This window comes from Shimia sp. R10_1, from assembly GCF_017744095.1.
GTDB lineage: Bacteria > Pseudomonadota > Alphaproteobacteria > Rhodobacterales > Rhodobacteraceae > Shimia.
Genome location: NZ_JAGHQX010000004.1, coordinates 1 through 57,671 on the forward strand (window position 1 = coordinate 1; position 57,671 = coordinate 57,671).

Below are 57,671 nucleotides of genomic sequence, written 5' to 3' on the forward strand. Positions count from 1 at the left end.
CCTGGTGCTCTTTCAAAATGCCAATGATCTGTTCTTCGCTGAAACGGCTTCTTTTCATCGTCTGTCTCCTCAGTTGGAGAACAGGCTAACCAAAATTTCAGGACATTTCAGGGGAGCAGGTCAGTCCCCTCACACACCCCTAAGTCTCGGGGATTACTTAGGCAATCAACGGGTCTCTGAGACTAGGGCGGAGAGAAATATCAGTAAAAACTAAAATCAGCTCGACTTACGAACATCGATGGGGTCTATAACTTACTCGAAAATTCTACCATTTTTGTTTTGGTACAATTTATACGATTTCGACCCAGCTCACAGGCTTCAACCAGACAATTGTAGAAATTTCTGCTGGAAGTCTGCTTTATCCAATTGGTATGAGCTCTTTGGAGTGTAACCGTTTGGTTCCAAAAATCTTGGTCAGTAAGAAGTCTAATCGCCATTTCAGCCCAACCAGATACGTCGCGTTCGTCGAAAATCGTTTGCTGAGGTTGCCGGCCTGAAACATCCGAATGACTAAAAGTCAAAATGGGAATTCCACTTCGCCTCGCAACACTTGCCCCTCCAGATCCGCCAGTAAATCCCGGGAGATGCAAAAACAGTGAGGAGTTGCAAACCAACTCACTAAACTCAATAAACGGTAAAACGGGAAGAACTCGGATTTGACCTGCGCGAACACGCTTTTCTATTAGACGATTTGACCTTACCAGTTCGTCCGGGTCAGCCGCACCTACAAAGTACCACACTGTTCCCGGTACTCTATCTAGAATGCCAAACATCCGCTTCAAATTTGCATCGCTCATTTCAGCCATCTTTACATTGAGCCTTACGCCGCTGATGGCGGATACAATGGTTTGACTTTCGGATACCGACCTATCTAAGTGTTTATCCACTGAGCTATCGTTACCGAGTATGGTTGGATAAGGCTGAACTCGTACCACAGATTTACCGAAATCTCCCGTTATCTTATGTGGTCCTCTCGCGATTATCATATCGATTTCTTTATCAACCTGATTGTTGGATTGAATAAAGAAGAACACAGTTGGGAAAAAATCATACAGGCAATGCCTAATCAGCCGGCTCTCATTAGAGAATAAGCCTCGATGCCCGCCGCCATACAAAATGACATCGGGTTTAATTTCCAGTATTTTATTGCAAGTAGAAACGAGACCTTCCAGATCTCTGCTGATCATATAGTGAATGAAGAACCTCGTATTGTAGAGGTCTTCAAGAATATTTTGAGCTAGCTTTTCAATAGTAGTCCTTTTCTGTGGATGAAAGGACTCAGCGACTACAGGGGTTGTTACAACAAACCTCTCATTCGTAATAAAAACATGAACTTCAATATTTTTATCTACTGACAATAAGTTTCGACCCATTGCAAAAATAACTCTCGAATGTGTGTGTACATCAGAGACTTTTAGAACATCCAAACAAATCGCAATTCTTTTTGGATTAGAAGATCTTGTAGCCAACGTCGAAAAATCACCACCAACCTCTATCGAGGTATGAGCATAGTCTTTTACAAGGTTCAATAACTCTCTATCTTTCTTTAGTATCCTCTGATCAGGAATCATTTCCATGACACGCGCACACTGTTCGCGAAACTCTCGAAATCTTCTCTCCTGCAATAATTCTTTGGCAAACTTTACTCGCGCCACTCTAATTTGTTTTTTGGCAAACAATACTCGTCTCGAGTTTTTGTCGTTCTTTGAATGCAATGAAACAGGTGACCCACTTCTCGTAAGGTCGAAAGAAGCAATTAATTGCCATTGAAAAATCGCTTCACGCCAATCCCTCCGGCGCATTGCAAACATTGCTTTCCGACGGGTATCTAGCATACCCGTGTCTGTTTTGCTGTTTACATAAAAAATAGTTCCTAGCAGCCAGTCCTTGGTTTCCTCAGACAGGTTCCGCTTTATCCATCTTGGCACATAACGCCGGTATATTCTAAGAAGAGCTTGTTCCATCAGTAGAGTATTCTGTGCCTATAGAACGCCGCGAAGATCGTTTAAAGACCTTCAGCAAGCATGGGGCTTTGGGGCGATGATCTCACAGAAGACCTCTTTAAATACCGCTCAGCAGTTTCAAAAATGCAATCATAAAAGCCACTTGTAGCAGTGTCCCGTATCCATTGTGTGTGCGCAAACTGAGCATTAACAGTCTCTTCCCAACAAGCTAGATCACTTAGTAGATTGAAAGATAAATCAACAGCTTTCGATAATTCTTCATCCGAAAAAACGGTTTCAGGAGGTTGGCGTCCCGACACATCTGAGTGCTCAAAGGTAACAACAGGAACCCCGCTTCTTCGCGCGACAGACGCACCGCCTGAGCCTCCAGTTAATCCAGGCATATGGAAAAAAAGAGACGCATTGCTGACCAAGTCTGTAAACTCTTCAAACGGTAAGAGAGGATGTAAGACTATCTGTCCTTTATAAATACGTTGAGAAATTTCAGGATTGGTCTTTGCGATCAAATCTGGCTTAGAAGCGCCTATTATATGCCAGACAGCACCAGGCACTCTATCAAGGATAGAAAACATTTCTTTCATTTCGTCGCGATCCATTTTCTGGATGTGTACATCCATCCTAACTCCTGCAATCGCGGAGACGATTATCTTGTTGTCAAACTTTATGGGGTCTATCAGTACTTCATCAAGTTGGGCGGATTTATCTATTGTGGGATAAGGTTGGACTCGAACAATCGCGTTTCCAATGTTTCCTTCGATCGCGTGCGGTCCACGTGCTATGATCAAATCTGTTTTTTCGTCTACCTGATTGTTAGCCTGAATATAGAAGAACGCCGTTGGAAAGTAATCAAATAGACAATGTCGGATCACTCGGCTTTCGTTCGAAAATAAACCTCGGTGCCCTCCGCCGTAAAGAATAACTTCGGGATTGATTTCAAAGATACTTTTACATGTTGAAACAACACCTTCTAAACCAGAATTACGGAACACATGTTGGAAAAAACGCTTCCCAATAAATTCAGGCATAGCGTTAACTGCCCGATCCATCATTCTTTCTATATTGGCGGGGTTAAATGATGAATTCAATGCAGGTGTTGTGACTGCAAGGCGCTCGTTGGTAATGATAAGATGAATCTCTAGGTTCGGATCCAACTCCAATAAATTTCGACTGACCGCATAGACCACACGTGAGTGCGTATGAATTTCTGAAATTTTAAATACATCTAAACAAATAGCGATGCGTCGCGTTCCAGCACTAGAAGACCGAGATTCAAGAGCGCCGTCTTCGTTCAAAGCATCTTGTACATAAGTGCGTAACAAATTTAACAAGTTTGGGTCATTCTTCATGATCCGATGGTCAGGCAACATTTCCAGAACACGGTTTATAAGTTCATCGGACTCTCGGCGACGTCCATTGTCTCGGAGCTCTTGCGCTAAACCAATCCGTGCATTCCTTAGTTGATTTTTCGCATATTGAGATCGTCGTGCCATTTCTTTTGCATTTTTAGCAACGTGTGTGCGGCTCTTCGTGGTAATTGGGTTCGAAACAGCAGCCGCTAACTGCCAATAATCAACAGCCTCACGCCAGTCTTTTTTGCTAACTGCAAGCTCAGCTTGAGCACGCAGAATTCTCTGATGATCAGGCTGCAATCTCGCAAATCGTTCGATGAGCCAATCAGCTTCTACGTCTCGCCCTACTGCAAGCAACCGGCACGCGCCCGCTCCGCTCTGATCAACTATACGCTGCAGAGAGTTTTCGGAGATTTCGCTTTTAACCAAATCAAAGGCAGTCCACCATTCTTTCAATTCAGCAAGATCACCATCTGGGCTAAGTATAAGCCCATTGAGAAGCAGCTTTTCGTGCAATGATATACTTGAACCAGCATCTGGCCAGAACGATAGTAGTGGCTGAATTGATGCACATGCCTCATCAAGCTTTTCTTGTTCTAAGGCTTTGACTGCGACACTAACATATCCTCGGCGAAGGGCTTCACGGCCGTTATCAGAGCAGAAGGAGAATTGTGAATTCCAAAAATCAAACAAATATTCCTTACGCGTTTGCGATACAGATGCATTAAGTACTTTCTTTGTCTTACCATCCAAGGAGAGTTTCAAACTACATTTCTCTTGCCAAAGCGAATTTGGATTTAACTCACCGGCTTTTATCAAGAGCAACCGCAGTTTTATTTCGCAAATCGCGAGTTTGCGACCAGCCGTAAGCAACAACCTCCGGCTTTCCTTTTTAGAAGCTGCTTCTGTGTATAGCGCAATGAATCTCTGCCAAGCTTTCATCGCCAACATTGGATCGTTTACACGTTCGGACGCCTCAGCTAAGCGCTTGATTTTTGTTAAATTTCTACCGCACGCCTTAATGAGAAAATGCTGCGTCCTTCTTTCCCAGCTGCTACCGAAAACCCTTCTGTTCACTCGAAGAAAAAATCGGAAAGAGCTGAGTTTTAGCGCTCTTATCAAGTGCTTCGCGCTTTTTAACATCTATTGTTACTCACAGTGGTGCGTTTGGTATTGTCTGGAACAGGAATTGAGTGCCGCTTGGCACTCAAACATTTTTGACTAGACGGTCGCTATGGGTGTTAACGGTGATCCTACTGCACCAGTGAGCCGCAATGGGGGCGCAGTCAAAAAGAACCGTGAACGATTGTTGTCCCTTAGAAATTGCGCGAGGTCTGCAAGGAACCACAGCTCTCCCAAAGGCAACCCAAGCTTGAACAAACAGTGTTCATGTAATGGTAGTGTAGAGCCGCAGTAATCATCAGCAAAGGTTTTCCCTACGGCTTCAATAGCCAAATTGTCGGATACAATTGCAGCTATCCCGCTATCGGTAATCCATTTCAATAACTTTGGATCGTGGCCATCCATAACGGCACAAGCGTTCTTTAAACTGGCGTCAGGCTCTCCCTGTGCTTGCATTATCAGCTTATCTAAACCTGTCCAAAGGCAGAGAATATCACCGCTTTGAATTTCAATGTCATCACATTCCAATACGCGCATTAGGTCATCATAGTTAACCTCATGACGTGGGAAATCACCGAAATGGCTATGGAGATCCACCAAAACACCTCGACCTTGAACACCGTGACAGGCCATGTGTTCGATGCCAAGTTTCTTTGCTTGTGTGCTGTGGTTCTTTTTGTTCAGAATTACGTCGGTGTGCGCTCTAAAACCGTTATAATAGACAGGCTCTTGGTTTCCATCACCGTAGACATCAAACATCGAACCCCTGTGGGCAAGACTATCCCATTGGGTTGAGTATTGAGTGTACAACAACACAGCATCATCCGAAGCTATGTCAGGATGGCGAGCATCAAATTCTTGCCAAAGGTAGTTATAGTATGGAGCGTTATTACGAATCACAGGTTGAAACACTGGCGGGTGTCGCACCGCGCTCAGTACATTCCCGCCAGGATAATCCAGCGGGAGAGACAAACAAAAAGACTCGCCGGTTCTGATCTCCGCAGCCCCCTGGCGAATTTGTTCTTTTCCGATAAGATTTATACGACCTAGCTGATCGTTTTCTCCCCAGTCCCCCCAGGTTGATCCTTCTGGGCGTTGGGTCCAACGTTTCTTATTCATACCGGAAAACCTTTTGTCTCTGCCTTTTTTAAAACCAAATCGACCATCTTGCCGGCTGCGCCCGTATAGTTTTTTGGGTCAAGAAGTTCATCCAGATCAGAACTCGAGAGCTTATCTTTCACAATTTGCAACTTTCTGAGTTCCTGGCGCAAAGTAGAACCGTTGTTTATAGACTTTTGGGCAGCATCGGTAACCGCATCATGAGCTCCCATGTTTCCAAGATACGGAGCCAACCCCATCATTACACCTTGGGACATAATAAGTCCGCCGTTTGATTGCAGATTTTTCATCATAGCTTCAGTATCGACATCCAACCCTTCAAGAACTGGCGCAAGGTGCATCAAGGACCCTGACATGAGCAAAAAGGCTTCAGGAATCACTATCCACTCAATGGGCATTCCCGCGACTGCGCGCTCATGCTCTTGGATCATAGCGGACATTTGACTGCTAACCTTTTCTCGCATCATTGCTGCGATCGCAATCACAGGAGGACATGCTATGGGATTCCGCTTTTGAGGCATCGCAGAAGATGCGCCTCTTCCAGCTTGAAAAGGCTCTCGCAATTCACCGATTTCTGAACGCATACATGTAGCGATTTCTGTAGCAATTTTGCCAAGTGAAGCTGACACCATGCCCAGCCATGCGATACACTCAGTCCATCCGTCTCGAGAGTTGTGCCATGACACTTCGGGAACACCTAGGCCCATGATACGTCCCATAGCTTGACGAACGGCCAAAGCGTCTGGTCCCATAGTGGACAACGTACCAACAGCTCCACCGCACTGTACCAAAAGAGCGTTGGCACGCACACTTGGCAACCGCGCCTTGTGCCTCATCAGCTCATCTAGCCAAACCGCAACTTTATACCCAAACGTAATAGGCGCAGCGTGCTGCATAAAACTACGCCCCGCCATAGGAGTTTCCCGATGTTCTTTGGCAAGGTTTATCAGCGCAACAATACACCGATCCAAATCAGCTTCGATAAGCAACAAGCCCGCTCGCATTTGCAAAGACAAGCCTGTGTCCAATATGTCTTGGGTCGTTGACCCCCAGTGGAGGTACTTTTTGGTTTCCGAATCGCAAAGCTTTGAAAGCTGATGAACAAAAGGCATTATGGCAAAGCCGACTTTGTCAAATTCCTCCTTCATCGCTTCTAGATCTATATCTTCGATTTTGGCAAATGATCGCAACTTATCCGCAACCCCGCTGGGGATAAGTCCTATTTCTTCTTGTGCACAGGCCAAACCAACTTCAGCTTCTATCCAAGAGGCGAACCTTGCATCATCGGAAAACACATTGCGCATTTGCGGTGTGGAGTACTGGTCGCGATAGTATTCGCTGTCCAAGAGAGTTGCAGCCATTTTTAGCCCTCTTTGCTAGTTTGATCTATCGTAAAGATCTTTTCGCATGATCTTGCACCCGGTTTCATCATAAACTTCAAGCCGCCTGATCGCACACCTTAGGCGGGATTCAACTGTCTTCATGTCGCCTCCAGTTATCAAGAAAGCACCTACTCGAGAGCGTGTAGACATGTCTGAACCTATCAGCATGCCCTTTGTTTTGTAGTGTAGAAACTTCTCGATCACACCTTCAGCGATCAACTCTTGATATCCAGAAATAGACCCGAAACGGCCGGGCTTTGCGTATACCGTATTTGTCATTGAGTAGAGCGTTGGCTCATGAGCTTGGACAGTTACTGGAACCTGTAAAAAACTGTCTACCGATGCATCTAGTGCGTCAAAACCGGAAATAAGCTTTGTCGTTGCTGATCCTGTACCACCAGACAAGCGCGCCGCAAACTCGATAATGCTAATCCCATTCTCGGAGAGAAGCGCTTGAACAAGCATGGGGCAGTTATCTAACTCGAAAACTTTTGCAAGCTTAGTCAATACCTTCTCAGCCTGTTCCATATGATTTTCCGAAAGGTGATATGGGGCTATAGATCCAGTAGATTGCATAACTTGGTCGACGCCGCAGTCCGGCGGTACTGGGTACTTACGACGCACCAAAACGATTTTTGCGCTACCTTGTTCTATAAAGCAGTCAATCGAAAGCTCAGGACCGCTGATAAACTCCTCTACGATCGCACGACCAACTCGCGACAAATCAAGTGCCATCTCAAGATATATTTTGAGTTCAGCAGCGTTGTTCACTTTCCGCACGCCTGCCGACCCATTTGTATCAGCAGGCTTTACTACAAGCGGATAGTTCAAGCCATCTACTTCAAAATCACTTCCTTTATCAACATAGACGTGTCGTGCAGTAGGCAGGCCATGAGCAACCAACTTGTCCTTCATAAGAGTTTTGTCGGCAATAGTAGTTGCTGTTTCGTAGCTATACGGACGCGGAAGTCCTAGCTGCTGTGAGACACATATAGCAACCGTGTTAGCTTGGTCCACACAGGTAGCAATGACCAAACTTGCTTCTTTCTCACGAGCAATGTTGAGAACTACATCTTTATCAAGGGTGCTCGCAACAATATGTTCATCAGCATATTTTTTTGCTGGCGGATTCTCAAAATAATCTACTAGTACAGTATAGTACCCTCTTGCCTTCAAATTTTCCAAGAGCACTGCGTGTGGAGCTGTGCCACCAAGTACGATAGCAACCAAGTTATTGTTAATCATCGAATGCTCTCTAGGGGAGGAAGTCCAAGCTCTGCCGACACTGTATCCAATTTCTCAACTACCGCAGGAGTCAGTGGCACTGTTTCGTTGCGATCGTCCATATAGCGTCTAGATCTTTCACCTGGCAGTATTACCACGCCTGGACTACCAGAAGACTTCACTGCTTTTGATAGTCGACTAATTCGTTCTTGATAATCCTGCAAAGCCATAAATTTTGAAACGTCAATCGCCAACAAAAAGTGACCACAATCAGATCTATCAGTCTTGTGGTCTAAATTCTTGGCCCCACCGCCAAAAGCTGACCCAGTCAATAGTCCAGCTAGTATATCTACAGAAAGCGCTAATCCGTATCCCTTTGCTCCACCTATAGGAAGCATTGCGCCAGCTAACGCGGCCTCAGCACTTGTTGTCGGAACTCCATTTTCATCGACAGCCCAACCCTCCGGTATTTCCTCGCCATTCGCGGCGGCAAGTCGAATTTTTCCTCTCGCTGCATTGCTTATAGCCATATCGAAAACGATTGGGCTACCATCGTCACCACTTGGAAATCCGAAAGCTAGAGGGTTTGTTCCTAGAATTGGTGTCGTGCTACCTGGAGCAGAAATCGCTGGTGCGGCGTTGCTCATCACAATACCAATTTTATTCGCTTTCACGGCAGCGCTGGCAATAAATGCAGCTGTTCCAAAGTTATTTGAATGCCTGATCCCAACCAATCCAACTCCATATGTTTCAGACATGCTAATTGCGCGTTGCATGCCATGAACGGCAGCTACCTGTCCAAAACCATGATCAGCATCTAAAACTTCCAAAGCTAAAGCGGAAACAACAGGTTTCAGCGGAGTATCTCGACGCATTAACCCAGATTGAATTTTTCGCAAGTATATCGGAAGCCGCCCTAATCCGTGAGTACCTTTGCCAGTGGTATGAGCAAAAACAATGGATTCAGTGACAATTTCAGCATCTTCCAGCGGAACACCACATTTGGTGAGAGCCTCCATCGAGAATCTTTGTAGCTCCCGTATTGGGAAATCAGGCATTGTACTAGCTCTCAGAAACAGGTGCTACAGTTACTGCATCTGGATAGTATTGATCAATGACACGTTTCACCAAATGCACCTGTTTAGCACGCTGCTTAGCATCGGAAACAGTTGTATCCCAGCTGTGTGATTTGGCTACAGACCCACCCGTTTTCAAATAAATGGGAGCTGCAATACGTATCATCTCTGGAACTTCATAGTGTCGAATAAAACCACCAGTTGAAGCTGGGTTTTCAGTATGAATATCAATCGGAATATCGATTGCATGGCGCATAGCTGCGAGCATTTGTAGCTGAATATCGCGCACTGGGTTGATGGAGTCAGCACCTATTTGTTCAAGTAGCTTGGCGGCGCATGGGTTCCCGTGCCCAGCATGCGCAGACATCTTGAAACGACATTTAGCACTAATCTCGCCTGCTTTGCGCATCTGATCAAGCAACCATAAGTTACCCTCATCATAAACCAGAAATGAAAAACATCCTAAATCGCTAGCACGACGAACCTCTTCCACTGCTCGATTGATCTGATCTTGACCACGCAACCGATACCCCATGCGCGCGCCTTCAGTGGTCTGGACTGAAGCTGACGTATCATATGTTGCACGCGGTCCAATCGAAAGCACCAGATCCAAGCTACGCTCTCTCGCCATCGCCGCCATATCCTCGATCTCTCGATCGAGAAGCATCATAATACCCTTTGTTTGAGTTACACGATGAATATCAATACCATTCCTATAGGTCGCCTCAAGTAGAGCCTCCATTGCAGCAGGACCCTGGATCCCAGGCACCTCAAAACGATACTGTGCGCCATCACTGAAACGCTTTTCAGAACTGGGTAAATCATAAAGATCACGAGATGGCAGGCCTAACTTCGATAGAAACGTTTCGTTGTTTTTCATATCGGACTTTCCTGCACTACTTAAGTGAATACCTTATGGTACTTCGCCTGCATAGGAGTCGACCCTCAGGTTGTCAACTTGAGTTGTTGCTATAAAATCACAAAAGGCTAAATCAGCTTGTAGCTAGGGCCTGGACTCATTGAGTTTCGAAGCCAGTAGATTGCGTTCTCGCTAGAACGGTGGCTGACAAGAAGACCTTTGAGCATCTGTCGTATCGGGTCGCCACACAGCCTCAGTCCTCGTGCCTGCCGAACATGATCTCGATGCGACTTAGGCGTTTGTAGCGCCGCTTGTCTTATTTGACGGGCTTCTTTCGTTGTCTTCGACCCGGGATACATGCGCGTATGAGCTACCCCCCGAAAATCGGACACTGACGTAAGCTACGATTTGTTGTCTGCTGATCTTCTACGAAGAGGAGATCAGAGATGTCGAAACGGAAGAACCATTCGCCGGAGTTCAAGGCGAAGGTGGCGCTTGAAGCGCTGAAGGGTGAACAGACGGTCGCGGAGTTGGCGAGCCAGTTTGGCGTTCACCCGACGATGATCCACAGCTGGAAACGTGCGCTTCTGGAGGGCGCGTCCGGCGTGTTCCAGCGTGGCGGAAAGAAGCCCCCAGAGATCGACGAGGAGCAGGTCAAAGAATTGCACGCCAAGATCGGGGAGCTGGCAGTGGCCAACGATTTTTTGTCACGAAAGCTCAAGCCGTGGACCGGCAAGTGAGGCGGAAGATGGTTGAGACCGGTAATCCCGACCTGTCGATAGGCATGCAGTGCAAGCTGGTGTCGATCTCGCGGTCGTCATTTTACTATACGCCCAAGGGCGAGACGGCGCTGAATCTGATGTTGATGCGGCAGATCGACGAGCAGTTTCTGGAAACACCGTTCTTTGGCGTCCGGCAAATGACTTGGCACTGCGAAACGAAGGTCATCTGGTGAACGAGAAGCGCATCCGACGCTTGATGCGGCTGATGGGCTTGATGCCGATCTATCAGAAACCAAACACCAGTAAAGCGGCGAAAGGGCACAAGACCTATCCCTATCTGCTGCGTGGCCTACGGGTGGAGCGCCCCAATCAGGTCTGGTGCGCCGACATCACGTATCTGCCAATGCGCAGGGGCTTTCTGTATCTGGTCGCCATCATGGATTGGCGCACCCGCAAGGTGCTGGCCTGGCGGATATCAAACACGCTGGAAGCTGACTTCTGCGTCGAGGCGTTGAACGAGACCATCGCCAGGTTTGGCCCACCGAAAATAATGAATACGGATCAGGGCAGCCAGTTTACGTCCTTTGCCTGGACGGATCGGCTGCGCCGAACCGGCGTGCGGATCTCTATGGATGGCAAGGGGCGCTTCCTCGATAACATCTTCGTCGAGCGGCTCTGGCGGAGCCTGAAATACGAATGCGTCTACCTGCATGCCTGGGAGACCGGATCGGAAGCCAAAGCGGGTGTCGGCAAATGGATCGACTTCTACAACCGAAAGCGTCCTCATTCCGCCCTTGGCGGCAAACCACCAGCCGTGGTTTATTGGCTCAGAAAAGACGAAACCCAAACCGATCAGCAGGAGCAGCGAGTAGCTTAGTCTTCGCAGAAACCTGTCCAAACATTGGGGAGTAGCTCATGGATCGTCTCGTTCGTCATGCGATCCACCTTAAACAATAGTACAAATTTCGCGACCACCTTTATACTTGGTGTTCATGCCGCCTTTTGTATGTTCAATCAGACATCCATGCCCCCTTTCTCGCGGCCATTCTGGTCGCTGTTCAGTGTGCCTAGAGATACGTGCATCAAGGATCACGGAATTATCTTCGACATGCTCGGCGGCCAGCTCGGCCATCATCCGGAAAAAAGGTACTCTTCGCGCTCCAACGTTTCCATCGGCTCTATAGTATCCTTTGAGGACCGTATTTCATCGGCTCATCGCGCCAACGTAAGCCATTGCGATTGAGAAATAAAACCCCAAAAATACACGCTGTATCTCCGACACGCGGCTTCCCATGGGACTTCGGAAAGTAAGGCTCAAGACGCTCCATTTGCGCGTGAGACAAACAGAAAAAATCAGACATATCACCACTCAATTTTCGAACCATGAATCACGCAGCCTGCCGCAAAAAATGGGACCTGATCCTAGTCAATGACGGCGAAAGCCGTTGTGAAACACCTTGCGTCCGAAGGTGACGAAATCTTCCTTTGAACTAGCCTCCTCAACCGATAGGCTCAATGAATTTTACGTTCCATGTTGCGTACTGGAAACCGGTCGGGTAGACGAAAAGTGAAGTGGATCTCGCATCAAGTGTTGTCCTAATTTAGTGTCCCTGTGCGCCATTCCCCGTTGGAGATTTAGTTGCGCCGATTCGAAAGAAGGTCCAAGTCGTTCACTTTGTGTGCATTGCCTTGAGAGACGATCAGAACATGAAAAAAAAGATCTATGTGACAAAGCCATTTCTGCCACCTCTTGAAGAGTTCATCTCGCGCGTCGAAAAAATCTGGGAAAGCGGCCACCTTACAAATGGTGGACCTCAGCATCAAGCATTGGAAACAGCACTCGCCGAGTATTTAAATGTTCCACATGTTTCTTTGTTCAACAATGGAACTATTGCGCTAATTACTGCACTTCAGGCCCTTGAGATCTCAGGCGAAGTTATAACAACTCCATTTTCTTTTGTTGCAACTTCAAACGCACTTGTGTGGCACAAAAATACACCTGTTTTTGTGGACATTGAGCCTGAGACTCTAAACTTGGATCCAAGCTGCATCGAGGCTGCGATCACACCAAAAACCTCGGCGATTATGCCAGTTCACTGCTATGGAAATCCTTGCGATATGAAAGCAATCGAGACGATTGCTGAAAAACACAAAATCAAGGTGATTTATGACGCTGCACACGCTTTTGCCGTCGAAGACCTGCATGGTAGTGTTCTAACACGCGGCGATATTTCGGCACTGAGTTTTCACGCAACAAAGGTATTTAATACTTTTGAAGGGGGTGCATTAGTCTGCAAAACTCCAGAAATGAAAAGCCGTATAGACAGTTTGAAAAATTTTGGAATAGAAGATGAGCTGACCGTTAGCATCGCGGGCATCAATGGGAAAATGAGCGAGATCAACGCTGCGATGGGCCTTACGCAACTCGGCTACATCGATGGTGCAATTGAAGATCGGGGAAGGGTTGATGCAGCATATAGGACTGCGCTTAACGGTATTCGAGGAGTTAAGGTTCTTGGAAAACCAAACCAAACCGTATCAAACTTCGCATACTTTCCAATACTGATTGACGACAATTATCCTGTGTCACGCGATGAACTCTATCAAAGGCTTCGTGAACAAGACATTATGTCAAGACGCTATTTTTACCCGCTGATTCCTGAATTTCCTATGTTCAAGGACCTTCCTTCAGCCAGAGAAGAGAATCTTCCAGTTGCGACAAAGATGGCAAAGCGCATTCTGTGTTTACCTATTTATCCAGGCCTTGACGACGAAGATTTGAAGCGAATTGTTGATGTGATCAAGTCTCCAGCAGAAAAGGTCGTTAACCAAGCGACTACTGTAGCTGCGGAATAACCAGCGCCTAATCCAAAGTAGAGTGTACAAGCTCGATTGCAGACACAATCGACTTCTGCTTGCCTGTCTTTAACAAATTGAAAGAAAAAAATGCGGCATAATGACTTTGCACAATCTGGCTTGTTCCACATTGAACCCAAACCTTTCAACCGCCACAGTCCAATTGACCAACTGAGGTATTGTTTAGGTGGGACGCTCTATATGCCCTCTACAAGGACAGTAGTTGATCGCATACTAGATGGCTCCTTCCAACATATTTGCTCCTTAGTCATGGACTTCGAAGATGCGCTTCGAAAGGAAGATTTGTCTCGCGGAGAGAACAATGTAATCGGGCAACTTGATAAGTTGTCTAGTGAACTGAGCGCCGGAAACATTTCAGATGATAAGATTCCTCTTATCTTTTTAAGGGCGAGATCGTATGAACAATTCAAATCATTTAGCGGACGGCTAACTCCGGAGTTGACTAACGTATTGACGGGATTTGTATTTCCTAAGTTCTATTCGGACAATGCTCGCGACTATCTTGAACACCTGTCTGAACTAAATACACGATTTGATACAACTTTGTATGGGATGCCCATTCTTGAGGGCAAAACGATTGCATTTAAAGAAACAAGGGTAGAGGAACTGGCCGCTCTTCTAAAAATCTGCAGAAACTACAGACAACTAATACTGAATATTCGGGTAGGCGGCACCGACTTCTCTTCCTTTTTTGGTGTTAGACGAAGCATTTCGTCTTCGATCTACGATATCCTTCCAGTAAGCGACGCACTCACTGACATTCTGAACTTCTTTGGCCGATCGGAAGAAGGGTTTGTCGTTTCGGGCCCTGTCTGGGAATACTTTTTAGCATACAAAAAAGACGACTTGGAACAAGTTATGGCAGATCATCTGCATCAAGCGCTTAGAACAAGACATCCCATATTGAACGATGCTATCGACGGACTTCTTCGCGAGGTCATGTTAGACAAAGCAAACGGTTTTATTGGAAAAACTGTTATTCATCCGTCTCATTTGACTTACGTAAATGCAATGCAAGCAGTGACACGCGAAGAGTATGAAGACGCTCGCCAGATTCTGAATACAACTGGAGGTGTGATAAAGTCTGTGAAGTCTAACAAAATGAATGAAATCAATCCTCATAGAAACTGGGCAAAACGAATTCTACATTTGGCCGATGCCTACGGGGTGGTTGAAGATGAAAAGACTTACGCTCAGATTTTCAGGGCTGGGGTACATCAAACGTGAACCCGACCGAATTATTGCTATCAGGTCTTGAAGAACTATCCAGGAAACCAATTGACCAGAGCTTAGAGCTCTCTCTACGACTTCGCCTCTTGGACACGCTAGGGTGTGTTTTTGCTGGAGCCAAAATCTTAAGGGAGAGAGATGATCGAATTCAAAAGCTTCTGGAATCCTACGGCTCAGATGGGCCAGCATCAGTCATTGGTTTTTCACGAAAGAGCAATGTTCTAGCAGCTGCACTTGTGAACGGTATTTCTTCGCATATGGCGGAAATGGATGATGGCCATAGGAAGGGAATTGTTCACGCAGGTGCCGTGATCGTTCCAGCTCTAATTTCTGTCATACAAGATCCGCGGATGACAGATAGGGGTTTTTTGGTGGGCTTACTAGTTGGTTATGAAGCAGCGATACGTATCGCTTGTACTCTACAACCACACGCGAAAAATATGGGTTGGCATGGCACGGGCGTATTTGGCTGCGTTGGTGCAGCTCTAGGCGTTGCAAGCGCTCTTGGAGCCGACAAAGAGCAAATGCGAGCTGCGCTCTCCGCGGGTGCCACCTCTGCGTCAGGACTACTTCAAGTAATCAGAGGCACGTCTGATTTGAAACCCTTCAACAGTGGGCAAGCTTCACAAGCTGGTGTTTCAGCGGCATTGATTGCATTAGCAGGGTTTAGTGGTGCGGAGGATGTGCTCTCTGGTCATCAAGGTCTTGCAGAACTTTGGTCTGGAAAGTCTGATTATTCTTTTTCGATGCTAGCAGTTACCCCCCCTTACTGCGTAAACACTGTCTATGTTAAGCCTTACGCGTCCTGTCGATATGCTCATGCGCCCGTAGAGGCCATATTAGAGCTGGGTCAAAAACATGATATTTGTATTGAAGAAATTGAAACTATCGAGATTGACACCTTTAAATGGGCGATATTTAGGCATGATCACAGCGAAGTTACCGGAATAAGTGATGCTAAGATGAGCGTTCCTTTTTGCGTCTCGTCGACATTGGTCACTGGGCAAACTGGAATGGAAGCATTTACACTAAACAGGCTAAGCGATTCTAAGATTCAGAAACTCGCAAAAAAAGTCGTTATGCGCGAAGATCCTGAAATGAGCGCGAGAGTTCCAAATGAACGGCCTGCGAAAGTAACCATAAAAATGCGAACGGGTCGGAGTTTCAGTGCACGCGTTGATCTTCCGCGTGGAGAGCCTGAGACTTGCCTTTCTTGCGATGAGCAAGTCGAGAAATTTATCGAGTTGGCGGTTTATTCAGGTTTGTCTATCTCCGCTGCAAAAAGCTTCGCAACAGATTTGCTTGCGCCTTCTGCCCCAATAAAGTCACTGCTACTGCGGCTATGAGTCCTGGCTTTCCAATACCGATCTGGCGTGTTCTGGAAATCGCACGTCGAAGCGCTTACACCGTTTGGAGTTCTCGGGCCAACGCAGCTAGGTCAGAAAGTGTTCGTCTAAAGATAATAGCGAAAGATAGCCCAGTCGATATTGGGTTCGTGGTTGCTAGTCCATCTAAATGGAGCTTGCAGCATTTGTTTGATATTTTGCTCGAAGATGACGATTTTCGGCCCGTTTTCTACCTGACGCTCTCAGACACTGCTCTTCGCCTTGACCGAGACAAAAGGCAGTCAGAGTTTTTTGCTGCGCTGAAGTTTTTTTCAAAGATTGGCGAAGTTGCCGGCTGCCTATATGATCCGCAAAGAGATCGAATGTTACCTCCGTCGTCAATTACATCTGACTTGGTTTTCGTTCAGCAACCTTGGGGAATGCAGGACTTGCCGAGACGGCTGCAAGGCCGATGCTTAACTGCCTATATTCATTACGGATATCCGGTGATTCAAAACCAAAGAATGCAATTCGGACTAAAGCACTTTCACCCATTTCTTTGGACACATTTCATAGCTGACAAAGTTCAAGAAAAGGAGATAGTTACAAGCAAGTACGAACAAGCAGAAAATCTATTGGTCGCTGGATACCCAAAGCTAGATGCTTATTTTGGTCTAGGTTTGGCGCCAATTCAAAAATCGCCTCCACGACAACGCGAAATATCTCAGCGTAAACGAGTTATTTTTGCACCTCATCACACATTGTCACCCAACACGCTTAACCTGTCTACGCTTGACTGGTCAGCTTCCGCGATGCTCGACTTGGTCGAAACCAATCCAGATATTGATTTTATACTTAAACCTCACCCGAACTTGGAGTTTGAAGCGCATCGAATCGGAGGAGGTGTCTTAGAAAACTATCTTTTCTTCATCAACTGTTGGGAAAAGGCGCTTAACTCGACAACCATGTCCACTGGTGATTATTTTAGTTTGTTCCAAGATTCAGATGCTCTTATCACAGACTCGGGCTCTTTTCTCGCAGAGTACTTGCCAACACAGCGTCCACTAATAAGGCTCACAAAACCAAATTCAGCCAAGCTAAATTCAAATGGAAAACTACTAGCGAGAGCTTTCTATGAAGCCAGCGACACTGAAACGCTTAAGAGCGTTTTTGAAAGAGTCGTGTTAAAGGGGGATGATCACCTTAAGCCAAAAAGGTTAGCTGCTTGCAAAACGCTCATGCCAAAAGATGCTCCAAGTTCAACAGTAATTGTTAACTACTTGCGTAAAAGACTGCGCAAATCCACTCCAAATGACGTATCTAATTTCGGTGCATCGTCTGTTGCACGCTGAAGGAGCCTATACCTCAAACCGAAATAACTATAGTGGAGAAAATAGTAAATCGCGTGTAGCAGGTTAAGCCGCTCTTGTTGTCGAAAAATCCTCCAAATATCTTGTGCAGCTAATACCTTGTTAGTGGAGAGTGTTTTTTTACCAACACGATAGATTGCTAGATCTTCATCAAGACCAAAAGCGGAACCTGCTCTCCGAATGATACTTAACCACAATGCATAATCCTGCTGCCGCTTGAATGGCGGCATGGGAACTTTCCCGATTGTTGTCGTATCATATACGACGGTGAGGCAACCAATGACGTTCCTCTTGAGCAAGTCGTGATAGCTTATCCTGCTAGGCACTCTCACATTTTCAAGACGTCGATCCTGATCATCAATACGAGTATACGCAGAAAAACAGAGAGCTGCATCTTTTTCTTTCATATAATTGATTTGTTGCGAGAGCTTATTTGGGTGCCAAAAATCGTCGGCATCTAAAAATGCTATATAGCGACCTTTAGCATGGTTTAGCCCGAAGTTCCGGGCGTAGGAAGCTCCTTGGTTTTCCCACAACTTAAACACGTGAATTCGACTGTCAAATTCAGCCATGCCAGTCGCAATACGACAGGTTCCATCAGTAGAGCCATCGTCAACAATCAATAACTCCCAATTAGAGTAGCTTTGCGCGATAACCGATTTGATACTACCGGAAATACTGTTGCTCGCATTAAATGCTGGCATCAGGATTGAAACCATTTCCATTGACGAATTGTACATTGCATTTCCCTCAAACCTTAGAAAGAGAACAGTGGTCTAAGCGCTCTGGAACAAATTTTTCTAAAGGAGTGTCCTGGATTCAATCCATCTAACCTCGATATCTTCAGTAAGCTAACTTTCAAAACACTTGCCTTAGTAGCAACGATATCAATGGAGTGATTTTGGCTGAAATTCTATGAAAGTGTAAAAACACGCAATTTTGAAGACTATTCTAACTGACGACTGTAGCCAGAGAGTTGTTATTCTAATCTTCGGCTCTTGAATAGTCCGAGCTAGTTAAGGTCTAACTAACGCTGGTTTAAGCATTTCAAGCGACGCGCCAACTCTGGCACGCCGCTTGTTTTTTAGGCTCTAAACCACCTTAATAACGGTAGTGCTCTGGCTTGAACGGACCTTCGGTGCCGACACCGATGTAATCCGCCTGTTCCTTGCTAAGCTTGGAGAGCTTGGCGCCCACTTTCGCGAGGTGCAGCGCAGCCACTTTTTCGTCCAGATGCTTGGGCAAGATGTACACTTCGTTTTTGTACGCGTCGCCTTTGGTGAAGAGCTCGATCTGGGCCAGCACCTGGTTGGTGAAAGATGCAGACATCACAAACGATGGGTGGCCGGTGGCATTGCCGAGGTTCAGCAGGCGGCCTTCAGAGAGCAGGATCAGGCGGTTGCCGGAGGGCATCTCGATCATGTCCACCTGTTCTTTGATGTTGGTCCACTTGTGGTTCTTCAGGTTCGCCACCTGAATTTCATTGTCGAAGTGGCCGATGTTGCCAACAATCGCCATGTCCTTCATCTCGCGCATGTGCTCGATGCGGATCACGTCTTTGTTGCCGGTGGTGGTGATGAAGATGTCTGCGGTGGCCGCTTCGTCTTCCAGCGTGGTCACTTCAAAGCCGTCCATAGCCGCCTGCAGGGCGCAGATCGGATCGACTTCGGTGACCTTTACACGGGCGCCTGCACCGCGCAGCGATGCTGCGGAGCCTTTGCCCACATCACCATAGCCACAGACAACCGCCACTTTGCCGGCCATCATGGTGTCGGTGGCGCGGCGGATGCCGTCTACGAGGCTCTCTTTACAGCCGTATTTGTTGTCAAACTTCGACTTGGTGACGGAGTCGTTCACGTTGATCGCCGGGAAAGGCAGCTCGCCGCGCTTCACCAGATCATAAAGTCGGTGCACACCGGTGGTGGTCTCTTCAGACACGCCTTGGATCGCGTCACGGGTTTTGGTGAACCATCCGGGGCTTGCCGCCATACGCTTGGCGATCTGCTTGTGGATCACCTCTTCCTCTTCAGAGGTCGGCACGCCGAGATCTTCGCCCGCTTCTGCCTTTGCGCCCAGCAGCACGTAGAGCGTCGCGTCGCCGCCATCGTCGAGGATCATGTTGGGGCCATCTTCAAACAGGAATGACTTGTCGAGATAATCCCAGTGCTCCTCAAGGCTCTGGCCCTTGATCGCAAACACCGGAATGCCCGCTTTGGCAATCGCCGCTGCGGCGTGATCCTGAGTGGAGAAGATGTTGCAGCTTGCCCAGCGCACATCCGCACCCAGCGCCACCAGCGTTTCAATCAGAACAGCGGTCTGAATGGTCATGTGCAGCGAGCCCACGATACGGGCACCGGTCAACGGCTTTGCGTCGCCATACTCCTCTCGCAGCGCCATCAGGCCCGGCATTTCGGTTTCCGCGATGTCCAGCTCTTTACGGCCAAAATCGGCCAGCGAAATGTCTTTTACAGTGTATTCGGTCGCCATGGCGCCCAGCTCCTATGCAGGGTTTCCTTGGCGACCAGATAGCACCCCTATGGGTGTTTCACAACGCCGCTACCCGTTTACGCCGGGCGGCTCTGGCATTGGGCTTTGCTGAAACCAATCGGTCCCAGCGGCGACCACACAGGAAATCCCCTGCGCATTGGTCAAAATCACGGTGAATGTTCCGGTTTTTTCAGAGGACCAGACCTCCACAAGTGCCGACGGTTGTGCATTTGAGGCTGCGCCATGCAGCCCTCCGGCGGTGCGGACTTCGGAATACTTCGATGCCAACCGCGCAACCAATTCTTCGCGATCGGCACATCCCTGAGCAAAAGCGGGCGGGGCCGCCGCGGCCATACCAAACAACAAGGCTGATCCAACAAGTCTCTTAAACATAGCGCTCTCCTTTCACGCGCGGCCCATTGCATCAGCAACAGGCGCTGGGGTGGAGAGAGGGACACGCGGGAGGACGTCATAGTTACGTGTCCCCCTCGCTAGTCATGTTGGCGTCATACTGCGCATATACAAAACACGCCTGATCACGTTGTTTTGCGGCAGCGCGTGATCCCAACACATCTTCACGCTGCGGCTCAATTGTGGCGATTTTGTGGCAGAGCCTGTTTTTTAGGCAATTTTTCAGCACTTAGGTCAGGCAGCCCTGACTTTTCCACAAGCGCATAGGCATTTATAAACAAAGCCTATTTTAGGAATTGATTATGTTTACTCCGCACCCCAAAGGGCGCCTGCGTTTCGCGCGACTGGTGCCCACCGTTCTTATTCTGGCGTTGCTTATCGTGGTCACAAACATGTTGCTGACCACCAGTGGCCCGCCTGGCTGACATCTGCTTTGTTTGGCAGCTGAACAGCGCTTGCCCAGCGTCTGCCCGCTGGCGTAGGAGTTTTGCAAACACTTGGGAGCGCAAACATATGGCACGAGCTTGGCAGCGTATGCTTTCGGGGCGCCGTCTGGATCTTCTGGATCCGACCCCCGTGGACATCGAGATAGAAGACATCGCCCACGGCCTCGCCTTTGTGGCGCGCTGGAATGGGCAAACGCGCGGCGACTTTGCGTATTCCGTCGCCGAACATTCCCTCCTGGTCGAAGAAATCTATGGCCGCATGTATACATCAGCGACCGCCAAAACCCGTCTCACAGCATTGCTGCACGACGCACCGGAGTACGTGATCGGCGATATGATTTCACCTGTGAAAGCCGCCGTCGGCCCTGATTACGGAAAGCTCGATGACCGCCTCATGGCCGCCATTCACATCCGCTTTGGCCTGCCCGCGGAAACCCCCAAACGGCTGAAAGCACAGATCAAGAAGGCCGATAAAATCTCCGCTTGGATGGAGGCCACGCAGATCGCCGGCTTTTCGGTTGCGGAAGCCAACAAACTCTTTGGCATCCCCGACCCAAAAATCATCGACGGGCTCTCAATAAACTTGCGTCCCCCGGTTGAGGCGCGCAATGATTACACCGCACGACATGCCGCATTACTGGCACAAGTCTAGAATACATATTGAACCACTAAGTCTCTATTTCAGGCCCAAATAATGAAGCAAATTTCCATCCAACCCGGCACACAGGCCGATTTGCGCCAAACCGCTGAACTGCTCAACGAGATCATCGCCGCAGGCGGGACCACGGCGATCACCAAATGCATGACCAAAGAGTCTCTTGGCGCATGGTTGATGGCCGACCCTGATGATGCTGTCTGGCATGTGGCCTTCTCAGAAGATGGCACACTGTTGGGCTTTCAATGGATCGGCCCCTTTGGCGCGCTTCCGCCGGAAGCCTGTGAAATCGGCACATTCGTCAAAACTGGCAAAACCGGCCTTGGGATTGGCTCAAAGCTGTTTGAAGCCACCAAACGGGCGGCCCGTGACATGGGCTATGAATGGATCAACGCAGAGATCCGCGCTGACAACACAGGCGGCCTCGCTTATTATCAAAGCCGTAACTTCGAAACCTACGCGCGCAAACCCTCTGTCGCGCTTGAGGATGGCAGCACTGTGGATAAGGTGCAGAAGCGGTATGATCTCAAATAAATTACGCGCCGGATCATGGATCCGACGCGCGGTTTCACGTGAAACACAGTGTCAAGGCAAGCTTTAGGACAGCGCCCTGATCACCTCTTGCGCCACGGCGACAGAGGAATTCGGGTTTTGCCCGGTGATCAGATTGCCGTCTTTTTGCACATAGGACAGCCAATCGTCGCCTTTGTAGTAAATACCGCCCCGCGCGACCAGCGCATCTTCAAGCAGTTTCGGAACCACATTGGTGAGACCAACCGCCTCTTCCTCACTGTTGGAAAAGCCGGTCACTTTGCGGTCTTTTACGATATAGGATCCGTCTGCGTCTTTGGCATTGATCAGCACAATTGGGCCGTGACAGACACTGGATACAGGCTTGTCCGCTGCAAAAAACGCTTCGATCAGATTGATGGAGTCCGCGTCGTCAACCAGATCCCACATCGGGCCATGGCCACCAGGATAGAAGATCGCATCAAAATCTTCCGCAGCCACATCTGCCAGTTTGGCGGTGTTGTTCAGCGCAACATTGGCCGCCGCATCCGCTTCAAACCGATGGGTGTCATCCGTTTGAAAATCTGGCTCGTTGCTCTTTGGATCAAGCGGTGGCAGGCCGCCCATGGGCGACGCCAGGGTCAGCTCAAATCCCGCATCCACAAACGCATAGTAGGGCGCCGCGAGCTCCTCGAGCCAGAAGCCGGTTTTTTCGCCTGTTTCCCCAAGCTGGTCGTGGGAGGTCAGCACAACAAGGATCTTTTTGGTCATCAGGTGTTCCTGCAATAAGCTGAGGCAACCCGTGCCGCCTCTTCTGTGATCGCATCTAGGGATCATTGCCCCAACGGCACAAGTGAGGTAATTGGAAATACATTTTTGCGTAATTGCAACAATAAGGGGCTGCAGAATGGCATTGTGGGACGGCATCGAAGAGTTCGCCATGGTGGCACAGACCGGCAGCTTCACTACAGCCGCGCGCCGTCTCAAGGTGTCAACATCACACATCTCCCGTCGCGTGCAGGCGCTGGAGGATCGTCTTGAAACCAAGCTTCTGGCGCGGACAACCCGCACCGTGCGGCTCACCGAACTGGGTGCAGAATACTATGCCCAAATCGCGCATGTGATCGCTGGTCTACAAGAGGCCAACCAAAGCATCGCAGGCAATATTGAGGCGGTTTCGGGTCTAATACGCGTGTCAGCTGCTGGCCCATTCGCGGAACAGGTTGTCGCGCCAAGACTGCTTGATTTCGCCGCTGAAAATCCTCGCATCACGCTCGAAATTGACTTCAACAATCGCAATGTGGATTTGGTCGCTGACGGCTATGACTTCGCCCTGCGTTATGGTGTGCTGTCCAGCAGCTCTCTGATAGCCCGGAAACTGGTAAACCACCGCCTCGCTTGTGTTGCCGCGCCCGCCTATCTGGCCCGGCACGGAACACCGCAAACACCTCAGGACCTGCGCCAGCATTCCTGCCTTGTCGCCAATAATGACACCTGGCTGTTTCACAACCCAAAAGACGGCAGCCCCCTGCCCGTCAAAATTTCGGGCCGGCTGCGCACCAACAATATTCCGCTCATGCAAGATGCGGTTCGGCGTGGCTTTGGGATTGCCTACTCGCCGATTGGCAATCTGCAACCCTTGATCGACGCGGGCGAAGCCATCCCCATTCTCGAAGGATATGAGGATCAGAGCCGCTCACATTGGATTGTGTATGCAGACCGCCGCCTGATGCCGCGCCATGTGCGCGCGGCGATTGATCACTTACTTGCGTCCTTTGCCACCGACCGCAGCTGAAACGTCTTTTTTACGCGGGATCCAGTGAACCTGGCTGTTGCGCAAAAGGTTAATATTGCCAGGCGAAATTCGCACCGACGCAATACCGACGGGATACCGCCGCGATACAGATAGGCCGTTTTGGCCGAGTCAGAGCAAAATTAACGCGGCGAACGCTTTGCCAAAATCCGCTGCAACGTCCGGCGGTGCATGTTCAAGCGACGTGCTGTTTCGCTCACATTCCGATCACAGAGTTCATAAACCCGCTGGATGTGTTCCCACCGCACCCGATCCGCGCTCATGGGGTTTTCGGGCGGCGGCGGCAGCTCATCTCCGGTGCTCAGCAAAGCGTTGGTCACGTCCTGCGCATCCGCTGGCTTGCTCAGGTAATCGGTTGCCCCGATCTTCACCGCAGCCACCGCTGTAGCGATCGCCCCATACCCGGTAAGCACAACAATCCGGCTGTCTTCCCGCTTCTCACGGATGACCTCAACCACATCGAGCCCGTTGCCATCCCCCAATCGCAGATCCACAACCGCATATGCAGGTGGCCGCACAGTCGCAATAGCCTTGCCAGCAGCAACAGAACCAGCGGTCTCCACCTCAAAGCCCCGTTTTTCCATGGCTTTTGCCAGTCGTTTCAGGAACGGTTCGTCATCATCAACAAGGAGGAGGGATTTGTCCGGCCCGATCTCCGACAGCGCGCTATCAGCCATTTGCCTGTTTCCTATGCAGTTTTCCAACTTGTATCGACACAGGCGAGTGGGGTCAAACCACGGCCCATGTTACATGTTGTTTACGAAGCAACCCACGCGTTGGGCCATATCTTCTGCCGAAACATCGCGACGGAAGTATTCCACAAACCCATGCCCCGGCAGGGTGAGATATGTGAATGTGGAGTGATCGACCAGATAAAACTCATCATCGCCATCTTCAGGCTGCTGTTTGCGATAATAGGTGCGATAGGCTTGGCTTGCCGCCTTCACCTGCTCTGGCGATCCGGACAGGCCAACCATGCGCGGATGCAGATAATCTGTGAACTCTTTCAACACTTCAGGCGTGTCACGCTCAGGATCAATCGTGATGAAAACAGGGGTCACAAGCTCGCCGTTTGTCTCAAGAATTTCAGTGGCTTCTGCATTTCGCGTTGCATCCAGCGGACAAACATCCGGGCAGTAAGTGTATCCGAAATAGATCAGCGATGGCGCGGTAAGAACCTCTGCATCGGTGACGGTTTGACCGTCTTCATGAACCAGCTCAAACGGGCCACCAATTGTGTTTGTCCCACCGGCAATTTGGGTTTGCCGACATTGCGCAAACTGATCGCCACCTTGCCCTCCGCGCCCAACAAACCACATAGCCGCCAAAGCGATGATTGCGACAAAAACAGCCACAGCTGCCACCACACGAACCATCTTACACCTCACCTAGTCATGTTGCGGGAAACTCCGCACAGACCTATCAAGTGTCTGTAGAGACTCAAGGGGAAAGGCCACCAAATGACGGATTTGTCAGGCGAACTGCTTAGCGCAAATCGTCGCAGCAACTGGATACGACTGCGCACATTCATCACCCTGCGCTGGATCGCAATCCTGGGGCAGATCACAGCTCTCCTCATTGCACAATTCGGGTTCGGATTGGTGTTGGAATATGGCCTTTGCTACCTCGCAGTGGGCATTTCCGTCATCGGCAATCTGATCGCAATATTTGTGTTTCCTGAGAACAAATTGCTCACTGAATCCGAGAACAGGTACATGCTGCTCTTTGATGTTTTGCAGCTTGGTTTTCTGCTGTTTCTAACGGGTGGTTTGCACAACCCATTTTCGTTTCTTGTGGTTGCGCCTGTCACCATTGCAGCCTCTGTTTTGTCGATCCGATCTGCGATGATGCTGGCATCTCTGGCGGTTGTTATTGTGACCGCTTTGCTCGAATTTCATCTGCCCCTACGCACAGAAAATCTCTCAGTTCTAGAGATCTCCAACGTGTTTTTGTTTGGCCATTGGACAGCGATTATCATCGCGATCTTCTTCTCTTCTTTCTATTCGCGACAGGTCGTTTCAGAAATGTCCTCGATGGGCGAAGCGCTGGCGGCAACGCAAATGGCTTTGGCACGCGAACAAAAACTCACCGACCTTGGCGGCGTCGTGGCCGCCGCAGCGCATGAGTTGGGCACCCCTCTGGCCACCATCAAACTCGCAAGCGCCGAATTATTGGAAGAACTCGATGATCGTCCTGAACTACGAGAAGACGCCGCTCTCATCAGAGAGCAAGCCGACCGTTGTAGAGACATCCTGCGCTCCATGGGGCGGGCAGGCAAAGACGATCTGCACCTACGAAAAGCACCTTTGTCCGCCGTTATTGAAGAGGCGGCAGAACCTCACATGGACCGCGGAAAAACACTTGTCTTTGACCACTTTGAAATCACAGAAAGTCCTGAAATCTTGCGCAGGCCTGAAATCATTCATGGTCTGAGAAACCTGATTCAAAACGCTGTTGATTTCGCAAGTGACACCGTTTGGGTTGAGACTTCTTGGGATGAAGCTTCAATCAGCGTGCGTATTCTCGATGACGGATCCGGTTTCCCTCCGCATTTGATTGGGCGCATCGGTGATCCATTTATGAGGCATCGAAAACCGGAAAAAGAGCGCAAAAAGCGGCCCGGATATGAAGGTATGGGACTGGGTCTTTTCATAGCTAAAACGCTTCTTGAACGATCCGGTGCAGAGATCAGCTTTGCAAATGGCTCCAAGAATGCCGAGCTTCGCAGCACTCAAAATACAAGCGGTGGTGCGATTGTGGAAGTGATTTGGCCGCGCTCCAAAATCGATGCCAACCACAATCTCTCTCTGATCGGAACCGGAGAGAACCCGCTGCATCGCACCGCCCCTTAACGAGTTACACCTTGATTGGAGCCCGCTATAGTTGCACACTTCTAGCGAGCTTAAAGAAGAATCATCTCCCGGAAGCGTTGCTCTGGAGACTTCAATGTTGGTAACCACTACTCATCTCCTGTTTGTTTTCGCGGGATGTATTTTGCTGGTGGGCGGTGTTTGGATTGCATCTCGCCGTCTGGCGCTCAGTGCGCTCGCGCCAACAAAGGATGAGGAATCCAGCAATAAATCCCGCTTTCTGTTTCGCGCAGGGCTGCTGATCGACGCCAATCCCGCCGCACTCCAAATATGTGCAGAAACCCCAGCAGAGGTGTTTGACTGGTCAACGATGCATGCGAAAATGGTCACGCATTTTCCTGACTTTCCACCTAGCCAAGGCGCATCGCAGGTTCGCGATGTCATCGTCCTTCATGCTGAAGATCCAGAGGATCGTTCGGTATTGACGATCGATCAATGGGATGACGTAGCACGGATCACTCTGGAACAAGACTCTGCGCCCGATACCGCGCGTCGCACAGCCATCATGCAAGCGATGTTTCAAGCCCCAAACCCGGTTTGGAAATCGAGTGCCAACGGCCACGTCGTATGGCGTAACAGCGCTTATAAAAAGCTCGTTGCGTCCCTCAGTCATAAAGCGAAACAAGATCCAGTATTCGATGTGGGCGCACTTCGTCCTGGGGACCCTTCAAAGCGACTGCAAGTCAAAGACGCACAAGGGGAGACCACGCGCTGGTTTGACGTCACAGCAGTCCAAACTGGCGCACATGTGATGTATTATGCTTCAGAGGCTGACGCCGTGGTTTCAGCGTTGGATGCGCAACGCAGTTTTGTTCAGATCTTCTCAAAAACCTTTGCGCATTTATCCACGGGTCTGGTGATTTTTGACAAAGACCAGCTGCTTATCTTGTTTAACCCAGCGCTCTTGGAGCTCACAGGACTAAGCGCAGACTTTTTGTCGAAACGATGTGACGCAAAGTCTTTCTTCGATCAACTACGGGAGATGCAGGTTCTGCCCGATGTCTCCTCACACAGAAGCTGGGCAAAACAGGTTGACGATATCCTTTTATCCGCCTTGGAGGGGCACTACAGTGAGACTTGGACGCTGCCAACCGGCGTAACATACCGCGTTACCGGGAGACCGCATCCCGATGGAGCATTGGTCTTTCTTTTTGAGGACATAACCGCCGAAATCACCGTCACGAGACGCTTCAGGACAGAGCTTTCTCAATGTCACAGTGTACTGGACACAATTGAAACGGCACTTGTGTTGTTCTCCTCCACAGGCCAGGTACAGCTCTGCAATGATGCCTACCGAAAACTCTGGAAAACAGATCCAGACAGCAGCTTCGCACAATACGCTTTAAAAGACGCTATCTTGCACTGGCAGGGCGACTGCTTGCCCAGCGAAATTTGGCCAAATTTACAAGACCGCATCCTGTCCAACGCGATGCGGGAACCTTGGCAAACTGCACTTTCTTTAACGTCAGGAGAAGGTTTGCGTATGTCTGTAACGCCCATCACGGGTGGCATGACACTGGTCGCATTTGATCCGTTTTCATCTGTTTTGGCGCCACAGGATCTAAACAGCTGGATAGACCAAAATACCTGAGCCCCGACCTGATCCGGGTTGCAGCGGGGGAGCGTGGTTTTTACTGTGCCGCCATGACCAGCTTCCACCTTTCTCTCGACCTAAGTTCTGCAAATGCGACCCAAGATCTGGCAATTCGCATTGGGGCCACCTTGCAACCCACTGACGTATTACTGCTCGAAGGCCCAATCGGAGCTGGGAAAACACATTTTGCACGCAGCCTCATACAATCGCTTTTGCCTGTCGCGGAAGACGTGCCCTCGCCGACGTTTACCTTGGTTCAAGTGTACGAAACGGCCGAAAGCGAAATCTGGCATGCAGATCTTTATCGGCTGACATCTCCTGATGAGGTCGTTGAGCTTGGCCTCACAGATGCATTTGAGGAGGCAATCTGTCTTGTGGAATGGCCAGACAGGCTCGCTGATCTACAACCTGACAGCGCCCTGTTTCTTTCATTCTCGCTCGGTGAAGACGAAGGTCAGAGGCACCTGACGATCACGGCCAAAGATCAAAAATGGGCACCTTTGTTAGAAAGTCTCGCGCAATGACCACCCGCGAAGAAGAAATCGCAGAGTTTCTCTCAAGCACCCGCTGGTCTGCAGCGCGGCACGCTCCACTCGCAGGGGATGCCTCAAGTCGCCAATATCGGCGTCTCCATCATGCCAATGGTGATACTGCGATCTTGATGGATGCACCGCAGGAAACTGGCGAAGATATCCGACCATTTCTCCGCATCGCCCAATTCCTGACAGAAAACCAACTCTCCGCACCTGAGATTTGGCACAGCTCAGAAGCGCTTGGGCTTATTCTGATGGAAGACTTCGGAGACGCGTTGTTTGTCGCTGCAATTGCTGAACGCTCCGCGGATGAGCCCATGCTCTATCAAGCTGCCACAGATGTGTTGCTTGATCTCCATCAGCATACGCCACCACCAAAACTCAGCGTGATGGACAACCAGACGCTGGCGCAGATGACCGACCTCGCCTTTATCTGGTATGGATCTGAGTCATTTGAACCGGCAGAAAAGGCGTTGTCTGCTTTTACAGAGGCGTTTCTGCCAAAGCTTGAGAAGTTTTTGCCCGCACCAAGCGTTCTGGCCCTGCGCGACTACCATGCTGAGAACTTGATCTGGCTTCCAAACCGCACAAGTGCCGCACGCGTGGGTTTGTTGGACTTTCAGGACGCGCTTATGGGTCATCCTTGCTATGATCTTGTGTCTCTGCTTCAGGACGCGCGCCGAGATGTTCCTGATGATGTCGCCCAAGCGACGAAAAAGTACTACCTAGAGAGAACCGGCGCCGATCCTGATCTGTTTGAGGTCAGCTACAGCTTGCTTGGTCTTCAAAGGAACTTACGTATCCTCGGCGTTTTTGCACGCCTGTGCAAACAAGCTGGCAAACCTCATTATGTGGATTTCATCCCGCGTGTTTATGGGCATGTGATGCGCAATTTGGTGCATCCAGAATTGTCGCAAGTCGCTGAAATTTTGCGCCCCGCCCTGCCCGAACCATCGTCCGTTTTCCTACAATCCCTGAGAGACCAATGCGCCAAGACCCCCAAGCCGTAATGCTGTTCGCCGCTGGTTTTGGCACCCGAATGGGCGCTCTCACCAAAGACTGTCCAAAACCGCTTTTGAAGGTTGCTGGTAAAACGCTATTGGATCATGCGTTAGAGCTTGCCCAAGCCATCGCCCCAAAAACTTGCGTGGTGAATGCGCACTACAAACATGAACAGATCACACACCATCTCAGCGGATCTGGGGTGCGTGTTTCCATTGAGGCGCCAGACATCTTGGATACCGGCGGTGGGCTGCGTCAGGCTCTACCACTGCTGGGAAACGGCCCGGTTTACACCAGCAATACCGATGCCGTTTGGCAAGGGCCAAACCCGTTTGAGCTGCTGAAAACCGCTTGGTTTCCTGACATCATGGACGCGTTGTTGCTGTGTGTTCCGCAAAAAAATGCTGTTGGCTACACACGAGACGGGGATTTTCAGCTTGATCAAGAGGGACGTCTGAGCCGGGGGCCTGGTACCGTTTACACAGGCGTACAGATCTTAAAAACAGACAGGCTATCTACTATCGAAGAAGAGTCGTTCTCGCTCAACGTAGTCTGGGATCAAATCCAAAAAGAGGCGCGCCTCTTTGGGCTGATCTATCCTGGTACCTGGTGCGATGTTGGCACCCCTGAGGGCATCACGCTCGCGGAAGAAATGTTGGAAAACTCCCATGTTTGAAACGACAGAGACCCCGCGCATTTTCGCGCTCGCTCCTGGTGTCGATTTCCCCAAAGCACTTGTTTCCGGACTGCACCAGCGGTTTGTTGGCATGGCACCACAAGAGATTGCACGCACTCAAATCATCGTAAACACTGCACGTATGGCACGGCGCATTCAGTCGCTTTTCCATGACGGTCCCGCGATGCTGATGCCACGTATCCAGTTACTTGGAGAGTTCGCAAACACCGAGTCCGCCTCCCTACCCAAGGCCACGTCACCCATTCGACAGCGGTTTGAATTGATACAGCTGGTCACGCGTTTGCTGGAACAGCAACCAGATCTGGCAGCACGCGCGTCAGTCTATGATTTGGCGGACAGTCTGGCGAGCCTCTTTGACGAAATGGCCGGCGAAGGTGTGTCGGTTGAGACAATAGAAACACTGGATGTCGCAGATCAATCTGGTCATTGGGCGCGGGCGCAGTCTTTCTTTTCCATTGCGCGGCACTTTCTGGATGATTTGGAGAGCGCCCCCGGTGCAGAGGCCCGTCAACGCCGCGCGATCGAGGAGATCATTGCCCGCTGGGATGCAGAGCCCCCCAAACACCCAATCATTTTGGCGGGCTCTACGGGCTCTCGTGGTACCATGCAGCTGTTGATGCAGGCGGTGGCACGCCTGCCACAAGGAGCAGTAGTCCTCCCCGGCTTTGATTTTGAAATGCCTCAGGACACATGGGGCCATCTGAGCACAGCACTGGAAAGCGAAGATCACCCGCAGTTCCGCTATCACGCATTGCTGGATGCCCTAGATCTGCCAATAAGTTCGGTTTTACCATGGGACAGCACCCCCGCCCCCTCTGAGCTGCGAAATCGGCTGATCTCTCTTGCTTTGCGCCCTGCCCCGGTTACGGATCAGTGGCTCAGTGAGGGGCCCACTTTGGGTGATCTGATGCCAGCCACCGAAAACATCACGTTGGTCGAGGCCACAACGCAGCGAGAAGAAGCACTCACAATCGCGGCGCGTATGCGCAAAGCCGCCGAAGACGGCCAGACCTGTGCCTTGATCACACCGGACCGGATGCTGACGCGCCAAGTCACCGCTGCGCTTGATCGCTGGAACATTGTACCGGACGACAGCGCCGGGCAACCTTTGCAACTGTCTCCTCCGGGGCGTTTCTTGCGCCATATTGTGGCTCTGTTTCACCAGAAACTGACCTCAGAGGCACTGCTTGCTCTTCTGAAACACCCGCTCACCCATAGCGGTGTGGAGCGCGGCAGACACTTGCTGAACACCCGAAACCTGGAGCTTTGGCTGCGTCGAAAGGGAGTGACCTATCCCGAAGCCGAAGCAATGACGGCCTGGGCTCAAACACAAAAGGACGACATGTCCGGCTGGATGCGCTGGTTGACGCATAATTTTTGCAACCAATTACGTTCAAACACCTCAATGGAAGCGCTGTTTGATGCGCATATTTCTCTCGCAGAAGCGATCGCGCATGGCCCCCTCCCAGATGGAGAAACGGGCAGCGGAGGGCTATGGCAAGAGGCCGCTGGCCGCGCTGCGACCCGTGTTTTGGCAGATGTTCGAGAGCATGCGCCAGTGGTTGGGGAAATTTCACCTGCTGATTATGCCGATCTCTTTGGTGCGCTTCTGTCGCGCGGCGAGGTACGTGATCGCGATGCAGGGCACCCGCATATCTTGATTTGGGGTACGTTGGAAGCGCGCGTACAGGGCGCAGACCTCGTGATCCTTGGAGGGCTCAACGAAGGCAGTTGGCCAGAGGCGCCAAGCCCAGATCCATGGCTCAACCGAAAAATGCGCAATGACGCGGGTCTTCTTCTGCCAGAGCGACGGATCGGCCTTGCGGCGCATGATTTTCAACAGGCGGTGGGAGCACCAGAGGTTTGGCTCACACGCGCTATACGATCTGATGAAGCGGAAACCGTTCCATCGCGCTGGATCAATCGATTGACAAATCTATTGGGCGGTTTGCCAGACCAGAACGGGCAGAAGGCGCTGGAAGGCATGTATGAACGCGCGCAGGTTTGGCTTAACCGAGTGCGAGCGTTGGAAACCGTTCCGATGGTGCCTCCGGCCAGCCGCCCTTCGCCAACGCCACCCCTCGCGGCACGCCCGCGCAAACTCTCAGTGACGGAAATCAAACGCCTGATCCGTGATCCCTATGCGATTTACGCCAAACATGTGCTGCGCTTGCGCCCACTTGATCCCCTGATGCGAACACCGGATGCGTTGCTGCGCGGCATCGTTGTGCATGAGGTGTTGGAAAAACTGGTCAAAGAAAGCGCCGATCAAGATATTCCTGTCACACGCGCACGCATTATGGAGATATCAGAGTCTGTTTTGGCCCAAAACGTTCCTTGGGCCACCGCACGTGCGCTTTGGCTTGCACGACTTGCGCGCGTCTCTGATCACATTGTGCATGGTGAAGAGCGCCGCAGAACGCGTGCGACGCCGATCGCCTTTGAGGCAGAAACAAGCGCTCAAGTCGAAGAGTTGGATTTTACACTGACAGCAAAGGCGGATCGCATTGATCGCACGAAGGCAGGCGATCTGATCCTGTACGACTACAAGACAGGCGCGCCGCCTTCAAAAGACGAGCAAACCTATTTTGACAAACAGTTGCTTCTGGAGGCGGCAATGGCTGAACAAAACGGGTTTAAAGGCATAGACCCTGCGCAGGTTGCAGACGCAATCTACATCGGCCTTGGTGCCTCGCCAAAAGATCAACCAGCGCCTTTGGCAGAAACGCCGACAGAAAAGGTGTGGGAGGAGTTTTCGACCCTCATCAGTCACTATCTGAAGGATGGCAAAGGCTTCACCTCTCGCCGCGCCATGCAATCAGAGCGTGACGAAGGTCTCTACGACCAACTTGCACGCTTTGGCGAGTGGGATGCAACTGACGAACCCGCCCCTGAGGTGCTGACATGAACGCCCCCGCACCCCCTACCAATGATGCAACCTTGCGCCAGATCACCGCGGCACGACCTGATGCAAGCACATGGCTATCAGCCAATGCCGGGTCCGGCAAAACCCGTGTGCTGACTGACCGTGTGGCGCGTCTTTTGCTCGAAGGCGTACTGCCGCAACACATTCTGTGCCTGACCTACACCAAAGCCGCCGCAAGCGAGATGCAAAACCGGCTGTTCAAACGTCTTGGCAGTTGGGCCATGAAAAGTGATGCAGAGCTTGCCGAGGAGCTTTCTGAGCTTGGTGTTGTTGGTAAATCCAACGCAGATGATTTGCGGCAAGCGCGCACACTGTTTGCCCGCGCTATTGAAACGCCCGGTGGCCTGAAAATTCAGACGATCCACTCGTTTTGTGCGTCTCTCCTGCGCCGTTTTCCCTTGGAAGCCGGGGTTTCCCCTCTTTTCTCAGAAATGGAAGACCGGGCCGCTGCCTTACTGCGCGAGGATATTGTCGAGGCAATGGCTGAAAGCGAAGATGCCCCATTGCTGCGCAATCTGGCGGTTCACTTTACAGGCGCCGCTCTCGAGGATCTTACAGCAGATATCACACGGCATGCGGATCGGCTGAGGCACGCGAGTGACACAAACGAAGTGGGCGCCATGCTTGGTCTGCCTGATGGCTATGATCAAGCACTGCTCTTGAGTGAGGCGTTTCTCGGCGGAGAAAAGGAGCTCTTGACCAATCTTATCAGCGTCTTGAGAACTGGTGGCACCAACGACAATCGAGCGGCAGACAAACTCTCTGCCATTTCTGCCCCCAACCTGTCGGCACTGGAGATTTTGGAAACAGTTCTCCTAAATGGAAAAGGGGCAAAATCGCCCTTTTCAGCCAAGTTAGACTCTTTTCCTACCAAGGGATTGCGTACAAAGCACGTTGATCTGATGTATCAACTTGAACCGCTGATGCTGCGTATCGAAGATGTGCGTCCGCGGCGTATTGCATTGCGCGCCATGGAGCGAAGCGCAGCGCTACACGCATTTTCAGCGAAATTTCTTGAACGATACGACAAAGCAAAGCAGCAGCGTGGCTGGCTGGACTTTGACGACCTGATCTTGCGCGCGCGTAACCTGCTCAACGAACCCGCTGTCGCAGAATGGGTGCTCTATCGCCTTGACGGTGGCATCGATCATATTCTGGTCGATGAGGCACAAGATACGAGCCCTGTTCAATGGCAGGTTATCGAGCGGCTGGCGCAGGAGTTCACGTCGGGCACCGGCGCGCGCAGTGATGTGACCCGGACCATCTTTGTGGTGGGCGATCAGAAACAGTCAATCTACAGTTTTCAAGGCGCAGATCCCGCAGAGTTTGACCGCATGCGGGAAGAATTTGCGGCACGTTTGCAGCCAACCGGCAACCAATTGCAAAACCTGAGCCTTGAGTATTCGTTCCGCTCCTCACCTGCGGTTCTCAATCTTGTGGACACCTGTTTTGAAAACCATACCTCTGCTGGGTTTCCCAAAGGCAACCGCCACATCGCGTTCAACGATGACATGCCCGGGCGTGTCGATCTTTGGCCGGTGGTGGAGCCTGTGGGCAAAGCGGAAAAAGATGAATGGTTTGATCCCGTCGACCGTCTCGGAGATACGCACCATACCGTGATCCTCGCTGAACGTGTCGCCGCGCAAATCAAACGGATGATTGCGCAGGACTCCATAGCTGACACACGTGGACCTGATGGCAAGTTCACGCAGCGCGCCATTCAGCCGGGTGATTTCTTGATCCTTGTGCAGCGCCGATCTGATCTGTTTCATGAAATCATCCGCGCCTGCAAACTGGAAGGTCTTCCAATCGCTGGCGCAGACCGCTTGAAGGTTGGCGGCGAAATGGCCGTGCGCGACTTGGGTGCGTTACTATCGTTCCTAGCGACGCCAGAGGACGACCTGTCACTGGCCACAGTGTTGCGCTCCCCTCTATTTGGATGGTCAGAACAAGAGTTGTTCGATCTTGCCCATCGACGGACGCCGGGCTCTTTTCTTTGGACAGCTTTGAGGGACCGCGGAACAGAATTTCCTGCAACCATGGCAATGCTGGATGACATGCGCGGGCAAACTGATTTCTTGCGGCCCTATGACCTCATCGAGCGTGTTCTCACACGTCACAAAGGGCGCCATGCCTTGCTTTCGCGATTGGGCGCGGAAGCGGAAGACGGTATCAACGCGTTGCTCAGTCAGGCACTGGCTTATGAAAAATCCTCTGTCCCCAGTCTCACAGGCTTCCTTCAATGGATGGAAACTGATGATCTGGAAATCAAACGCCAGATGGACAGTGCGTCCAACCGGATCCGCGTGATGACGGTACATGGCTCCAAGGGGCTGGAAGCGCCCATCGTGATCATGCCAGATACTGGGAAAAGACTGATCAAGACCGACGCGCCGATTGTGCCTGTGGACCAAACCGCGCTTTGGAATATGTCAGCAGACGCTGCGCCCGACATACTTTCAAACGCGCGTGCAGACATGGCAGAGGCACAAGCCGCAGAGCGTTTACGCCTGCTCTACGTGGCCATGACACGAGCTGAAAAATGGCTGATCGTTGCGGCGGCTGGTGATCTCGGCAAAGACGGCAACAGTTGGTATGATATTGTGCGCAGCGCCATGACCGCATCCAATGCCGCGCAATTCAATTTCCAAGGCGGAGCGGGGCTCAGGCTTTCTCATGGAGACTGGTCTGGAGCGGTTTCTAAGGAGGCAGAGAAGGTTGAAGAGCCAGATTCAAAGGTCCCCGATTATCTACTTAGTGTGGCACAAGTGCCCGACTTAAAGCCTACCACAATTAGCCCTTCGGATCTTGGTGGGGCCAAGGCGCTTGCAGGTGATCAAGGGCTTGATCAGGAAGTTGCCATGCAGCGGGGGACATGGCTTCACTTGCTCTTGGAACACCTTCCCACATATCCGCAGCCTCAATGGGACCAAGTTGCGGAGAGTCTTTTGCAGGACGACCTTGCGGAGATGGAAACTGGTGTTTTTGCGCAATTGCTGAAAGAGGCAAAATCAAACTTAACTTCAGCTGCGCTAGAATGGATTTTTGCGCCCGACGCGCTCGCAGAGGTGCCAATTACCGCCGATCTTGGCACGCTCCGGCTGCATGGCATAATCGACCGTCTGATCATTCAGGAAACTTGTGTTTGGGCCATCGATTTTAAAACCAATGCGATGGTTCCTAATAAAGCAACAGAAACCCCTGAAGGTATTTTGAGACAAATGGGCGCCTATACGCATGCTCTAGAACAGGTCTTTCCTGGCAAGAAAATCCACACAGCAATCCTTTGGACAGCACAGGCTGAGCTTGTAGAGCTGCCACACGATCTTGTGACAAAAGCGCTGCGTGCCACCGCATATCTTGACGCCCCGCAATCACAAACCTAGGTTCCATCAACCAAGACTTACCATATCCCCTTTCAGGAGACCTCCAATGGCAACCGTCGCTGTGACCGATGCAACATTCGATGAAGAAGTAAAAAATGCCGACGTGCCCGTCGTCGTAGACTTTTGGGCAGAATGGTGCGCCCCTTGTAAACAAATCGGCCCGGCGCTCGAAGAGCTTTCCGCGGAGTTCGACGGAAAAGTCAAAATTGCCAAGGTTGATGTAGACAGCAACCCGAACGCCGCAGCTGCACTGGGTGTACGCGGCATTCCTGCGCTGTTCATTTTCAAAGATGGCCAGGTGATCTCCAACCGTGCGGGTGCTGCTCCAAAAGCTGCGCTGCAAAGCTGGATCGAAGACTCTCTGTGATCTGAAAACACATCGAGAACTTAAAAAGGCGCTTCCTCGGAGGCGCCTTTGCTTTTGGGATATCACCAATGAGGTGTTATCCGTACCCCAGACACTTGTGCCTTATGGCGGTCAGGCTCATATAAGAGCCCAGACAAAAGGAGATTTTCATGTCAGAGGATCAATTTCCCGGTTGGCACGGCACCACGATCATCGGTGTGAAAAAGGGTGGCGAAGTTGTGATTGCCGGTGATGGGCAAGTTTCACTTGGCCAGACAGTGATCAAAGGCACCGCCCGCAAGGTGCGCCGTTTGTCCCCGGGTGGGCATGAGATTGTTGCTGGCTTTGCGGGCTCCACCGCAGATGCTTTTACCCTGCTGGAACGCTTGGAAGCCAAGCTGGAAGCCACACCGGGCCAACTGGCGCGCGCCTCTGTAGAGCTGGCAAAGGACTGGCGGACTGACAAATATCTCCAAAAACTTGAGGCGATGCTGATCGTTTCGGATGGCGTCGATATATTTGTCATCACCGGGGCAGGGGATGTGCTTGAGCCGGAGCATAATGTCACCGCGATTGGCTCTGGCGGAAACTTCGCCCTCGCAGCTGGACGCGCGTTGATGGATACGGATCTGTCAGCCGAAGAGGTGGCACGCAAGGCCATGGCAATCGCCGGGGACATTTGCGTCTACACCAATGGCAACCTCACCTTGGAGACCATCAAAAAATGACTGAAATGACCTACACCCGCATGGGAAACTCCGGCCTGGTGGTGTCCCGTCTGGCGCTCGGCACCATGACCTTCACACATGGGTCAGACTGGATTCCCGGCGTGGCCAAAGTAGGTCTTCAGGATGCCCAGCGCATGGTGGATGTGGCGCTTGATGGCGGTATCAACTTCTTTGACGCTGCGGATGGGTACTCCAATGGGGAAGCGGAGGACATCCTCGGCCAAACGCTGAAGGGCAAACGCAACGAAGCGGTGATTTGTACCAAACTGGGCTTTCGCCAGAATGACCGGATCAACAATGCCGGACTGTCCCGTGGCCATATCCTTTCGTCGGTGGATGGCTGCCTGAAACGCCTAAATACCGATTGGATCGACCTGCTTGTCTTACACAAGACAGATTTCACCACACCGATCGAAGAAACCCTTTCAACGCTTCAGAACGTCATAGACGCAGGCAAAGTCCGTCATATCGGTGTGTCCAACTGGCCAGCGTGGAAAGTTGCGCAAGCGGTGCAGTTTCAGCGCGACAACTCAATGAGCCAGTTTGTTGCAGGGCAATATCTCTACAACGCCGTGGGCCGTGACATCGAGATGGATGTTCTGCGCATGGGTGAGGAGCTGGGCATTGGCCTGATGGCTTGGTCACCGCTCGCAGGCGGGCTTTTGAGCGGGAAGTATGACCTCGATAAGCTGGAAGACAGTGATGGACGCCTGTCTGAAGGAGATTTCTTACAAGTTTCAAGGGATCAAGCAGCCACAGCGATTGACGCTCTGAACTCCACTGCCGATGCGCATAGCGTATCTCCTGCTCAAATTGCACAAGCTTGGATTTTGAACAAACGACGCGATCACACCGTGATTGTCGGCGCATCAAAGCTTAGCCAACTTGAAACCGCGATCTCTGCAGCCAATATCGCCCTAAGTGCAGATGAAATGGCCGCGCTTGATGCCGCTGCTGCGCCGGGTCGCCGCTATCCTGAGTGGTTTGACGACATGATGAAAGACGAGTTGTTTGCCAAAGTGCTCGCGTAACAAGAGACGTTGAACCCGCATGATTTCCAAAGATGATCTCCGCGCCGCCGTCGGCTCTGGCCTGTTAAACGAGTCTCAAGCAGCTTCTCTTGCGGCTTTGGCTGACAGCCGACGTGGCGCGCGCGAAGACCTTGCGCCCGGTGATGAACCTTTTGAGCTGTTTAAAGGGTTCAATGAGATTTTCATTGTCATTGGCCTTCTGATCCTCGCAGGTGGGTGGGCTGCTGTGAACGGTCTTTCGATGGCCGTAGAAATCGTCGACTATAAAAGCAAACTTGTGACCACTGCAGGCGTTTCAGCCCTCGTTCTGTGGGGTTTATCAGAGTATTTCATACGCCGTCGCCGCATGGTGGCGCCAGCAATAGCGCTTTCTTGTCTTTGGGCGATCAATGCCGGTTCCGGCATCACGGCCTATTTTGCGCAACCCTTCATGGTGGCACAGGAAGATTTCTCCAGCCTGCCATTCCCGCTCGCACTCACCACAGTGGTGATGTTTCTATATTGGCTGCGGTTCCGGGTGCCTTTCGCCATGGCCCTGATCGCGCTTGGCGTATTTGGGGTGGCGATGATGGTCGGAGCCAATCAAGCGGGCACGCCCGCGAGCCTCTCTGATATGTTCCTGCTTTCTGCAGGCGGACCATTTGCCTACATCACGCTGGCTGTGGGGGCAGGCGTTTTTGCTGTCGCCATGATCTTTGATATGTCAGATCCACACCGCGTCACACGGCGCGCGGCACAGGGTTTCTGGCTCCATGTCATCGCAGCACCGGCACTTGTGAACACGATCGCGCTTAGCCTTTTGGAACGGGACAGCGCTGGCGCAAACACAACGCTCTTTGCAGTGTTGTTGCTCTTTGCTTTCATCGCCATCATCATCGACCGCCGCTCTTTCCTCATCGCGGCTATTGGCTACACCGTCGCTCTCGCTGGGACAGTATTTGAGGGCGAAGGCGCGGCCATGACAATTTTCTTCCTTGGTATCTTCCTTGTGGTGCTTGGCGCCTTCTGGGCACGCATTCGCGCAGCTCTTCTATTGCCGCTCTCTGGCATTCTGCCACTGCACCGCTTGCCACCGTCTCACTGATTGGACCTCACATGACTGATCTAACTCCTCGTGAAATCGTTTCTGAACTCGACCGTTTCATCATCGGTCAGAAAGACGCCAAACGCGCAGTCGCCGTTGCATTGCGCAATCGTTGGCGCCGTAAACAGCTGTCCGATGACATCCGCGATGAGGTCTACCCAAAGAACATCCTGATGATCGGCCCCACTGGCGTTGGTAAAACCGAAATCAGCCGCCGTTTGGCAAAGCTCGCCCGTGCCCCCTTCATCAAAGTTGAGGCCACAAAATTCACTGAAGTGGGCTATGTGGGCCGTGACGTGGAACAAATCGTGCGTGATCTGGTCGATGCAGCCATCATCCAAACCCGTGAACACATGCGCGAAGACGTAAAAGTCAAAGCCCACGCCGCGGCAGAAGACCGTGTAATCGAAGCCATTGCAGGCACAGACGCGCGTGAGGCGACGCGCGAGATGTTTCGCAAAAAGCTCAAAGACGGCTTGCTAGACGACACGGAGATCGAGCTGGAAGTGGCGGACACCTCCAACCCGATGGGGGGCATGTTCGATATTCCCGGCCAACCTGGCAGCCAAATGGGCATGATGAACCTCGGAGATATCTTCGGCAAAGCGCTGGGTGGTCGCACCGTCAAGAAACGCATGACAGTTGCTGAAAGCTATGAAGTGCTAATTTCAGATGAGGCTGACAAGCTGCTGGATGATGAAACCGTCAACACCGCCGCCCTAAAAGCTGTGGAGCAGAACGGCATCGTTTTCTTGGATGAGATCGACAAAGTATGCGCCCGCCAAGAAGCGCGCGGTGGGGATGTTTCTCGTGAAGGGGTTCAGCGCGACCTGCTGCCGTTGATCGAAGGCACCACAGTCTCAACCAAGCATGGCCCGGTGAAGACTGACCATATCCTGTTCATCGCCTCCGGTGCGTTCCATATCGCAAAACCATCTGATCTGTTGCCGGAGCTTCAGGGGCGTCTCCCGATCCGCGTCGAACTGCGCGCCCTGACCGAAGAGGATTTCGTCCGCATTCTGACCGAAACAGACAACGCGCTGACACGTCAGTACACCGCGTTGATGGGCACCGAAGAAGTCACTGTAACCTTCACGGCCGATGGCATTTCAGCCCTTGCCAAGATCGCTGCGGAAGTAAACCAATCGGTGGAAAACATCGGTGCGCGTCGCCTTTACACCGTGATGGAACGGGTATTTGAAGAACTCAGCTTCTCCGCACCAGATCGATCCGGAGAGGAAATCACCATTGATGCAGCATTCGTAGAAACGAATTTGGGTGAACTTGCGAAATCTATGGACGTCAGCCGCTACGTGCTCTGATTTCTTCTGGTCCCATTGGATAAAGACAGCCATAGTCCCGGAGAGTTATCTTTCCGGGGCTTTCTTTTGCCCGCTGCGCGCCAAAAGCCCAATCCTTTGAGCCACTGCCATGATTTCTACCCGTGCATTCTTGCGGCAAAACGGGCGCTTTCTTTTGCCCGGTGCTGCGCTGATGTTTCTGTCCTGTTTTGGACAGACCTTCTTCATCGGAACCTTTGCGGCCGATATTCGTGCTGGCTTTGATCTGTCACATGGGGAATGGGGCGCCATTTACATGCTTGGCACAGGCACATCTGCATTGCTGATGCTTTGGGCGGGCACCCTCGCTGATCGCATCCGCGTGCGCCTGCTTGGCCCTATAATGCTCATTTTTCTGGCATGCGCGTGTTTTGCACTATCGCAGCTTACCTGGGTCTGGGCGCTGCCTTTCATTATTCTCGCGCTACGATTTACCGCCCAGGGGATGCTCCCGCATATTTCTGCTGTGGCCATGGCTCGCTGGTTTTCCGCGTCTCGTGGCCGCGCGTTGGCCTTTGCCACAATGGGCTTCATGTTGGCCGAAGCGGTCATGCCAATTGCGGTGGTGTGGTTAAAAACCCGCATTGATTGGCACATGATCTGGATCGCTGCTGCCTGCTTTTGCCTTGTCATGGCGCCGATCATTTTCATATTCCTGCGCCAAGAACGCGAGCCAAGCAGTATCACTTCAAAAAACTCTACACTTGGCATGGAAGGCCGCAACTGGACGCGGTGGGAGGCCCTTCGCCATCCGGTTTTTCTCTCTGCAATTCCTGCAATGATGGCTTTCCCGGCCTTCGCCACTGTGTTTTTCTTCCAACAAGCCTATTTTGCGGAAATAAAGGGCTGGTCACACCTCTCTCTTGTCGCTGTCTTCCCGCTTGGGACCGCTTCGTTTGGCCTGTCGACCTTGATCTATGGCTGGTTGATCGACAGATTTGGTGCCGCACGCCTTATGCCGTTTTATCTACTACCGCTTGTGGCCGCGTTCACGATCCACGCATGGGCACCCACGGTAAGTTGGGTCGCGGTAGGTGTCATTTTGATGGGGATGGCTGGGGGAGGCATGGCAACATTGCCTGCATCGGTCTGGTCTGAATTCTTTGGTACGGCGCATCTTGGCGCGATTAAAGCCACTGTGGCAGCTTTTGGCGTCCTAGGATCTGCGCTTGGGCCCGGTTTGTCGGGGTGGTTGATTGATTCAGGCGTCGCCTATGAAAGCCAGCTCCAGAGCTTTGCCGTTTGTTTTGCAGTCGCAAGCGTCGCGATGATCATCCCTTTTGCCCGGGCACGCCGCAGACTACCGACGCCGTAGATAAACGTAATACGCCCCGGTGCCACCGTGTTTGATATGCGCTTCAGCAACCTGCAAAATACAGCTTTTCATTGGGGGCAGGGCAAACCACTGTGGCACCTGATGTTTGAGAACACCGCGCCGCGTCGGAATTGGCCCATCATCGCGCTTAGATTTGCCTTTGCCGGTGATGACCAGCACCAGCCGCTTTCCTTCCCCATGGGAGCGCATGATAAACCCGGTCAACGCCCCATGCGCCTGATCGGCAGTCATGCCATGCAGATCGATTTTACCTTCTGGAACCAGCTTTCCTCGTTTCATGCGGCCAAAGGCTTTCTTGTCCATTTGTACAGGTTGCCGCGCAACGCGATCTGAAACAGAGCCCATCAGATCATGTCCGCGCAATTCAGACGAAGCGCGCGATCCAACTTCAAATGCCGGCAGGGCAGGGGATGCCTCGCGCAAGCGTGGTTTCTTTTGAGGCTTGGGCTTTGGTAGAGGCAAATCATGCGATTTCGCAGCTGGATTAAGACGTTCTGCCGTCTCAGCAACCTTACGCCAAAGCGCAACTTCATCTTCGCTTAATTTACGCCGTGTCACAGAACCGACTCCGGCAGCATGGCATAGGCGCGCTGGATCGGCAAAAGAACAACCATGCGACCTGGGTCCTTCAAAGTCCCCGCGGCTAGACCAGCAGCATCGCCAGTGCCAAAGAAAATATCTGCACGCTGTGCTCCTTTGATGGCGGATCCTGTATCTTGCGCGATCATCAAACGACGTATCGGACCGTCACCGTCTTTTTCCACCCATACCGGCGCGCCAAGAGGTGTAAATGCAGGATCAACGGCAATGGAACGAAGCGTAGTGATCGACCGGTTCATCGCGCCTAGCGGACCTTTGTGCGCAGGCACACGACTGACCTCTCGAAAGAAGACAAAGCTGTCATTGTGACGAAGCAGTTCCGCACCATCCACAGGGTTACGCTTTACCCAATTCTTGATGACCTGTGCACTCACCTGATGCGCACTGTAGATGCCACGCCGAACAAGTTCTGCACCGACAGATCGATACTGATGGCCATTCGCACCACCGTATCCCACTCTGATATAGCCGCCATCTGGGAGGCGAATGCGGCCGGATCCTTGGATTTGAAGAAAAAACAGCTCTACAGGATCGTCAACCCAAGCAATCTCCAAACCGCGACCCGCCATTGCGCCACTTGTTTCGATCTCGCGTCGTGTCAGCCATTGCCCCCCTTTTCGAACCTCAGGAGGCACACGATATATCGGATATTGATATTGGCCGCCGGGACGTTTTGCGCCATTGAGTTCTGGTTCAAAATATCCGGTGAACAATGCACCTCGGCCTGACTCTTCTATGAGTACCGGCCGAAAAAGTAGCTCAAAGAACTTCTTGGCATCAGAAATGCCCGTCGCTGCCGCGCAGATCGTTTGCCAATCTGGTGCATCCAGATCGGCGCAGGTGTTTAGAAATACCTGACGGGCCGCCTCATGATCATCTGCGGCCCATCCATCAAGGTCTTCAAACGAAAGGATTTTCATAGTCGTTTCGGACATCGCTACGCTCCCGACCAAGAGACCGGCCATCAGATGGGCTGCGGCAAACGCCGCCCGAAACGTCTTATTCATTCGCCTGTGGCAACAAGCTGCCAGTTAGGATCATCCGCTCCCATCACGCGCGCGAAGGTCCAAACATCTTTTTGGCGCTTGATCTGACTATCGCTGCCTTCCACGATATCGCCGCCGTTGTCACGCACAACATGGGTCAGTTCCCCAATAAAGCGCACAGTGATTTCGCCTTCTTTGGTGGCATCATCAAATGTGGCATCTTGAAGAACCATTTCGCGCACACCGACAAATTCGCTTTCGACAGTCAGACCTTTTTCTTCGCGCATCTGCACGACATAAGCAAAGCTCTCATAGACTTCTTCTCCGAGAAAATCTTTGATGTCGGAAAGCTCTCCTTTCTCAAACGCCATGAGGATCATCTCATAAGCGCCTCGGGCTCCCCCAAGGAAGTCATTCACTCCGAACTGAGGCTCAGCGGATTTCATCTTGGCCAAGGCTTCAGCCTGGGGGCTGCCTTCTTCGGCATGGTCCAAGATATCTTGATCCGGACCTCCCTCAATCACTTCGAGCTCTGGCCCCCGACGACGGGACGGCGCTGCGGCTTCCTGACGAGGGGGTTCAAACCCATCACGTGTTCCCAGTACATTGCGCAAACGCAGGATCAAAAACACAGCAATACCGGCAAGAACCAATACTTGAAGAAGGGTGGAGTTCATTTGAACCTCTTGTTGGGCATGGAAACAACTGTCTCACGCACTTATGTAAGTTACAGGCGGGGTCAAGTCCACCTCGCCAGAGGATGACATTGGAGTTAAACGAAGATGTGGCTTCTTATAGCCTTTATTGCGATCCCAATGATTGAGATCGCACTGTTTGTCAGTGTTGGTGGCGCTATTGGCCTTTGGCCGACATTGGCAATCGTTCTGTTGACAGCAATCCTGGGCACTCACCTTGTGCGCTCTCAGGGTCTCGCTGCCATCGGAAATGTTCAACAGTCTTTCAACGAATTGAATGATCCAACTGAGCCTTTGGCGCATGGCGCAATGATCCTGATTGCTGGTGTTCTTCTGCTGACACCTGGTTTTTTTACAGACGCTGTTGGCTTTGCCTTACTGACACCTCCGTTTCGCTCTGCTGTGTTTCAATACGCTCGAAAACGCATAAAGGTGCAAAGTTTTTCCATGGGAGGTTCGACCGGCGCTTCATTTCATGCGCAGAGTGCAAAGCGCCACTCTGGGGCGCAAGAAAATGAGGTGATTGACGGAGAGTTTACTGAAGTCGACCCATCCACTGAGTTTGCCGCTAAACAGGACAATCAGGTGAAAAAACCCACACATTCGCCTTCAGGTTGGACAAAGCATTGAGGCGCATAGTTTGACCTGATAAAGCAGGCCAAACGCGATTTTTTTGGAGACCCAAAATGGCAGAAACTGAAAACGGTGCTGCACAGCAAGCGCCGCAGCTGAAAATGAACGTTCTGACCCAGTTCGTGCGCGACATGTCGTTTGAGAATATTCTCGCTCAAAAAGGCTCTAGCGCAAACCCACAGCCTGATGTCCAGGTACAAGTGAACTTGGATGCCAAGAAGCGCGCAGCAGATAACCAGTTTGAAGTTGCTATCAAACTGAACATCACAGCCAAGAACAAAGATGACGGTGCTGAAATGTTCATCCTTGAGATGGACTATGCTGGCGTTTTCCACGTTGAAGGCGTACCAGAAGATCAACTGCATCCGTTCCTTCTGATCGAATGCCCACGCATGTTGTTCCCATTCGTGCGTCGCATTGTGTCAGACGTGACACGCGATGGTGGTTTCCCACCATTGAACTTGGAAACTATTGATTTTGTAGCACTTTATCGCGCTGAACTCGCGCGTCGTGCACAGGAACAGAGCGAACAGCCTGTCGCCAACTGATCAGTTTGGCGCTGCCCCTTTGGCAGCGCCTTACCCAAACTAGCCGAGTTTGGACCAGAGGGCGTCAGCGCCCATTTTCTCCACAAAAGCTTTATGTGCCTCCGCTTCTGCTTCTGAAAGCCGAGACGGCAAAGGCGTTGGCCGAGCACTTGGACGCCAGTCATCTTGGATGGTGGCACTTTTCTTTTCTGAAGTATTGTTAGACGCCAAAACCAGATCTGGTTGTCGTCCCCCAATCAGCTCGAGATACACTTCCGCCAGAATTTCGGAGTCAAGAAGAGCGCCGTGCAACGTCCGTGAGGAGTTATCGATCCCAAATCTGCGGCAAAGAGCGTCCAGCGTTGCAGGAGACCCCGGAAATTTCTTACGCGCCATTTCCAACGTATCGACAGCGCGTTCCATCGGAATTTGCGGCAGGTTCATCCAGCTCAATTCGGCATTTAAGAATTTCATGTCGAACTTGGCATTATGGATGACAAGTTTGCTATCATTGCCGATGAAATCGAGAAACTTTTGGCCAAACGCGTTAAACACAGGTTTGTCGCGCAGTGTCACCTCTCCCGGCGCGGCATCACGAGGGATATCCAAGAGATCTGGGCCAATTCCGTGCACCTTGAACGCCTCATCCGGCATGGATCGCTCAGGGTTGATGTAGACATGAAATGTCTCGCCGGTTGGCAGATGATTGTAGAGCTCCAACGCGCCTATTTCGACGATGCGGTCGCCAGAAAACGGATCAAAGCCTGTGGTTTCCGTATCAAGTACGATTTCACGCATGATCCAACTGTCCTCTGATGGTTTTCACGATCTTCTCCACCTGAGACCGGGCATGGTCAAGTGTATCCGTTTCTACCACATAGTCCGATAAAGCCACTTTTTTTTCGTTTGGCATCTGTTTTGACCGAATGTGCTCAAACTGGTCCTCGGTCATCGTACCGCGTTCCAGCACACGATTTTTCTGTAATTCCGGTGAAACAGAGACACAAACTACCGCGTCCATCGCTGCTGCGCCACCTGTTTCAAAAAGCAATGGAATATCAAAAACGAGAATATCGGAGGCTGCTTCCTTGATGAAATCAGCGCGATCCTGGGCAACCAAAGGATGGACAATTTTTTCTATTTTGCTCAGCACAGACGCATCTTTTGCAATCAGCTCTTTCAACCGATCTCGCGAAACCGCTCCATCTTCAATCGCGTCTGGTAGTGCCGCTGAAATAGGGGCTACAGCTGCGCCCCCTTTCGCATATAAGCTGTGCACCGCCGCATCCGCATCCCAAACCGGGCAGCCTAACTCTGAAAAAAAGCGCGCTGTCGTTGACTTACCCATGCCAATAGAGCCGGTCAAACCGAGCTTGAACACTTGTTTGGTCATTCCAAAACGACCTGCCGTGTGGCTTCATCCACAACAGGACGGCGGCCAAACCAACGCTCAAATCCCGGCACAGCTTGATGCAACAACATTCCAAGGCCATCAACGGTCACACATCCGCGCTCTTGAGCTGTTTTGAGGAAATTTGTGACGAGAGGGTTGTACACCAGATCCGTCACAACTGTTTCACTGCGCAAACCATCCATTGGTATCCGAAGCTCAGACTTTCCGGCCATCCCCAGTGAAGTTGTGTTCACCAGTGTCGCCGCTTCTTCGAGAATATTGCCGGCCTGGACCCATTCGATGACTTTAACGCGCGCGCCAAAATCCTCTCTTAAACGTTCGGCACGAACACGTGTACGATTTGTGATCAGGATCTCAGGCACGCCAGCATCTAGCAAAGACGCCACGACAGCGCGGGCCGCCCCCCCGGCGCCAAGCACCACAGCAGCCCCAGTTTCTGCCCGCCAGTCAGATGCGCCATCGCGCAAGTTTTCTATGAAACCATAGCCGTCTGTATTGTCGCCCATAATACTACCATCAGAGCGAAAAATCAGTGTGTTCACAGCACCGATAAGTGTGGCGCGATCGGTGATCTGATCCACAAACTGAACAACGCGTTCTTTATGAGGGAGTGTCACATTACAACCAACAAACCCCATCCTTGGCATTGCTCTTAAGACATCCTCCAAATCATCGGCCGCCACCTCCATTGGGATGTAATGCCCTGAAATTTCGTACTTCTTCAGCCAGTGCCCATGTAGCAAAGGCGATTTCGAATGCGCGATTGGATTGCCGATCACACCAGCAAGGGGAATAGATGGTAAGGTCATTGTTCTAGGTCTCCCCTGACGGTCAAATATGAGAGTATTTCAACAAGTGGCATTCCAAGCACCGTGAAATAATCTCCATCGATTTTATCAAACAGCCGAACCCCCTCTTCTTCGAGTTTATAACTTCCAACAGCATGGGAAATACTGTCGAAGTTGCGCGCGAGATACTCTTCCAAGAACGCGTCGCTAAAGTTCCTCATATAGAGCCTTACGACACCGACGAACCTCCAGATCGGTTCTCCATTTTGGTAAATCACCGCTGCAGACAGCAACTTATGCCGTGTGCCACGCAACATTAAGAGCTGATTGCGTGCATCAGCGACACTCGCTGGTTTAGAAAAGATGGTGCCGTTAAAATCTAAAACCTGATCGCATCCAAGAACGGTGGCTTCTGGTCGTTTAGAACTCACTTTGCGCGCTTTCGCCTCTGCCAGCGCATCAGCAATATCTTGCGGGGAAGCGCCTTCTGCTTGTAGCGCACGTTTGATCATCTCTTCATCCACACGCGGCTTCACTGTCTCAAAGTCTACGTTTGCGTTCCGAAGCAACTGAGCTCGTATCTCAGAGCCCGAAGCGAGGATCAGGGAAGAGGTCATGTGGATAAATCCGTGGAGAAGGAAAGGAACATCTGGTGAGTCCTTTCTGGAAACTTCTGTGAGATTTTGCAAGCTGGGGAAACTCACCCAGACTTCAGGGAAATCCCCCGTTTTCCTGCACCGTGGATGAGGAAAACTTTACCTGGGGGAGGAATCAGCCGCATACCGCTTCATCCTCATCTTTATCCACAGCCATCCACAGATCATGTTTTTCTCAAGTCTTTGACTCTACATGACTCTTTTCACTTTAGCCCCAGATGTGGGAGTCTTCTTAGAAATTCTATCCTCCTGTGTAAAACTGCGGGGGAAATTCCATAATCCACAGGTTTTCGCGTCCCAACAAAATCATCATCCTTTTCTAAATATATTTATTTATTTAGAGAGGGTGGGCTCGTCCCAAGGATCAAAACCGCATGAGCTACTTTCTGGTAGACATTTACCCTTACGTCCTCGCTTTCCATATCATGGCTGTGATCAGCTGGATGGCGGGCTTGTTTTATCTCCCCCGTCTATTCGTCTATCATGCGGAAAGAGCTAAGCAGGGGGATCAGCTCGATGAAACGCTTAAGATCATGGAATACAAACTGCAGCGTTATATCATGGCGCCTGCAAGTGTTGCGGCATGGCTTGCGGGTCTCACACTGGTTTTTACGCCCGGAATTGTCGATTGGTCGTCTGTTTGGCCGTATACCAAGGCATTTGGGGTAATCTGCATGACTGCATTTGATCACTGGCTTATGCAAATGCGAAAGAAGTTTGACCGGAACGAGAATACCCTCACTGGACGCCAATATCGTATGATGAACGAAGTGCCGACGATCTTGATGGTCATCATCGTTGTTTCGGTGGTGGTGAAATTCTGAATTTATTGACTCAGAACAGCGAAAGCCGTATCTGAGTCGTCAACTGGCCCGTCCGGGTTAAGTGTATCCCTTATATAGAGCACATGACCTGCCCCATTTCGGGCAGCACAGGATTTTTTCATGACACAAGAAAAGCTTGCTCTTGGCGATTTGAAAGCCAAAAGCCCAAAAGCACTCTTGGCAATGGCCGAAGAGCTGGAAATCGAGAACGCATCGACGATGCGCAAGGGCGAGATGATGTTCCAGATTCTGCGCGAGCGCGCGGATGATGGTTGGGAAATCTCTGGTGATGGTGTTCTTGAGGTGCTCCAAGACGGTTTTGGTTTCTTGCGCTCTCCTGAAGCCAACTATTTGCCGGGCCCCGACGATATCTATGTCAGCCCAGATATGATCCGTCAGCATTCTCTGCGTACGGGTGACACTGTGAATGGCGTTATGACCGCGCCTGGCGACAATGAGCGCTATTTTGCGCTGACTGGTGTGTCTCAGATCAACTTTGAAGCGCCAGAGAAAGCCAAGCACAAGATTGCGTTCGATAACCTAACACCGCTCTATCCGGATGAGCGCCTGAAGATGGAGATCGAAGATCCCACCATCAAGGACCGCTCCGCTCGTGTAATTGATTTGGTGGCGCCAATTGGTAAGGGGCAACGGTCTTTGATTGTGGCTCCGCCACGAACCGGTAAAACCGTGTTGCTGCAAAATATCGCGCACAGCATCGAAGCCAACCACCCAGAGTGTTACTTGATCGTTCTGCTGATCGACGAACGCCCGGAAGAGGTGACAGACATGCAGCGCTCCGTGAAAGGGGAGGTTATTTCCTCTACCTTTGACGAGCCGGCCACCCGCCACGTTGCTGTGTCTGAAATGGTGATTGAAAAGGCAAAGCGCCTTGTGGAACATAAACGAGATGTTGTGATCCTTCTGGACTCAATCACAAGACTTGGTCGCGCGTTCAACACCGTGGTGCCTTCCTCTGGTAAAGTTTTGACCGGTGGTGTGGACGCCAACGCATTGCAACGCCCCAAACGTTTCTTTGGTGCTGCCCGTAACATCGAAGAAGGTGGATCGCTGACCATCATTTCAACTGCGCTGATCGACACCGGCTCGCGCATGGATGAGGTGATCTTTGAAGAGTTCAAAGGCACCGGTAACTCTGAGATCGTGCTGGATCGGAAAGTCGCAGACAAACGTGTCTTCCCGGCGATCGACATTCTCAAATCCGGTACGCGGAAAGAGGATCTGCTCGTCGACAAAGGCGATCTGGCCAAGACTTTCGTACTGCGTCGTATCCTCAACCCAATGGGCACCACAGATGCTGTCGAATTCTTGCTTGGCAAGCTGAAGCAAACCAAAACCAATGGCGAGTTCTTTGACTCGATGAACACTTAAGGAATGTGACATGGCCTATGTGCCAGACACAATTTTCGCCTTAGCAACGGCCCCCGGTAAAGCGGGGGTCGCTGTCGTTCGTGTGTCCGGTTCCCGGGCTGCTGAGGCGGGCAGGGCGCTTTTCGGAGCGTTACCCAAACCACGAAATGCTGCTTTGAAGATCTTGAAAGACAGCGAAGGCCGTCGTCTGGATCAGGCTTTGGTGCTCTATTTCGAAGAGAAAGCCAGTTTCACCGGCGAAGAGGTCCTTGAGCTTCATCTGCATGGCTCTACCGCCGTGGTGAACGCAGTCTTGCGAGAGCTTTCCGAGATAGATGGTCTTCGTTTGGCTGAAGCAGGGGAGTTCACTCGTCGTGCTTTGGAAAATGGCTGTCTTGATCTTGCGCAGGTAGAGGGTTTGGCGGATCTGATTGATGCAGAAACCGAAGCTCAACGACGGCAAGCCTTGCGCGTTTTGTCTGGCGATCTCGGTGATCTCGCGGGCAAATGGCGTAGCGATCTGATCCGAGCTGCAGCTCTCATCGAAGCCACCATTGATTTTGCCGACGAAGATGTTCCTGTCGATGTGACCCCTGAGGTCACGGAATTGCTCTCTGGCGTGCGATCTGAATTGGATCGTGAGATTGCAGGAGTAGATACCGCCGAACGCATTCGCACTGGATTTGAGGTGGCTATACTTGGCGCGCCCAATGTCGGGAAATCCACTTTGCTCAATGCGCTTGCTGGGCGCGAAGCGGCGATCACCTCTGAATATGCTGGCACCACGCGCGACGTGATCGAGGTCCGTATGGAGCTGAATGGCTTGCCTGTGACCTTGCTCGACACCGCAGGATTGCGTGAAACGGATGATCATGTTGAAGGCATTGGGATCCAACGCGCCCGTGAACGGGCAGAGGCAGCAGATTTGCGCCTTTTCCTTAGAACTCAGGATGAAAGCCCTGACTTTGAACCTATGCCAGAAGATGTGATCCGGATTGCAAAGGCTGATACGCTGGATGATCTGGACAACGCGATATCTGGAAAGACTGGTTTCGGTGTCACGGAGTTGGTGGCTGAAATTACCGATAAACTGTCAGAACAGGCATCGAGATCCGGTGTCGCAACGCGTGAACGTCATCGTATCGCTATGAAGCGCGCATCAGAGTCCCTTGATGCAGGCCGGGCTGTTCTCGCCTTGGGACCAGATCACTATGATATAGGTGCTGAAGAACTGCGAACGGCGATTCGATCCCTTGATTCTATCGTTGGGCATGTCGATGTAGAGAACTTGTTGGATGAAATTTTCTCAAGTTTCTGTATCGGAAAGTAATCAAAGTTAAGGGAGTGTTTCACGTGAAACATTTTGACGTCATTGTTGTGGGCGGCGGACATGCCGGAGCGGACGCTGCCGCCGCGGCTGCGCGTATGGGGGCCCAAACGGCGCTTATCACGCTGAAGAAATCCGGCATTGGCGTCATGTCCTGCAACCCTGCGATTGGGGGCCTTGGTAAAGGCCATCTGGTGCGTGAAGTGGATGCGCTGGACGGTGTGATGGGCCGTATCGCCGATAAGGCGGGTATTCAGTTTCGCCTTCTTAACCGCCGCAAAGGCCCCGCAGTACAAGGCCCACGCGCGCAATCTGATCGCAAGATTTACCGCACAGAGATGCTGGCAGAGATCGAAGCCATACCAAATCTGACAATTGTCGAAGGCGAAGCCACGGATTTTCGTATGGAAGGGCAGGCCGTGCGCGGCGTGATCCTTGCAGATGGCTCTGAAATTTCTGCGCATGCCGTCGTCCTGACTACAGGCACCTTTTTGCGCGGTGTCATTCACATTGGCGATGTCTCGCGTCCTGGCGGGCGGATGGGTGATGAGGCCTCCGTCAAGCTTGCCGAGCGCATCGACAGTTTTGGCCTGCCTCTGGGCCGCCTGAAAACTGGTACGCCACCGCGTTTGAACGGCAAGACCATCAAATGGGATCTGTTGGCCAGCCAGCCGGGGGATGAAGACCCTGTTGTTTTCTCCTTCCTGAACAAAGCTCCCCTCGCGCGTCAAATTGCCTGTGGCATCACCCATACCAATCCCAAAACCCATGAGATCATTCGCGAGAACCTTGATCGCTCTGCTATGTATGGCGGCCATATCGACGGGGTTGGGCCACGGTATTGTCCATCCATCGAAGATAAAATTGTGCGCTTCGCGGATAAGGAGTCCCATCAGGTCTTTCTTGAGCCAGAAGGTCTGGATGATGACACGGTGTATCCAAACGGAATCTCCACTTCTTTGCCTGTAGATGTGCAGGAAGCCTATGTCCGGTCGATGTATGGCCTTGAAGATGTCGAGATCGTTCAGCCCGGTTATGCGATAGAATACGACTATGTTGACCCACGAGCATTGAACGCTGAATTGGGTGTGAAGGGGGTTCCGGGTCTATATCTTGCGGGACAGATTAATGGCACCACTGGATATGAAGAAGCGGCGGCACAGGGCCTTGTGGCTGGTTTGAACGCTTCTTTGTATGCAAAGGGCAAAGAGCCGCACCATTTCAGCCGTTCCGATAGCTATATTGGTGTGATGATAGATGACTTGATCACGCGCGGTGTGACTGAACCCTATCGTATGTTCACGTCGCGTGCTGAATTCCGTTTGTCCTTGCGCGCTGATAATGCGGATCAACGACTTACACCGATGGGGATGGAGCTTGGGCTGATCGGAGAAACCAGGAAAGACGCCTTTGCAAAGAAGCAGGAGATGCTCTCAGCTGGGAGGACGTTGCTCGAACAGGAGATCTTTACACCAAAACAGATCAAAGATGCAGGGATCGCTGTCAATCAAGATGGTAATCGCCGCTCTGCGTTTCAGGTGCTTGCATTCCCTGAGGTGGGATTTGAGGATTTGATCGCGTTGAATGGCGCTTATGAAAATGTAGACAAAGAGATCCAGTTGCAGTTGGAGCGGGATGCACTTTATGCAAACTACATTGAACGTCAAAAACGCGATGTAGACGCCATGCGGCGGGATGAAGCGCTGATTATTCCGTCGGGCTTCGATTTCGATGTCATTGATGGATTAAGCAACGAATTGAAATATAAGCTTAATTCGGTTCGCCCATCTAACTTGGGACAAGCCGGACGTATCGATGGTATGACACCTGCTGCATTGACACTATTGCTTGCGAAGCTGCGGCAGGCGCAGAAGGCAAAGTCAGCATGACGGACTGTTCGGTCTCAATTCGAAATAAACTAGATGTTTCACGTGAAACATTTGAGCGTCTAGAAATTCTTGCCGAACTCTTGGTGAAGTGGAATCCGCGTATCAATCTGGTTTCTAAGAGCACTTTGGACGCACTCTGGGAAAGACACATTCTGGATTCTGTGCAAGTGCTACGGTGTGCGCCAAGTCGTGCCAATCATTGGGTTGATATCGGTAGTGGTGGTGGATTTCCTGGGTTGGTTGTCGCGCTTATGAACGCGGAGCGCGAGGCGCCTGAAGGTGTGACGCTTATCGAAAGCGATCAAAGAAAATGCGCCTTTCTCCGAACAGTTTTAAGAGAAACCGGTGTTGAGGCTAAGATTCTCACTGAGCGCATTGAAAAGGCTCCTGCACAAAATGCAGATGTCCTTTCTGCGCGCGCATTGGCCGATCTAGGGTTACTTTTTGAGTTTACTGAGCGCCATTTGCATAGAAACGGTACCGCCGTGTTCCCAAAAGGCGCGAATTGGGAAAAAGAACTTAAATCCGTCCAGGAATTATGGTCATTTGATTACGAAGTGGTAAAGAGTATTACAGACTCTCAAGCAGTCATCCTGAAAGTCGGAGAACTCAAACGTGTCGGATCCCACACGCCCTAAGGGCCCTAAAATCATTGCTGTGGCCAACCAAAAAGGGGGAGTGGGGAAGACCACAACAGCAATCAATTTGGCTGCTGCTTTGGCCGAACAAAAATGCCGGGTTCTTCTGGTAGATCTGGATCCACAAGGGAACGCCTCCACTGGGTTGGGTATTGATGCTGAAGACAGAGAGCACACCACATATGATCTTTTGACAGGGGAAGCTGAGCTCGAAGACGTTGTTCAAGCCACTGAAATGGAGACAATGTGGATTGTCCCGGCGACTGTTGATCTTAGTTCTGCTGACATTGAGCTTATGACCAATGAAAAACGTAGTTTTCTCCTGCACGATGCTTTGCGCCAGCCAGCGATGGATGGATATGAGCTCGACTACATTCTTGTCGATTGCCCGCCCTCTCTGAACTTACTAACTGTGAACGCTATGATTGCAGCACACTCTGTGCTTATCCCTCTGCAAAGTGAGTTTTTTGCACTTGAGGGGCTTTCTCAATTGATGCTCACCGTGAGGGAAGTGCGTCAAACAGCGAATTCTGGTCTTCGGATTGAGGGCATTGTTTTGACCATGTTTGATGCAAGGAACAATTTGTCCCAACAAGTCGAACAAGATGCGCGCGACAACTTGGGGGAATTGGTCTTTGAGACGAAGATTCCGCGCAACGTCCGCGTTTCTGAAGCGCCATCATACGCACAGTCGGTACTGGAATATGATCCGACTTCAAAAGGTGCCGAAGCCTACAGGTCTTTGGCAAAAGAGCTGTTGGCCAAAAACTACAAAGTAGCAGCATAAAGGAGGCCAGGATGGCAGACAAAAAGAAACCACGCGGCCTTGGCCGTGGCCTCAGTGCTTTGATGGCTGATGTGACCGAAGATACAAATGCACAATCGTCAACCACACCGAGACGCGCGGATATGGTGGTGCCAATCGAGAGGATTGAACCAAATCCAGATCAGCCACGGCGCGACTTTACACCAGAACAGCTTGACGACCTCGCGAATTCTATTCGCGAAAAAGGTGTTATTCAGCCTCTTATCGTTAGAAAAAAGGCTGGTGATCACTATGAAATCGTAGCTGGCGAACGCCGTTGGCGCGCGTCGCAGATGGCGAAACTGCATGAGTTGCCTGTCATCGTACGTGACTATGATGATACAGAAGTTCTTGAGATCGCGATCATTGAGAACATCCAGCGCGCTGACTTGAACCCAGTTGAAGAGGCAATGGGCTATCGCCAACTGATGCAGAAGTTTGGTCACACTCAAGAGAAGGTGTCAGAAGCGCTTGGCAAGAGCCGCAGCCACATCGCGAATTTGATGCGGTTGTTGAATCTTCCAGATGATGTGCAGTTGATGCTGAGAGAAGGTCATCTCTCGGCCGGCCATGCGCGGGCGTTGATCACTACGGACAATGCTTCTGAGCTTGCGAAAAAAGTGGTCAAAGATGGATTGTCGGTAAGACAGACGGAAAAATTGGCCAAAAAAGCGAGCTCTCTCGTCGAGCAAGTTAAAAAATCTCGCCCAAAGATACATAAGGACGCCGATACAGTCGCGCTAGAGGGCGATCTTTCTGCCAATTTAGGGATGAAAGTCAGTGTTGATCACTTTTCTGGCGGAGAATCTGGGAAAATTACTATTAGTTATCAGACACTTGATGATCTTGATGAACTATGCCGGATTTTGTCTTCTACGCGTTAGGGCGCGTCCAGAGGAAAAAAAGTACCGCACTCAAAACCATCGCTTGAATGACCAAGACGATGGTTTTTACATCAAGGGCGACAGAAATTGCAAAAACTGCAGCGATTGAAAGTGTGGCAGCTCGTTTTGCTGATGGTTTGATTGCTCCGTTGCGATTCCAGTCTTGGATCATTGGACCAAACACCTTGTGACTGAGCAACCAGTCGTGCAATTTCTCAGACGAGCGCGCAAAGCAGAAAGCCGCAAGAAGTAGGAATGGCACGGTTGGCAATAGAGGCAAAACGACGCCAATCAATGCGAAGGCTACGCAAACCAATCCACACAACAACCATATTGCTCGCATCAATCCACCAAAAGCTCAGATAAGACTGAATTTAGGACCATACGTCCCTCTGGCAAGACGCGCAGATGCCGCACATCACGCGCGATCATACCTATGTCGATGAGGTTATCGACACGTTTTCCCTCAAGAGGTCTGCCTGCCAACGCCTCATATCTATTGAGATCGATTCCTTCGCTTAGTCGAAGTCCCATCAATAGAAATTCCGCTGCCTGATCCTCTTGAGAGATGGCCTCTCGAAGGTTTTCACCATTCCCCGCTTCTGCTTCCTGTAGCCATCTGTTGGGATTTCGCCACGTTTCTGTAGCGTATCGTGTCCCCTGGACAGTCACACGGGCATGAGCCCCTGGGCCAATGCCTGCATAATCCCCATAGCGCCAGTAGATTTGGTTGTGCCGAGACTCAGAACCGATAGCAGCGTAGTTGGAGACTTCATAAGGCAGCATCCCTGCCGCGGCGCAAATTTCCTGCGTTGCTTCG

Annotated in this window: 53 protein-coding genes and 3 pseudogenes (1 of these 56 running past the window's edge); 32 read left to right on the plus strand and 24 right to left on the minus strand. The window is 51.1% G+C overall.

The features are described 5' to 3' along the window. The coding region (locus tag J7413_RS08915; RefSeq protein ID WP_209097738.1) for a hypothetical protein at positions 1-214 on the plus strand (214 nt) is incomplete at its 5' end. Positions 215-245: 31 nt separating this feature from the next. Here J7413_RS08915 and J7413_RS08920 read toward each other — a convergent pair. The 8 genes and pseudogenes from J7413_RS08920 to J7413_RS08955 all read right to left on the minus strand — a co-directional run. Then, positions 246-1,964, minus strand: coding sequence for a hypothetical protein (locus J7413_RS08920; RefSeq protein ID WP_209097739.1), 1,719 nt, complete (start codon positions 1,962-1,964; stop codon positions 246-248). Between the two features lie 41 nt (positions 1,965-2,005). Continuing rightward, positions 2,006-4,264 (minus strand): hypothetical protein, encoded by a 2,259-nt coding sequence (locus J7413_RS08925; RefSeq protein ID WP_209097740.1) that lies wholly within the window; start codon positions 4,262-4,264, stop codon positions 2,006-2,008. A 270-nt stretch (positions 4,265-4,534) separates the two neighbouring features. Next, positions 4,535-5,554 (minus strand): cyclase family protein, encoded by a 1,020-nt coding sequence (locus tag J7413_RS08930; RefSeq protein ID WP_209097741.1) that lies wholly within the window; start codon positions 5,552-5,554, stop codon positions 4,535-4,537. Continuing rightward, positions 5,551-6,915 carry an adenylosuccinate lyase family protein gene (locus J7413_RS08935; RefSeq protein ID WP_209097742.1) on the minus strand — a complete coding sequence of 455 codons (1,365 nt, stop codon included), beginning with the start codon at positions 6,913-6,915 and terminating at the stop codon, positions 5,551-5,553. The genes J7413_RS08930 and J7413_RS08935 overlap by 4 nt, the downstream gene beginning before the upstream one ends. Before the next feature lie 15 nt (positions 6,916-6,930). Beyond that, positions 6,931-8,181 (minus strand): ATP-grasp domain-containing protein, encoded by a 1,251-nt coding sequence (locus tag J7413_RS08940; RefSeq protein ID WP_209097743.1) that lies wholly within the window; start codon positions 8,179-8,181, stop codon positions 6,931-6,933. Next, the gene (locus J7413_RS08945; protein ID WP_209097744.1) at positions 8,178-9,218 is read right to left on the minus strand and encodes an Ldh family oxidoreductase; all 1,041 of its coding nucleotides are present in this window, start codon (positions 9,216-9,218) and stop codon (positions 8,178-8,180) included. The genes J7413_RS08940 and J7413_RS08945 overlap by 4 nt, the downstream gene beginning before the upstream one ends. Before the next feature lie 4 nt (positions 9,219-9,222). Next, positions 9,223-10,116: a hypothetical protein gene (locus J7413_RS08950; RefSeq protein WP_209097745.1), complete on the minus strand. Its 894-nt coding sequence runs from the start codon at positions 10,114-10,116 to the stop codon at positions 9,223-9,225. 107 nt (positions 10,117-10,223) lie between these two features. Next, a pseudogene (locus J7413_RS08955) lies at positions 10,224-10,462 on the minus strand (hypothetical protein); the annotation flags it as partial. 79 nt (positions 10,463-10,541) lie between these two features. On the opposite strand from J7413_RS08955, the pseudogene J7413_RS08960 reads away from it, so the two are divergent. Then, positions 10,542-11,694, plus strand: a pseudogene (locus J7413_RS08960) (IS3 family transposase). A 105-nt stretch (positions 11,695-11,799) separates the two neighbouring features. Here J7413_RS08960 and J7413_RS20520 read toward each other — a convergent pair. Continuing rightward, positions 11,800-12,178: pseudogene (locus J7413_RS20520) on the minus strand (transposase); the annotation flags it as partial. 346 nt (positions 12,179-12,524) lie between these two features. On the opposite strand from J7413_RS20520, the gene J7413_RS08965 reads away from it, so the two are divergent. From J7413_RS08965 to J7413_RS08980, 4 genes are all read left to right on the plus strand, one after another. Then, the gene (locus J7413_RS08965; protein WP_209097746.1) at positions 12,525-13,673 is read left to right on the plus strand and encodes a DegT/DnrJ/EryC1/StrS family aminotransferase; all 1,149 of its coding nucleotides are present in this window, start codon (positions 12,525-12,527) and stop codon (positions 13,671-13,673) included. A gap of 90 nt (positions 13,674-13,763) precedes the next feature. Beyond that, complete coding sequence (locus J7413_RS08970) at positions 13,764-14,921, plus strand: HpcH/HpaI aldolase/citrate lyase family protein (RefSeq protein ID WP_209097747.1); 1,158 nt, start codon at positions 13,764-13,766, stop codon at positions 14,919-14,921. After that, a complete protein-coding gene (locus tag J7413_RS08975; protein ID WP_209097748.1) occupies positions 14,918-16,270 on the plus strand; it encodes an MmgE/PrpD family protein in 1,353 nt (450 codons plus the stop codon). The genes J7413_RS08970 and J7413_RS08975 overlap by 4 nt, the downstream gene beginning before the upstream one ends. Before the next feature lie 185 nt (positions 16,271-16,455). After that, positions 16,456-17,601 carry a CDP-glycerol glycerophosphotransferase family protein gene (locus J7413_RS08980; protein WP_209097749.1) on the plus strand — a complete coding sequence of 382 codons (1,146 nt, stop codon included), beginning with the start codon at positions 16,456-16,458 and terminating at the stop codon, positions 17,599-17,601. Here J7413_RS08980 and J7413_RS08985 read toward each other — a convergent pair. From J7413_RS08985 to J7413_RS08995, 3 genes are all read right to left on the minus strand, one after another. Then, on the minus strand, positions 17,526-18,359 hold the full coding sequence (locus J7413_RS08985) for a glycosyltransferase family 2 protein (RefSeq protein WP_209097750.1): 834 nt from the start codon (positions 18,357-18,359) through the stop codon (positions 17,526-17,528). The two genes, J7413_RS08980 and J7413_RS08985, sit on opposite strands and share 76 nt — an antisense overlap. Before the next feature lie 361 nt (positions 18,360-18,720). After that, positions 18,721-20,106: an adenosylhomocysteinase gene (gene ahcY / locus J7413_RS08990; RefSeq protein WP_209097751.1), complete on the minus strand. Its 1,386-nt coding sequence runs from the start codon at positions 20,104-20,106 to the stop codon at positions 18,721-18,723. A 69-nt stretch (positions 20,107-20,175) separates the two neighbouring features. Further along, a complete protein-coding gene (locus J7413_RS08995) occupies positions 20,176-20,499 on the minus strand; it encodes a hypothetical protein (protein ID WP_209097752.1) in 324 nt (107 codons plus the stop codon). Between the two features lie 320 nt (positions 20,500-20,819). Here J7413_RS08995 and J7413_RS20665 point away from each other — a divergent pair, with 320 nt between their 5' ends. From J7413_RS20665 to J7413_RS09005, 3 genes are all read left to right on the plus strand, one after another. Beyond that, entirely contained in the window at positions 20,820-20,942 is a 123-nt protein-coding gene (locus J7413_RS20665) for a hypothetical protein (RefSeq protein ID WP_280636544.1), read from the plus strand. A gap of 88 nt (positions 20,943-21,030) precedes the next feature. After that, on the plus strand, positions 21,031-21,615 hold the full coding sequence (locus J7413_RS09000; RefSeq protein WP_209097753.1) for an HD family hydrolase: 585 nt from the start codon (positions 21,031-21,033) through the stop codon (positions 21,613-21,615). 42 nt (positions 21,616-21,657) lie between these two features. Beyond that, positions 21,658-22,152: a GNAT family N-acetyltransferase gene (locus tag J7413_RS09005; protein ID WP_209097754.1), complete on the plus strand. Its 495-nt coding sequence runs from the start codon at positions 21,658-21,660 to the stop codon at positions 22,150-22,152. Between the two features lie 63 nt (positions 22,153-22,215). Here the strand turns inward: J7413_RS09005 and J7413_RS09010 are convergent, their stop codons facing one another. Beyond that, positions 22,216-22,899 (minus strand): type 1 glutamine amidotransferase domain-containing protein, encoded by a 684-nt coding sequence (locus J7413_RS09010; RefSeq protein ID WP_209097755.1) that lies wholly within the window; start codon positions 22,897-22,899, stop codon positions 22,216-22,218. A gap of 136 nt (positions 22,900-23,035) precedes the next feature. Between J7413_RS09010 and J7413_RS09015 the strand changes: the two genes are divergently transcribed. Next, on the plus strand, positions 23,036-23,923 hold the full coding sequence (locus J7413_RS09015; RefSeq protein WP_209097756.1) for a LysR family transcriptional regulator: 888 nt from the start codon (positions 23,036-23,038) through the stop codon (positions 23,921-23,923). A gap of 140 nt (positions 23,924-24,063) precedes the next feature. Here the strand turns inward: J7413_RS09015 and J7413_RS09020 are convergent, their stop codons facing one another. Both J7413_RS09020 and J7413_RS09025 read right to left on the minus strand, forming a co-directional pair. Beyond that, on the minus strand, positions 24,064-24,618 hold the full coding sequence (locus J7413_RS09020) for an ActR/PrrA/RegA family redox response regulator transcription factor (RefSeq protein ID WP_209097757.1): 555 nt from the start codon (positions 24,616-24,618) through the stop codon (positions 24,064-24,066). 69 nt (positions 24,619-24,687) lie between these two features. Continuing rightward, positions 24,688-25,260: an SCO family protein gene (locus tag J7413_RS09025; RefSeq protein ID WP_247743448.1), complete on the minus strand. Its 573-nt coding sequence runs from the start codon at positions 25,258-25,260 to the stop codon at positions 24,688-24,690. Positions 25,261-25,401: 141 nt separating this feature from the next. On the opposite strand from J7413_RS09025, the gene J7413_RS09030 reads away from it, so the two are divergent. From J7413_RS09030 to J7413_RS09090, 13 genes are all read left to right on the plus strand, one after another. Further along, positions 25,402-26,793, plus strand: coding sequence for a sensor histidine kinase RegB (locus J7413_RS09030; RefSeq protein WP_209097759.1), 1,392 nt, complete (start codon positions 25,402-25,404; stop codon positions 26,791-26,793). 94 nt (positions 26,794-26,887) lie between these two features. After that, the gene (locus tag J7413_RS09035) at positions 26,888-28,402 is read left to right on the plus strand and encodes a PAS-domain containing protein (RefSeq protein WP_209097760.1); all 1,515 of its coding nucleotides are present in this window, start codon (positions 26,888-26,890) and stop codon (positions 28,400-28,402) included. 53 nt (positions 28,403-28,455) lie between these two features. Beyond that, positions 28,456-28,929: a tRNA (adenosine(37)-N6)-threonylcarbamoyltransferase complex ATPase subunit type 1 TsaE gene (gene tsaE, locus J7413_RS09040; protein ID WP_209097761.1), complete on the plus strand. Its 474-nt coding sequence runs from the start codon at positions 28,456-28,458 to the stop codon at positions 28,927-28,929. Further along, positions 28,926-29,948: a phosphotransferase gene (locus J7413_RS09045; RefSeq protein WP_209097762.1), complete on the plus strand. Its 1,023-nt coding sequence runs from the start codon at positions 28,926-28,928 to the stop codon at positions 29,946-29,948. The genes tsaE and J7413_RS09045 overlap by 4 nt, the downstream gene beginning before the upstream one ends. After that, positions 29,924-30,616, plus strand: a complete 693-nt coding sequence (locus J7413_RS09050) for a nucleotidyltransferase family protein (RefSeq protein WP_209097763.1) — start codon at positions 29,924-29,926, stop codon at positions 30,614-30,616. The genes J7413_RS09045 and J7413_RS09050 overlap by 25 nt, the downstream gene beginning before the upstream one ends. Further along, entirely contained in the window at positions 30,609-33,545 is a 2,937-nt protein-coding gene (addB, locus tag J7413_RS09055; RefSeq protein WP_209097764.1) for a double-strand break repair protein AddB, read from the plus strand. Before J7413_RS09050 ends, addB begins: the two co-directional genes overlap by 8 nt. Beyond that, on the plus strand, positions 33,542-36,949 hold the full coding sequence (gene addA, locus J7413_RS09060) for a double-strand break repair helicase AddA (RefSeq protein WP_209097765.1): 3,408 nt from the start codon (positions 33,542-33,544) through the stop codon (positions 36,947-36,949). Before addB ends, addA begins: the two co-directional genes overlap by 4 nt. A gap of 46 nt (positions 36,950-36,995) precedes the next feature. Then, on the plus strand, positions 36,996-37,316 hold the full coding sequence (trxA, locus tag J7413_RS09065) for a thioredoxin (protein WP_209097766.1): 321 nt from the start codon (positions 36,996-36,998) through the stop codon (positions 37,314-37,316). Between the two features lie 149 nt (positions 37,317-37,465). After that, positions 37,466-38,023 carry an ATP-dependent protease subunit HslV gene (gene hslV, locus J7413_RS09070; protein WP_209097767.1) on the plus strand — a complete coding sequence of 186 codons (558 nt, stop codon included), beginning with the start codon at positions 37,466-37,468 and terminating at the stop codon, positions 38,021-38,023. Further along, positions 38,020-39,054 carry an aldo/keto reductase gene (locus J7413_RS09075; protein ID WP_209097768.1) on the plus strand — a complete coding sequence of 345 codons (1,035 nt, stop codon included), beginning with the start codon at positions 38,020-38,022 and terminating at the stop codon, positions 39,052-39,054. Before hslV ends, J7413_RS09075 begins: the two co-directional genes overlap by 4 nt. Positions 39,055-39,073: 19 nt before the next feature. Continuing rightward, positions 39,074-40,138, plus strand: coding sequence for a hypothetical protein (locus J7413_RS09080; RefSeq protein ID WP_209097769.1), 1,065 nt, complete (start codon positions 39,074-39,076; stop codon positions 40,136-40,138). Positions 40,139-40,149: 11 nt separating this feature from the next. Further along, the gene (gene hslU, locus J7413_RS09085) at positions 40,150-41,460 is read left to right on the plus strand and encodes an ATP-dependent protease ATPase subunit HslU (protein ID WP_209097770.1); all 1,311 of its coding nucleotides are present in this window, start codon (positions 40,150-40,152) and stop codon (positions 41,458-41,460) included. Positions 41,461-41,569: 109 nt separating this feature from the next. Next, complete coding sequence (locus J7413_RS09090) at positions 41,570-42,793, plus strand: MFS transporter (protein ID WP_209097771.1); 1,224 nt, start codon at positions 41,570-41,572, stop codon at positions 42,791-42,793. On the opposite strand, the gene J7413_RS09095 is transcribed toward J7413_RS09090, so the two are convergent. The 3 genes from J7413_RS09095 to J7413_RS09105 are packed head-to-tail and all read right to left on the minus strand — an operon-like array spanning position 42,779 to position 45,077. Next, complete coding sequence (locus J7413_RS09095; RefSeq protein ID WP_209097772.1) at positions 42,779-43,372, minus strand: Smr/MutS family protein; 594 nt, start codon at positions 43,370-43,372, stop codon at positions 42,779-42,781. The genes J7413_RS09090 and J7413_RS09095 overlap by 15 nt on opposite strands. Continuing rightward, positions 43,369-44,379 carry an MltA domain-containing protein gene (locus tag J7413_RS09100; protein WP_247743449.1) on the minus strand — a complete coding sequence of 337 codons (1,011 nt, stop codon included), beginning with the start codon at positions 44,377-44,379 and terminating at the stop codon, positions 43,369-43,371. The genes J7413_RS09095 and J7413_RS09100 overlap by 4 nt, the downstream gene beginning before the upstream one ends. A 38-nt stretch (positions 44,380-44,417) precedes the next feature. Continuing rightward, positions 44,418-45,077 (minus strand): Tim44/TimA family putative adaptor protein, encoded by a 660-nt coding sequence (locus tag J7413_RS09105; RefSeq protein WP_209097774.1) that lies wholly within the window; start codon positions 45,075-45,077, stop codon positions 44,418-44,420. A 105-nt stretch (positions 45,078-45,182) separates the two neighbouring features. On the opposite strand from J7413_RS09105, the gene J7413_RS09110 reads away from it, so the two are divergent. After that, positions 45,183-45,725 carry an FxsA family protein gene (locus tag J7413_RS09110; RefSeq protein WP_209097775.1) on the plus strand — a complete coding sequence of 181 codons (543 nt, stop codon included), beginning with the start codon at positions 45,183-45,185 and terminating at the stop codon, positions 45,723-45,725. Positions 45,726-45,781: 56 nt separating this feature from the next. Further along, positions 45,782-46,276, plus strand: a complete 495-nt coding sequence (gene secB, locus J7413_RS09115) for a protein-export chaperone SecB (RefSeq protein ID WP_209097776.1) — start codon at positions 45,782-45,784, stop codon at positions 46,274-46,276. A 39-nt stretch (positions 46,277-46,315) separates the two neighbouring features. Here secB and dnaQ read toward each other — a convergent pair whose 3' ends face one another. Genes dnaQ through J7413_RS09135 form a run of 4 tightly spaced genes read right to left on the minus strand, consistent with a single transcriptional unit; the run spans position 46,316 to position 49,074 of the window. Next, the gene (dnaQ, locus tag J7413_RS09120) at positions 46,316-47,053 is read right to left on the minus strand and encodes a DNA polymerase III subunit epsilon (RefSeq protein ID WP_209097777.1); all 738 of its coding nucleotides are present in this window, start codon (positions 47,051-47,053) and stop codon (positions 46,316-46,318) included. Then, positions 47,046-47,648, minus strand: a complete 603-nt coding sequence (coaE, locus tag J7413_RS09125) for a dephospho-CoA kinase (RefSeq protein ID WP_209097778.1) — start codon at positions 47,646-47,648, stop codon at positions 47,046-47,048. Before coaE ends, dnaQ begins: the two co-directional genes overlap by 8 nt. Continuing rightward, the gene (locus J7413_RS09130; RefSeq protein WP_209097779.1) at positions 47,645-48,478 is read right to left on the minus strand and encodes a shikimate dehydrogenase; all 834 of its coding nucleotides are present in this window, start codon (positions 48,476-48,478) and stop codon (positions 47,645-47,647) included. Before J7413_RS09130 ends, coaE begins: the two co-directional genes overlap by 4 nt. Further along, positions 48,475-49,074 carry a Maf family nucleotide pyrophosphatase gene (locus tag J7413_RS09135; protein WP_209097780.1) on the minus strand — a complete coding sequence of 200 codons (600 nt, stop codon included), beginning with the start codon at positions 49,072-49,074 and terminating at the stop codon, positions 48,475-48,477. Before J7413_RS09135 ends, J7413_RS09130 begins: the two co-directional genes overlap by 4 nt. A gap of 413 nt (positions 49,075-49,487) precedes the next feature. Here J7413_RS09135 and hemJ point away from each other — a divergent pair, with 413 nt between their 5' ends. The 7 genes from hemJ to J7413_RS09170 all read left to right on the plus strand — a co-directional run bounded on the left by hemJ (position 49,488) and on the right by J7413_RS09170 (position 56,851). After that, positions 49,488-49,937 (plus strand): protoporphyrinogen oxidase HemJ, encoded by a 450-nt coding sequence (gene hemJ / locus J7413_RS09140; RefSeq protein WP_209097781.1) that lies wholly within the window; start codon positions 49,488-49,490, stop codon positions 49,935-49,937. Between the two features lie 120 nt (positions 49,938-50,057). Further along, positions 50,058-51,329, plus strand: a complete 1,272-nt coding sequence (rho, locus tag J7413_RS09145; RefSeq protein WP_209097782.1) for a transcription termination factor Rho — start codon at positions 50,058-50,060, stop codon at positions 51,327-51,329. Between the two features lie 10 nt (positions 51,330-51,339). Next, the gene (mnmE, locus tag J7413_RS09150) at positions 51,340-52,638 is read left to right on the plus strand and encodes a tRNA uridine-5-carboxymethylaminomethyl(34) synthesis GTPase MnmE (protein ID WP_209097783.1); all 1,299 of its coding nucleotides are present in this window, start codon (positions 51,340-51,342) and stop codon (positions 52,636-52,638) included. A gap of 23 nt (positions 52,639-52,661) precedes the next feature. Next, positions 52,662-54,524: a tRNA uridine-5-carboxymethylaminomethyl(34) synthesis enzyme MnmG gene (mnmG, locus tag J7413_RS09155; RefSeq protein WP_209097784.1), complete on the plus strand. Its 1,863-nt coding sequence runs from the start codon at positions 52,662-52,664 to the stop codon at positions 54,522-54,524. After that, entirely contained in the window at positions 54,521-55,162 is a 642-nt protein-coding gene (gene rsmG, locus J7413_RS09160) for a 16S rRNA (guanine(527)-N(7))-methyltransferase RsmG (RefSeq protein WP_209097785.1), read from the plus strand. Before mnmG ends, rsmG begins: the two co-directional genes overlap by 4 nt. After that, complete coding sequence (locus tag J7413_RS09165; protein ID WP_209097786.1) at positions 55,140-55,949, plus strand: ParA family protein; 810 nt, start codon at positions 55,140-55,142, stop codon at positions 55,947-55,949. Before rsmG ends, J7413_RS09165 begins: the two co-directional genes overlap by 23 nt. An 11-nt stretch (positions 55,950-55,960) precedes the next feature. Beyond that, positions 55,961-56,851, plus strand: coding sequence for a ParB/RepB/Spo0J family partition protein (locus J7413_RS09170; protein WP_209097787.1), 891 nt, complete (start codon positions 55,961-55,963; stop codon positions 56,849-56,851). On the opposite strand, the gene J7413_RS09175 is transcribed toward J7413_RS09170, so the two are convergent. Next, positions 56,841-57,194 carry a YbaN family protein gene (locus J7413_RS09175; protein ID WP_209097788.1) on the minus strand — a complete coding sequence of 118 codons (354 nt, stop codon included), beginning with the start codon at positions 57,192-57,194 and terminating at the stop codon, positions 56,841-56,843. The two genes, J7413_RS09170 and J7413_RS09175, sit on opposite strands and share 11 nt — an antisense overlap. Beyond that, on the minus strand, positions 57,194-57,671 hold the 3' end of the coding sequence (hemW, locus tag J7413_RS09180; protein WP_209097789.1) for a radical SAM family heme chaperone HemW. 680 nt of this gene lie beyond the right edge of the window; only the last 478 of its 1,158 coding nucleotides appear in the window; its start codon lies off the right edge, out of view — the gene reads right to left on this strand; the stop codon is at positions 57,194-57,196. Before hemW ends, J7413_RS09175 begins: the two co-directional genes overlap by 1 nt.

What these genes read in the sequence shown, in the direction of transcription:
- J7413_RS08920 (WP_209097739.1), bottom strand. Translation starts at nt 1,964, where the DNA reads ATGGAACAAGCTCTTCTTAGAATATACCGGCGTTATGTGCCAAGATGG.
- J7413_RS08925 (WP_209097740.1), bottom strand. Translation starts at nt 4,264, where the DNA reads ATGTTGGCGATGAAAGCTTGGCAGAGATTCATTGCGCTATACACAGAA.
- J7413_RS08930 (WP_209097741.1), bottom strand. Translation starts at nt 5,554, where the DNA reads ATGAATAAGAAACGTTGGACCCAACGCCCAGAAGGATCAACCTGGGGG.
- J7413_RS08935 (WP_209097742.1), bottom strand. Translation starts at nt 6,915, where the DNA reads ATGGCTGCAACTCTCTTGGACAGCGAATACTATCGCGACCAGTACTCC.
- J7413_RS08940 (WP_209097743.1), bottom strand. Translation starts at nt 8,181, where the DNA reads ATGATTAACAATAACTTGGTTGCTATCGTACTTGGTGGCACAGCTCCA.
- J7413_RS08945 (WP_209097744.1), bottom strand. Translation starts at nt 9,218, where the DNA reads ATGCCTGATTTCCCAATACGGGAGCTACAAAGATTCTCGATGGAGGCT.
- J7413_RS08950 (WP_209097745.1), bottom strand. Translation starts at nt 10,116, where the DNA reads ATGAAAAACAACGAAACGTTTCTATCGAAGTTAGGCCTGCCATCTCGT.
- J7413_RS08965 (WP_209097746.1), top strand. Translation starts at nt 12,525, where the DNA reads ATGAAAAAAAAGATCTATGTGACAAAGCCATTTCTGCCACCTCTTGAA.
- J7413_RS08970 (WP_209097747.1), top strand. Translation starts at nt 13,764, where the DNA reads ATGCGGCATAATGACTTTGCACAATCTGGCTTGTTCCACATTGAACCC.
- J7413_RS08985 (WP_209097750.1), bottom strand. Translation starts at nt 18,359, where the DNA reads ATGTACAATTCGTCAATGGAAATGGTTTCAATCCTGATGCCAGCATTT.
- ahcY (WP_209097751.1), bottom strand. Translation starts at nt 20,106, where the DNA reads ATGGCGACCGAATACACTGTAAAAGACATTTCGCTGGCCGATTTTGGC.
- J7413_RS08995 (WP_209097752.1), bottom strand. Translation starts at nt 20,499, where the DNA reads ATGTTTAAGAGACTTGTTGGATCAGCCTTGTTGTTTGGTATGGCCGCG.
- J7413_RS20665 (WP_280636544.1), top strand. Translation starts at nt 20,820, where the DNA reads ATGTTTACTCCGCACCCCAAAGGGCGCCTGCGTTTCGCGCGACTGGTG.
- J7413_RS09000 (WP_209097753.1), top strand. Translation starts at nt 21,031, where the DNA reads ATGGCACGAGCTTGGCAGCGTATGCTTTCGGGGCGCCGTCTGGATCTT.
- J7413_RS09005 (WP_209097754.1), top strand. Translation starts at nt 21,658, where the DNA reads ATGAAGCAAATTTCCATCCAACCCGGCACACAGGCCGATTTGCGCCAA.
- J7413_RS09010 (WP_209097755.1), bottom strand. Translation starts at nt 22,899, where the DNA reads ATGACCAAAAAGATCCTTGTTGTGCTGACCTCCCACGACCAGCTTGGG.
- J7413_RS09015 (WP_209097756.1), top strand. Translation starts at nt 23,036, where the DNA reads ATGGCATTGTGGGACGGCATCGAAGAGTTCGCCATGGTGGCACAGACC.
- J7413_RS09020 (WP_209097757.1), bottom strand. Translation starts at nt 24,618, where the DNA reads ATGGCTGATAGCGCGCTGTCGGAGATCGGGCCGGACAAATCCCTCCTC.
- J7413_RS09025 (WP_247743448.1), bottom strand. Translation starts at nt 25,260, where the DNA reads ATGTGGTTTGTTGGGCGCGGAGGGCAAGGTGGCGATCAGTTTGCGCAA.
- J7413_RS09030 (WP_209097759.1), top strand. Translation starts at nt 25,402, where the DNA reads ATGACGGATTTGTCAGGCGAACTGCTTAGCGCAAATCGTCGCAGCAAC.
- J7413_RS09035 (WP_209097760.1), top strand. Translation starts at nt 26,888, where the DNA reads ATGTTGGTAACCACTACTCATCTCCTGTTTGTTTTCGCGGGATGTATT.
- tsaE (WP_209097761.1), top strand. Translation starts at nt 28,456, where the DNA reads ATGACCAGCTTCCACCTTTCTCTCGACCTAAGTTCTGCAAATGCGACC.
- J7413_RS09045 (WP_209097762.1), top strand. Translation starts at nt 28,926, where the DNA reads ATGACCACCCGCGAAGAAGAAATCGCAGAGTTTCTCTCAAGCACCCGC.
- J7413_RS09050 (WP_209097763.1), top strand. Translation starts at nt 29,924, where the DNA reads ATGCGCCAAGACCCCCAAGCCGTAATGCTGTTCGCCGCTGGTTTTGGC.
- addB (WP_209097764.1), top strand. Translation starts at nt 30,609, where the DNA reads ATGTTTGAAACGACAGAGACCCCGCGCATTTTCGCGCTCGCTCCTGGT.
- addA (WP_209097765.1), top strand. Translation starts at nt 33,542, where the DNA reads ATGAACGCCCCCGCACCCCCTACCAATGATGCAACCTTGCGCCAGATC.
- trxA (WP_209097766.1), top strand. Translation starts at nt 36,996, where the DNA reads ATGGCAACCGTCGCTGTGACCGATGCAACATTCGATGAAGAAGTAAAA.
- hslV (WP_209097767.1), top strand. Translation starts at nt 37,466, where the DNA reads ATGTCAGAGGATCAATTTCCCGGTTGGCACGGCACCACGATCATCGGT.
- J7413_RS09075 (WP_209097768.1), top strand. Translation starts at nt 38,020, where the DNA reads ATGACTGAAATGACCTACACCCGCATGGGAAACTCCGGCCTGGTGGTG.
- J7413_RS09080 (WP_209097769.1), top strand. Translation starts at nt 39,074, where the DNA reads ATGATTTCCAAAGATGATCTCCGCGCCGCCGTCGGCTCTGGCCTGTTA.
- hslU (WP_209097770.1), top strand. Translation starts at nt 40,150, where the DNA reads ATGACTGATCTAACTCCTCGTGAAATCGTTTCTGAACTCGACCGTTTC.
- J7413_RS09090 (WP_209097771.1), top strand. Translation starts at nt 41,570, where the DNA reads ATGATTTCTACCCGTGCATTCTTGCGGCAAAACGGGCGCTTTCTTTTG.
- J7413_RS09100 (WP_247743449.1), bottom strand. Translation starts at nt 44,379, where the DNA reads ATGGCCGGTCTCTTGGTCGGGAGCGTAGCGATGTCCGAAACGACTATG.
- J7413_RS09105 (WP_209097774.1), bottom strand. Translation starts at nt 45,077, where the DNA reads ATGAACTCCACCCTTCTTCAAGTATTGGTTCTTGCCGGTATTGCTGTG.
- J7413_RS09110 (WP_209097775.1), top strand. Translation starts at nt 45,183, where the DNA reads ATGTGGCTTCTTATAGCCTTTATTGCGATCCCAATGATTGAGATCGCA.
- secB (WP_209097776.1), top strand. Translation starts at nt 45,782, where the DNA reads ATGGCAGAAACTGAAAACGGTGCTGCACAGCAAGCGCCGCAGCTGAAA.
- dnaQ (WP_209097777.1), bottom strand. Translation starts at nt 47,053, where the DNA reads ATGCGTGAAATCGTACTTGATACGGAAACCACAGGCTTTGATCCGTTT.
- coaE (WP_209097778.1), bottom strand. Translation starts at nt 47,648, where the DNA reads ATGACCAAACAAGTGTTCAAGCTCGGTTTGACCGGCTCTATTGGCATG.
- J7413_RS09130 (WP_209097779.1), bottom strand. Translation starts at nt 48,478, where the DNA reads ATGACCTTACCATCTATTCCCCTTGCTGGTGTGATCGGCAATCCAATC.
- J7413_RS09135 (WP_209097780.1), bottom strand. Translation starts at nt 49,074, where the DNA reads ATGACCTCTTCCCTGATCCTCGCTTCGGGCTCTGAGATACGAGCTCAG.
- hemJ (WP_209097781.1), top strand. Translation starts at nt 49,488, where the DNA reads ATGAGCTACTTTCTGGTAGACATTTACCCTTACGTCCTCGCTTTCCAT.
- rho (WP_209097782.1), top strand. Translation starts at nt 50,058, where the DNA reads ATGACACAAGAAAAGCTTGCTCTTGGCGATTTGAAAGCCAAAAGCCCA.
- mnmE (WP_209097783.1), top strand. Translation starts at nt 51,340, where the DNA reads ATGGCCTATGTGCCAGACACAATTTTCGCCTTAGCAACGGCCCCCGGT.
- rsmG (WP_209097785.1), top strand. Translation starts at nt 54,521, where the DNA reads ATGACGGACTGTTCGGTCTCAATTCGAAATAAACTAGATGTTTCACGT.
- J7413_RS09170 (WP_209097787.1), top strand. Translation starts at nt 55,961, where the DNA reads ATGGCAGACAAAAAGAAACCACGCGGCCTTGGCCGTGGCCTCAGTGCT.
- J7413_RS09175 (WP_209097788.1), bottom strand. Translation starts at nt 57,194, where the DNA reads ATGCGAGCAATATGGTTGTTGTGTGGATTGGTTTGCGTAGCCTTCGCA.